Source organism: Frankia umida (assembly GCF_023242945.1).
Lineage (GTDB): Bacteria > Actinomycetota > Actinomycetes > Frankiales > Frankiaceae > Frankia > Frankia umida.
The window spans coordinates 1-57,671 of sequence record NZ_JALKFT010000022.1 but is presented as its reverse complement, the minus strand read 5'-3'; the positions used below and the strand labels follow the sequence as shown (position 1 = coordinate 57,671).

General features: G+C 70.0%; 22 protein-coding genes and 1 pseudogene (1 of these 23 running past the window's edge). 16 read left to right on the top strand and 7 right to left on the bottom strand.

The genetic code is table 11. The features are described 5' to 3' along the window. Positions 1-379, bottom strand: the beginning of a protein-coding gene (locus tag MXD59_RS19060; RefSeq protein ID WP_248826021.1) for a sigma-70 family RNA polymerase sigma factor. 497 nt of this gene lie to the left of the window's left edge; the window shows 379 of its 876 coding nt (coding positions 1-379); its start codon is at positions 377-379; the stop codon falls past the left edge of the window. Between the two features lie 656 nt (positions 380-1,035). Here MXD59_RS19060 and MXD59_RS19055 point away from each other — a divergent pair. From MXD59_RS19055 to MXD59_RS18995, 13 genes are all read left to right on the top strand, one after another. Beyond that, entirely contained in the window at positions 1,036-2,085 is a 1,050-nt protein-coding gene (locus tag MXD59_RS19055) for a MupA/Atu3671 family FMN-dependent luciferase-like monooxygenase (protein WP_248826020.1), read from the top strand. Beyond that, positions 2,082-3,836 carry a fatty acyl-AMP ligase gene (locus tag MXD59_RS19050; protein ID WP_248826019.1) on the top strand — a complete coding sequence of 585 codons (1,755 nt, stop codon included), beginning with the start codon at positions 2,082-2,084 and terminating at the stop codon, positions 3,834-3,836. Before MXD59_RS19055 ends, MXD59_RS19050 begins: the two co-directional genes overlap by 4 nt. A 1-nt stretch (position 3,837) precedes the next feature. Beyond that, complete coding sequence (locus MXD59_RS19045; RefSeq protein ID WP_248826018.1) at positions 3,838-5,574, top strand: acyl-CoA dehydrogenase family protein; 1,737 nt, start codon at positions 3,838-3,840, stop codon at positions 5,572-5,574. Further along, positions 5,571-7,406: an acyl-CoA dehydrogenase family protein gene (locus tag MXD59_RS19040; RefSeq protein ID WP_248826017.1), complete on the top strand. Its 1,836-nt coding sequence runs from the start codon at positions 5,571-5,573 to the stop codon at positions 7,404-7,406. Before MXD59_RS19045 ends, MXD59_RS19040 begins: the two co-directional genes overlap by 4 nt. Then, positions 7,381-7,662: an acyl carrier protein gene (locus tag MXD59_RS19035; RefSeq protein WP_248826016.1), complete on the top strand. Its 282-nt coding sequence runs from the start codon at positions 7,381-7,383 to the stop codon at positions 7,660-7,662. The genes MXD59_RS19040 and MXD59_RS19035 overlap by 26 nt, the downstream gene beginning before the upstream one ends. Continuing rightward, entirely contained in the window at positions 7,659-10,097 is a 2,439-nt protein-coding gene (gene sbnA / locus MXD59_RS19030) for a 2,3-diaminopropionate biosynthesis protein SbnA (protein WP_283097149.1), read from the top strand. Before MXD59_RS19035 ends, sbnA begins: the two co-directional genes overlap by 4 nt. Before the next feature lie 39 nt (positions 10,098-10,136). Further along, positions 10,137-10,358, top strand: coding sequence for an MbtH family protein (locus tag MXD59_RS19025; RefSeq protein WP_248826014.1), 222 nt, complete (start codon positions 10,137-10,139; stop codon positions 10,356-10,358). A gap of 58 nt (positions 10,359-10,416) precedes the next feature. Then, entirely contained in the window at positions 10,417-15,483 is a 5,067-nt protein-coding gene (locus MXD59_RS19020; protein ID WP_248826013.1) for a non-ribosomal peptide synthetase, read from the top strand. Then, the gene (locus MXD59_RS19015; RefSeq protein WP_248826012.1) at positions 15,480-39,329 is read left to right on the top strand and encodes a non-ribosomal peptide synthetase; all 23,850 of its coding nucleotides are present in this window, start codon (positions 15,480-15,482) and stop codon (positions 39,327-39,329) included. The genes MXD59_RS19020 and MXD59_RS19015 overlap by 4 nt, the downstream gene beginning before the upstream one ends. A gap of 77 nt (positions 39,330-39,406) precedes the next feature. Further along, the gene (locus MXD59_RS19010) at positions 39,407-40,366 is read left to right on the top strand and encodes an ornithine carbamoyltransferase (protein WP_248826011.1); all 960 of its coding nucleotides are present in this window, start codon (positions 39,407-39,409) and stop codon (positions 40,364-40,366) included. After that, positions 40,363-41,643, top strand: coding sequence for an MFS transporter (locus tag MXD59_RS19005; RefSeq protein WP_248826010.1), 1,281 nt, complete (start codon positions 40,363-40,365; stop codon positions 41,641-41,643). The genes MXD59_RS19010 and MXD59_RS19005 overlap by 4 nt, the downstream gene beginning before the upstream one ends. A gap of 33 nt (positions 41,644-41,676) precedes the next feature. Beyond that, entirely contained in the window at positions 41,677-42,615 is a 939-nt protein-coding gene (locus MXD59_RS19000) for a TauD/TfdA family dioxygenase (protein WP_248826009.1), read from the top strand. Between the two features lie 26 nt (positions 42,616-42,641). Continuing rightward, the gene (locus MXD59_RS18995) at positions 42,642-43,601 is read left to right on the top strand and encodes a TauD/TfdA family dioxygenase (protein ID WP_248826008.1); all 960 of its coding nucleotides are present in this window, start codon (positions 42,642-42,644) and stop codon (positions 43,599-43,601) included. 31 nt (positions 43,602-43,632) lie between these two features. Here the strand turns inward: MXD59_RS18995 and MXD59_RS18990 are convergent, their stop codons facing one another. Continuing rightward, a complete protein-coding gene (locus MXD59_RS18990) occupies positions 43,633-44,706 on the bottom strand; it encodes an ornithine cyclodeaminase family protein (protein WP_248826007.1) in 1,074 nt (357 codons plus the stop codon). 822 nt (positions 44,707-45,528) lie between these two features. Between MXD59_RS18990 and MXD59_RS18985 the strand changes: the two genes are divergently transcribed. Both MXD59_RS18985 and MXD59_RS18980 read left to right on the top strand, forming a co-directional pair. Beyond that, entirely contained in the window at positions 45,529-47,100 is a 1,572-nt protein-coding gene (locus MXD59_RS18985; protein ID WP_248826006.1) for a tryptophan halogenase family protein, read from the top strand. A gap of 162 nt (positions 47,101-47,262) precedes the next feature. Then, positions 47,263-48,132, top strand: a complete 870-nt coding sequence (locus tag MXD59_RS18980; protein ID WP_308301739.1) for a response regulator — start codon at positions 47,263-47,265, stop codon at positions 48,130-48,132. Here the strand turns inward: MXD59_RS18980 and MXD59_RS18975 are convergent. From MXD59_RS18975 to MXD59_RS18960, 4 genes and pseudogenes are all read right to left on the bottom strand, one after another. Further along, the gene (locus tag MXD59_RS18975) at positions 48,117-48,617 is read right to left on the bottom strand and encodes a hypothetical protein (RefSeq protein WP_248826005.1); all 501 of its coding nucleotides are present in this window, start codon (positions 48,615-48,617) and stop codon (positions 48,117-48,119) included. The two genes, MXD59_RS18980 and MXD59_RS18975, sit on opposite strands and share 16 nt — an antisense overlap. Positions 48,618-48,886: 269 nt before the next feature. Further along, positions 48,887-49,247 (bottom strand): annotated as a pseudogene (locus MXD59_RS18970) (transposase); the annotation flags it as partial. Positions 49,248-49,726: 479 nt separating this feature from the next. After that, complete coding sequence (locus MXD59_RS18965) at positions 49,727-51,790, bottom strand: ABC transporter permease (RefSeq protein ID WP_248826004.1); 2,064 nt, start codon at positions 51,788-51,790, stop codon at positions 49,727-49,729. Between the two features lie 425 nt (positions 51,791-52,215). Next, complete coding sequence (locus tag MXD59_RS18960; RefSeq protein ID WP_248826003.1) at positions 52,216-52,956, bottom strand: ABC transporter ATP-binding protein; 741 nt, start codon at positions 52,954-52,956, stop codon at positions 52,216-52,218. A 220-nt stretch (positions 52,957-53,176) separates the two neighbouring features. Between MXD59_RS18960 and MXD59_RS18955 the strand changes: the two genes are divergently transcribed. Then, entirely contained in the window at positions 53,177-54,499 is a 1,323-nt protein-coding gene (locus MXD59_RS18955) for a sensor histidine kinase (RefSeq protein ID WP_248826002.1), read from the top strand. A gap of 62 nt (positions 54,500-54,561) precedes the next feature. On the opposite strand, the gene MXD59_RS18950 is transcribed toward MXD59_RS18955, so the two are convergent. Then, positions 54,562-57,018 carry an AfsR/SARP family transcriptional regulator gene (locus tag MXD59_RS18950; protein ID WP_248826001.1) on the bottom strand — a complete coding sequence of 819 codons (2,457 nt, stop codon included), beginning with the start codon at positions 57,016-57,018 and terminating at the stop codon, positions 54,562-54,564. Positions 57,019-57,671 lie beyond the last annotated feature (653 nt).

Sequence of the window (57,671 nt, the reverse complement as noted above, 5' to 3'; positions counted from 1 at the left end):
TGAACGCGGTGTCGAAATCCATCCGACCCGCACGGGAATGGGCCGCCGCCTTCGACACCAACGCCGGCATCATCCGCGCCATGACCACCCGCGCCGCATCCACATCCCCGTCGACGGCCGCTGTCACGAGAAAGAGCAGGCGCCGGTCCGCCAGCCCGGCCTCGACCTGGCTGCCGGTACCGCAGCCGGCCAGGATCTGCTCGAGATCTGCGAGCGGCGCGATCAAAGATGACGCGGCACGCCAGCGATCGACCGCACGGTCAGCGGGGTTGGACTGCGACCAGTCCGACCAGTCCTGCATCCAGCTGTGGAGAGCTGGCGACGTCCGACGCGGCGCGGGCGATGCGGGCTTCGAGCCCGCGAAGGTCCTGTTGTCCATGCCCGGAGGCTTCGCCGCGAGTTCCCCGCCCAGTTCCCGCGAAAGTTCCCCACAACCTTCCCGAGCAGCCATATCCGGAGGGAAGCAACATCAAGTCCTGGGTTGAGTGGGTTGAGCGACCGTGTCGCTCCCTCGGACAGAAGGTCGGCGGCATGGTTCGCGCCGATGAGGCGGGTGGGCTACTCGGGCCAAGGATCCCCGCGATATCCCCCTGTCTGAGGATGCGCACGGCAAGAAGGCCAGAGGTGCTCTACCCACAGTCGACTGTCCGGACGGGCACGGAAACATCGGCCCCAACCGCCCGCGACACGCCAGCCTCAACCCCGGCATCCTCGCTTGCCCAGCCCACGTACGATCGTCGCCCAGAACCACTGCTGACGCCCCCGCCGCGCCACCGGTGACCGCACCCCCGCCCGCCCCGTGACTGCCTCGGTCGAATCCGCCGACCGTGATCGTGCTCGCCCCCGCAATCTCGGGAAGACCCCGCGCGGTGCGACGCCTGCTGTTGTTCGCCGGTCTCGTCACCCTGTCCCACTGGTCCGGTGGAAAACAGATCGATAGAGCTCCGAAAGAGCAGGCTCATAGTGTCTTCCGGGTCACCGCCAGCACATCCGACCGCCAGTCTCTCTCCCGCGCCACGAGTTCAGGAAACCGAGATGGATTTCAGCCTGTTCTACTTCGCCAACGACAGCATCCAGCTGGGTAAAGGGGGCCGGTATGAGCTGCTGCTGGAGGGCGCCCGGTTCGCCGACGGCAACGACTTCACTGCGGTCTGGACGCCCGAGCGACATTTTCATCCGTTCGGCGGCCTGTACCCGAACCCGGCCATCGCCGGCGCCGCGGTCGCCGCGGCCACCGAGCGCATCGCGATCCGCGCCGGCAGCGTGGTGGCGGCGTTGCACCACCCGCTCCGGATAGCCGAGGACTGGGCGGTGGTCGACAACCTGTCGGCCGGCCGGGTCGGTATCTCCTTCGCCAGCGGCTGGCATCCGGTGGATTTCGCGCTCAGGCCGGACGCCTACGCAGAGCGGCGGCAGATCTTCGTCGACACCGTGGACACGGTCCGCCGACTCTGGCGGGGCGAACCGCTGGCGGTGGTGGACGGCAAAGGCGTCCGTACCGAGGTACGCACCTTTCCACCGCCGATCCAGCGCGAGCTGCCGTTCTGGATCACCACCGCCGGCAACACGGCCACGTTCGAGCTCGCCGGAAGGCAGGGTGCCGGTCTGCTCACGCACCTGCTCGGTCAGGAGCCGGACGAGCTGGCGGTCAAGATCCGCGCCTACCGGGAGGCACACCAGCAGATGCACGGCGGGGACGGGCACGTGGTCCTGATGCTGCACACTTTTCTCGGCGAGCACGATCGGATCAAGGAAGTGGTCCGCGACCCGCTGTGCGCGTATCTGAAGTCCTCGTTCAGCCTGATCTCCACCACCATCGCGCGCGGTGGCGTCACCTTCGACCCGGCCACCATCCAGGAGTCCGATGTGGACTATTTGGCCGCCCGCGGCTTCGAGCGGTTCTATGAGACCGGCGGGCTGTTCGGGCCGGTGGACCGGGCGCTGGGTCTGGTCCACCGGCTCGCCGACCTGGGCGTTGACGAGATTGGCTGCCTGGTCGACTTCGGCGTGGAGACAAAGGCCGTGCTGGACAGCCTGGACGCGCTCAGCGAGTTGCGCCGGCAGGCGGCCGGGGTGAGTCGATGAACGGTCCCAACTTCGTGCGGATGCTGACCCAGCACGCCGAGCGGGCCCCGGACCGACAGGCCGTGATCTTCTGCCGCAACAGCCTGGGCGGCGACATCGAGCAATCACTAAGCTACGCCGAGCTTGACCGCGCGGCCCGCCTGATCGCGGCCGGACTGGCTGAGTGCTGTGCTCGCGGTGACCGGGTCCTGTTGCTGTATCCGCAGGGGCTCGACTTCGTCTGCGGCTTCGTCGGTTGCCTGTACGCCGGCCTGCTGCCGGTGGTCGCGCCGCCGACCGGCGACCGGGCCAAGCTGGGCCGGATCGCGCTGATCGCCGCTGACGCCGAGATCAGCGCGATACTCACCGTGCCCGCGGAGCACGCGTCGGTTGCGGACGTCCTTGCTGCTGAAGGCCACCCGCCGGTACCGATTCTCGACATCGGCGACCTGGTGCACCCGGACACTGCGGCGCCCTGGCAACCGGTCCAGGCCGAACCGGGCGACACCGCCTTCCTGCAATACACCTCGGGCTCGACCAGTACGCCGCGCGGCGTGGTGGTCTCGCACGGCAACCTGGTGCACAACATTCGCCTGCTGCTCGCCGGCCTCGGCTGGGAACCGGGCCAGGTCTGCTGTGGCTGGATCCCGATGTTTCACGACATGGGCCTGATCCTGACCTTGCTCAGCCCGCTCTACCTGGGCACCACGACGGTGTTGCTGGCCCCCAGCGACTTCCTCAGACGCCCGTACCGGTGGCTACACCTGGTCAGCAGGTACCGGGCGACCATCACCGCCGCGCCCAACTTCGCCTACGAGCTGTGCGTGCGCCGGGTCACTGATGCCCAGCTGGCGGACCTGGACCTGGACCTGTCGGCCTGGCGGATCGCGGTCTGCGGTGCGGAACCGGTGGACGCCGGCACGTTGCGCCGGTTCGCTGACCGGTTCGCGCCGGCCGGTTTCCGACTCTCCTCGTTCGCGCCCGGTTACGGGTTGGCCGAGACCACCTTGGCGCTGTCAACCACCCATGTCGACGAACCGCCCCGGATCCGGGAGGTGGACGCCGAGCAGCTTGCCGCGCACCGGTTGGTGCCAGCAACCGGCGGCCGATCCACGGCGCTGGTGGCCAGCGGCCGGATCGGCGACAACGACGTCCGGATCATCGATCCGCAGACCCGGCAGGAGCTGCCGGACGGCCTTGTCGGCGAGGTGTGGGTGCGCGGAGCAAGCGTGACCGGCGGTTACTGGCGCCGGCCGGACCTGACCGCCGAGCTGTTCCAGGCCCGTACCGCCGGCGGGGAGACCGGCTTCCTGCGCACCGGTGACCTGGGGTGTACCGAGGACAGCTGGCTATTCGTCACCGGCCGCCTCAAGGAGGTGCTGATCGTGCACGGCCGCAATCTCTACCCGCAGGACATCGAGCGCGAGCTGTGCGGCCTACACGCGGCGTTCGGGGAGCGGACGAGCAGCGCGTTCTCGGTGCCGGCCCCGACCGAGGAGATCGTGGTGGTGCAGGAGATCCGGCCGGCAGGCCTCGCCGCGCCACTGCCGGAGCTGGCCAGTCTCGTGAAGGCCAGGCTGAGCAGCAGCCTTGGCACCAGGGTGGCCAACGTCGTGTTCGTGGCGCCTGGCCGAGTGCCGCGGACGACCAGCGGCAAACTGCAGCGCGGGCTCCTGCGGGACCGGTTCATGCGCAACGAACTGAAGGTGCTGTTCGAGGACCTGTTGCCGGAATTGCGCCGACGCTACCGGGCCAACCCGGTGGCAGGCTGAGATGCGCTACCCGCCGTATCTGGTAGCCGAACAGTTGGAAGGCCAGCTCGGTGATCCCCGGGAACCGTCCTCGGCGATCCCGCTCGCCGAGTCCGTCCGGCTGGACGAGCTGGCCGAGTTCCCGGCGGCCGCCTGTTCCCGGCTGGACCAGCTCGGCGTGCCCGCCTTCTACGTGCCGGCCCGGTACGGGGGCCGATTGACCGGCCTCGATCAGTTGCTGCAGGTGTTCCGGGCGGTGTCCCGGCGTGACCTGACCGCAGCCATAGCACACCACAAGACCTTCCTCGGCTGTGTCTCGACCTGGGTGGCCGGCGAACCGGGCGCGGCCGGGCGGTTGGCCGAACGGGTGAGGGCCGGTGCGGTCGTTGCCTGGGGCCTGACCGAGCCCGGTCATGGCAGTGATCTGCTGGCCGGCGAACTCACTGCCCGCCCGGCGCCTGGCGGGTTCCGCCTGGACGGCCGCAAGTGGCTGATCAACAACGCCACCCGGGGCGAGTTGATCACGGTGCTGGCCCGCACGGACCCGGCCGGCGGCCCACGCGCCTTCAGTTCGTTGCTCGTGGACAAGCGGCGGGTGCGCGGCTGTGCACCGCTGCCGGCCGAACCGACGCTGGGCATCCGGGGCGCTGACATCAGCGGGCTCAGCTTCAGCGGCACCGTGGTCGGGCCGGATGCCCTGATCGGCCCGCTCGGCGGTGGCCTGGAAATCACCCTCCGGTCGCTGCAACTGACCCGGACGCTGTGTGCCGGGCTGACCCTGGGTGCCCTGGATCGCGGCCTGCGAATCGGCACCGGCTTCGCTCTGGCCCACCGGATGTACGGTCGCGTGCTGGCCGAACTGCCGCAGTCGGCCCGGATGCTCACCGAGACCTACGCCGACGTGCTGCTGTGCGAGGCGCTCGGCACCTTCGCCGCTCGCAGTGCGCACGGCCTGCCCGGCGAGCTCAGCATCGGCTCGGCGGTCAGCAAGTACCTGGTGCCGACCGTCGGCGAGCGCGCGCTCGGCCGGCTCGGTCAACTGCTCGGCGCTCGCGCCTTCCTGCGGAACACGTTCGCCGACGGGGTGTTCCAGAAGGTTGAGCGCGACCACCGGATCGTCGGCATCTTCGATGGCAGCACGGTGGTGAACCTGGTGAGCCTGATCACCCAGTTCCCGGTGCTGGCCCGGGCCAGCACCGCCGGGGCGCACGATCAGGCCGCGTTGCACGCGACCAGCCGACTGGCCGAGCCGCTGCCGGGCTTCGACCCGTCCGGGTTGCAGCTGTTGGCCCGCGGCGGTGACTCGGTGCTGGCGGGGCTGCCGGCGGCGGCGGCGCGAGCGGCTACCTGCGCCGCCCAGGGCGAGCTGGCCGCGGAGACCGCGACGGCCGCCGCCGAGCTGGCCAGCCTGGCCGAGCAGCTGCACGTCGAGCTCGCCGCCCAGCGCCCGGTCGCCCGGAACCTCCCGCCGGCCGCGTTCGACCTGGCCGAGCGGTACTGCTGGATCTATGCCGGGGCTGCCTGCCTGCACCTGTGGCTGGCCAACCGGGATCGGCTGGATCTGGTGCCTGACCTGTGGCGGCAGGGCCGGTGGCTGGCCGCCTGCCTGGGCCGGGTCCTGGCCCAACTGCTGCCGAGCACCGGCGAGGACGGCGAAACGGTGTTGGACGAGCTGCTGCCGACACTGCTGTGCCAGTATCGCCAGGGCCAGCTGTTCTCGCCGCTGCACTGCCAGCTTGCCGAGGCGGCGCCGGTATGACGGCGCTCGATCAGCCGGCGCTGCCGGCGGACGGCGCGCCGCGCGGTAGCTCGCCGGCCAGCGTGCGGTGCGGGCCGCCGTCCCCCCTGGACCTGACGGAGCTGGAGCGCCGCCTCGGCGATCCCACCGACGCCGCCAACCCGATCGGCCCGCCAGCGGTGCTGGTCGCGGACGAGCAGGCCGAGCTGCTGGCCGCCGGCACCGCGTTACTCGACGAATACTGCCTGAACGCCGAGTTCGTGCCGACCCCGCTGGGCGGCCGGCTGCATCAGGTGGACCGGCTTGGGCAGATCGGCCGGGCCATCTTTCGCCGCGACACCACCATGGGACTTGCCTACGGCCTGACCAACTACATCGCCGCCGCCACCGTGTGGACCGACGGCACCACCGAGCAGCAGCGCTGGCTCGCCGAGCTGCTGCTGGATAACCGGCGGGCGGCGGCAGCCTACACCGAGCTGTCGCACGGCAACGACTTCACCCGCAACGAGCTCACCGCCCGCCGCAGCGGCGACCGGTGGCTGGTGAACGGTCGCAAGGAGCTGGTGAACAACGCCGGCAGGGCGGACGCGATGCTGCTGTTCGCTCGTACCGGGGACACACCGGGCAGCCGCAGCCACTCGCACCTGCTGCTGGACCTGACCGCGTTGCCGGCCGGCAGCGTCCGCCCGCTGCCGAATTTCCCGACCGTGGGGGTGCGTGGTTGCCATCTGGCCGGCATCGAGTTCCGCGACTGCCCGGTGCCCCACGACGCGGTGGTCGGCGCCGTGGGCGGTGCGATGGAGACGGTGCTGCGGGCTTTCCAGAGCACCCGCGGCTCGCTGCCGAGCATGGCCGTCGGCGTGCTGGACAGCCAGCTGCGGCTGGCCACCGCATTCAGCTTGCGGCGCAGGCTGTTCGACCGCCAGCTGGTTGAGCTGCCCGCGACCCAGGCGGTACTCACCACGGCGTTCACGGATCTGCTGATCTGCGACGCGCTGTCCTCGGTGGTCGCCCGGTCCCTGCACCTGCTGCCGGACCAGACCAGTGTGTCCACCGCGGCTGCAAAGTACCTGGTGCCCAAGGTGCTCGCTGAGGCCGACCGTCGGCTGGCGGTGCTGCTCGGCGCGCAGTCCTACCTGCGTAGAGGACCGTTTGCGATGTTCGTTAAGAACAGCCGCGACCTGCAACTTCTTACCTTTGGTCACGCCAACGCCACCGTGTGCCAGGCAACCATGATCCCGCAGCTGGCCCGGCTGGCCGAGCGCAGCTGGTTGCGGGCGGATCCCGCGCCGGCCGAGCTGTTCGACCTGGCCACGGTCCTCCCAGCGCTGGACTACCGCAGGCTCGAGTTGACCGCCCGCGGCCAGGACAGCGTGACCGCGGAATTCTCCGCGCTCACCGCCGAAACCGCACCGGAGGAGCCACTGGGCCGGCTGGCCCGGACGCTGCGATCCGAACTCGGCCAGCTCGGCGAGCAATGCCGTGAGCTGCCCGGCCGGCACCGCACGGTGGTCGCAGGCCGAGCCGGATTCCTGCTGGCCGACCGGTACGCCATCCTGCTTGCCGCCGCCAGCTGCATCGGCATCTGGCGGCAAGCCCGGGGCGGTCCGGATGCGTTCCTGCGCGAACCGGCCTGGCTGCAGGCCGCGCTGGCCCGGCTGGGCGGGCGGCTCGGCCTTGCCACCGGCGGCGTTGACCACCAGCCGCTGTTCACCGAGCTGCTCCGCCGGCACGGCGAGCAGCGCACCTTCGACCTGGCATCGCTCCAGCTCGGCACGGGGCACCGCGAGCCGTTGACCTTGCCCATCGCAACCGGAGGAGATCGTGATGACCAAGCTGGAGCGGATACCTGAGTCGGCGGCCATCACCGCGTGGCTGACCGGGCGCGTCGCCTACTACCTGGAGCGTGAGCCGGACCAGATCGCCCCGGACGCGCCGTTGGTCGGGCTCGGCCTGGACTCGGTGTACGCGCTGACCCTGTGCGGCGACATCGAGGACGAGTACGGCCTGCCGGTGGAGACCACGCTGGCCTGGGACTACCCCACCGTCTCGGCGATCACCGAGTTCCTGCGATCCGAACTCTCCGCCGGCGAGACCGCCGGCCGATGAGGCGGCCCTCTCCGTTGGCGGTCGGCCAACAGGCAATGTGGTTGCTGAATCAGCTTCATCCCGACAGCAGCGCCTACACCATCCTGAACGCGACCCGGGTCCGCAGCGAGCTCGACCTGCCGGTGCTGGCGCGCGCGCTGGCGCACCTGCTGGTCCGGCACGACTGGCTGGCCTCGACCTTCGACGAGGTGCACGGCCAGCCCTGCCGGTTCCCCCTCGACCCGCAGATGATCCGCCTGGACGTCCGCGATGTCGGCCCGGTCACCGAGCAGGAACTGTATGCGCAGGTGCGTGCGCTGGCCCGGCGGCAATTCGCGCTGGCCACCGAGGCGCCGTTTCGGATCAGCCTGCTGCGCCGGACGCCGGCCGACACCGCGCTGGTGCTCACCTTCCACCACATCGTGGCCGACGCCACGTCGCAGGCGCTGGTGCTGCGCGACCTGCTGGACGGTTACGCCCGATTGCTGGCCGATCCCACCTCGGCACCGGAGGTACCCAGGTCCGGTTATGCCGAGTACGTCCAGGCCGAGCAGGCGTTGCTGGCATCACCCCGCGGTGCGCGGATGGCCCGCTACTGGCGGCAGCTGCGCACTGGCGCCGAAACGGCCACCCTGCCGACCGACCGGCCCCGGCCGCGGCTGTCGGCCCGGTCCGGCGCCAGCTGCCTGATCGGGCTGCCGCCGGCCGCCGGCTCCGGGGTGCGCCGGGCCGCTGAGCGGCTCGACGTGACCCCGTTCGCGTTGCTGCTCGGGGTGTTCCAGGTGTTGGTGCACTGCTATACCGGCAGGCAGGCCCAGGTGCTGGCCTGCAACGCCTCCAACCGCACCAGCCCGGCCACCCGCGAACTGGTCGGCTACCTGGTGAACCCGCTGCTGGTGCGCTTCGAGATCGGTACGACCAGCACCTTCACCGAGGTGATCCGGCTCGCCCAGCGGCAGATCCTGACCGGACTGGCCAACATCGGCTACCCGACCATGCTGGACAACGGGCACCCCGGTATGCAGGCGCCGAACCTCGCCTTCACCCTGATAGCCGTGGATCGGCTGCGCCCGCACCTGCCGTTCGCACCGTCCGGTGGTGTGCTCGGTCCCGAGGTGAGCTACCGCGGCCTGCGTCTGACCAAGATCGACCTGCCGCACATGGAGGGCCAGTTCGATCTGAACGCCGAGGTGCGCCTGGACGGCGACCAGCTCTCGGTGGTCTTTCGCTACGACGTCGAGCTGTTCGATCACGCCACGGTGGCCCGGTTCGGCACCAGCTTTGCCCGGCTGCTGGGCACCGCGCTCGCTGACCTGGACGCCCGGGTCGGCCGGGTGTCGCTGTTGGACCATGCCGAGTTGCAGCAACTGGCGACGTTCGGGTCCCGATTGCCGACCGCGGCGGCGGCGCCCACGTTGACCGGCTACCCGGCAGGTGCCGGGCCCTCCCGGGCGGCCTACACCGGAGTGCTGGCCGCGATCGGGCAGACCCCGCTGGTCCGGCTGCACCACCTGTGGCCGCAATCCGGGCACCGGGTCTTCGCCAAGCTCGAACAGGCCAATCCGGGTGGCAGCATCAAGGACCGGTCGGCAGCCTCGATGCTGCTCGGCGCCATCGAGCGAGGCGAGGTGGTGTCCGGGCGATCGGTGGTGATCGAGTCCAGTTCCGGCAACCTGGCGATCGGGCTGGCTCAGATCTGCCGCTATCACGGCATCCGGTTTATCTGCGTGGTGGACGCCAAGACCACGGCACACAACCTGGCGATACTTCACGCCTACGGCGCCGAGATCGAGGTGATTACCGAGCCGGACGCCGATACGGGAGAGTACCTGCCGGTTCGTTTGCGCCGGATTCGCGAGCTGGTGGCCAGCACCCCGGACGCATTCTGCCCGAACCAGTACGCAAATCCACTCAACCCGGCCGCGCACGCACAGACGATGGCCGAGATCATCGAGGCGCTGGACGGCGAACCGGACTACCTGTTCCTGGCGACCAGCACCACCGGCACCCTGCGTGGCTGCGCCTCCTATCTGCGCTCGCAGGGCCTGCGCACGACAGTGGTCGCGGTGGACGCGGTGGGCAGCGTGCTATTCGGTCAGCCGCCGCGGCGCAGGTTGCTACCCGGTCACGGCGCGTCGATCCGACCGCCCCTGCTGCAACCGGAGGCCGCCAGTCGGATCGTGCATGTCGATGACCGCGAGTGTGTGCTGGGCTGCCGCCGGTTGATGCACGCCGAGGCGATCCTGGCCGGCGCCTCGTCCGGCGCGGTGGTGGCTGCCGCCGATCGGCTCGTCGCCGAGCTGGCACCGGATTCGACAGTGGTGCTGCTGCTAGCCGATGGCGGCGACCGATACCTGGACACGGTCTATTCCGATGACTGGGTGCAGCGCCAGTTCGGTGACCTGGGCGGCGCCTGGCTGCTGCCACCGGCCGGCCTGGCCTTGCAGACCACATGACCTGGCTAGCGAAATCCCAACCCCGAGCGAGGAACAAAGATGACTGAGAACAACACTGACGACCGCACCTACCTGGTGGTTCGCAACCACGAGGAGCAGTATTCCATCTGGCTGGCCGACCGTGAGTTGCCGGCCGGCTGGGATGCGGTCGGCTTCTCGGGCCCAAAGCCCGACTGCCTGGCCCACATAGGTGAGGTGTGGACCGACATGCGCCCGCTCAGCCTCCGCCGCCGGATGGAACAGGATGCCGTCGGCGGCTAGTAGCGGGCTTTCTCCGCAGCGTCCAGCCATTTCTCCCGCACGAGAGCCTTTGAGGTTGATGACCACCGACCTGACGGCCATCCCCGCCGCCGACCGGCCCGGCGAGCAGCCCCACCACGCTGGCCACCAGCAGGGCCTAATCGAGTTGATCGCCCGGCAGGTGCGCATGCGGCCGGCCGCGGTGGCGGTCGAGAGCGAGCACGAGCGCTGCAGCTACGCCGAGCTGGACGCCCGGGCCAATCGGCTGGCGCACCGGCTGCAAGCCCTGGGCGCCGGGCCGGATCGCCTGGTCGCGATCTATGCCGAGCGCAGCGTGCACCTAGTGGTGTCGCTACTGGCGATCTGGCGGGCCGGGGCCGGCTACCTGCCGCTGGACCCGGCCCATCCGGCGGGGCGCACGAGGTACCAGCTGGCCGACAGTCGCGCGCCGATCGTGCTCACCGACTCGGCCTCGGCCGCGGAGCTGGCGGCGATCGCGGCCACGGCCGGGGTGGACAGCGACGTAGTGGTGATGGACCGGCTGGACCTGCCCGCCGAGCCGACCAGCTCACCGCCGCTGCCGGACTGGCCGGACCGTCTTGCCTACGCGATCTACACCTCCGGTTCGACCGGCCAACCAAAGGGCGTGCTGATCAGCCATGCGGGCATCGCCAATCGGGTGTGCTGGGCTGTCGAGGCGCTGCAGCTGACGGCCGCCGACCGGGTGCTTCAGAAGACCGGCCTGAGCTTCGACGCGGCCGGCTGGGAAATTTTCGCGCCACTGATCATAGGTGGCACCGTCGTGCTCGCGCCGCCCGGCGCCGAGCGGGATCCCGCCGCCCTGGTCCGGGCCATCGGGCAGCGCGCTGCCACCGTACTGCAGGTGGTGCCCTCGGTGCTGCGGCTGCTGGTCGCCGAGCCCGGGTGGAGTGGGCTGACCAGCTTGCGGGTGCTCTGCTCCGCCGGTGAGGCCCTGCAGGCCGAACTGGTCGACACGGCGACCGCATCGCTGCCCGCGCGGCCGGCGGTGTGGAATACCTATGGCCCGACCGAGTGCAGCATCGACGTCACCGCCGCCCTGGCCGAGCCGGGTCAGGCACGCGGGTCAGTCCCGATCGGCCGGTCGCTGCCGGGCATTCGGATCTTCCTGCTGGACGAAGAGGGCCTGCCGGTGCCGATCGGGGTGCCCGGCGAGCTGCAGGTGAGTGGCATCGGGCTGGCCCGGGGCTACCTCGGCCGGCCGGAGCTGACTGCCGAGCGGTTCCTGCCCAATCCGTACGGCCAGCCCGGCGATCGGCTCTATCGCACGGGGGACCTGGCCCGCTGGCGTGCCGACGGTAGCCTGGAGTACCGGGGCCGGATTGACCAGCAGATCAAGGTGAACGGCGTCCGGATCGAGCCGGCGGAGATCGAGGCCACACTGCTGGCCCATCCGCAGGTGACCGGGGCGCTGGTCAGCAGCACGACCACCGACAGTGGCGACACCCGGCTGGTTGGTTACGTGGTCATCGCCGGCGCCAGCGGCGACCCGGTGCCCGTACCGGCCGATCTGCCGGCCTTCCTGCGAGATCGGTTGCCCGAGGCGATGGTGCCCGGCATTCTGCTCGGGCTGGCCGCGTTTACGTTGCTCCCGAATGGAAAAATCGATCGGCAGGCGCTGCCCTGGCCGGGGGGTGCGGGCGACGGCCGGCGGCCCTACCTGGCACCGCGCACGGCCGGAGAGCAGGCCGTCACCGAGATCTGGTCGCAGCTGCTTGGCGTGGACCGGATTGGGGTCTACGACGACTTCTTCCAGCTCGGCGGCACGTCACTGCACCTGACCCGGCTGGCGTCCCGGCTGCGGGCCGCCTCGGCCGGCGGGGAGATCCCGCTGCGCGGGTTGTTCACCGCCGCCACCGTGCAGGCTCAGGCCGAGCTGCTGGGCAGCGCACCGGCCGACCGCCCGGTGCTGGCGCTGCCGGCCGGCCAGCAGCCGCCGCTGTCCTTCGGCCAGCAGCGGCTGTGGTTCCTGGACCGGCTCGATCCCGGCGGCGCGGAGTGGGTGAGCCCACTGTTTCTGAAGCTACCGGAACCGGCCGAGGGCGCCGCCGAGCCGATCGTGCAGGCGGCGCTGGATGCGCTGGAGCTGCGCCATGAGTCACTGCGCACCCGCTACCTGCCCAGCCCGACGGCTGGCAGCGACCCGGTGCCGGTGATCGCGCCCGCCGGACGGGTCGAGCTCACCGTCGCCGACACCGATCGGGACGGCCTGGCCTCGCACATCGGTGCGCAACTGGCGCGGGGATTCGACCTGGAGACCGGCCCGATCTGGCGCGCGCTGCTGGTCCGGGTCGCCGGCGAGCGGCCGCTGGTGCTGGTGTCCATGCACCACATCGCCTGCGACGGCTGGTCCTCAGCGATCCTGGAACGGGAATTCGCCCAGCTGTGCCAGGGCCTGCACGACGGGGTACCGGCGCAGTTGCCGCCGCTGGCGCTGCGCTATGCCGACTTTGCTGCCTGGCAGCGCCAGCACCTCACCGAGGCGGAGCTCGCACCTGACCTGGCCTCCGCCCGCGAGCAGCTGGCCGGCCTGCAGCCGCTGCCGTTGCCGACCGACCGGCCGCGCGGCGCCGAGCGCGACCATCGCGGCGCCGTGCACGCCTTCAGCCTGCCACCCGCGCTGACCGCCGGGGTGGAGGCACTCGGCAGGCGGCATGCGGCTACCCCGTTCATAACCCTGCTCACCGGCTTCGCCGCGCTGCTGGCGCGATACACCCAGCACTGGGACGTCCCGATCGGCACTCCGGTGGCCGGCCGGATCCGCCCAGAAACCGAGAACCTGGTCGGCTTCTTCCTGAACTCGTTGGTGCTGCGCTGCCGGCTGCATGCCGAGCAGAGCTTCACCGCGGCGCTGGAACAGGTTCGGATCATGGCCACCGAGACCTTCAGCCACCAGAACCTGCCGTTCGAGCGCCTAGTGGACGAGGTCGGCGGCGAGCGGGCGCTGTCCCGGACGCCGCTCTACCAGGTCGCCTTCGACCTGCACGATGACCAGCTCACCTCCAGCGGTGCCGACCTCGAGGACCTGGGCACCTTCGCTGCGGCCTGGCGGATCGCCAAGACCGACCTGACCCTGTTCATGCGACGCCGACCGGACGGCAGCATGCTTGCCATGTTCGAGTACGCCACCTCGCTGTTCGACCCGTCCACCGTGCAGGGGTTGGCCGAGCACTTCGTCCGGCTGTTGACCGCCGCGGTGGCTGACCCGGCCTGCCGGCTCGCCGAGTTGCCCGTGCTGGATCCGGCCGCCGAACATCGGCAGCTGGTGGAGTGGAACCGCACCGAGCCGCAACCAGCCGGCCCGGCCACCGTGCTCGCCGCGATCGAGGCGCAGGCCCGCAGCCGGCCGGCCGCCATCGCACTGCGGGCGGGCGCGGCTTCGATGACCTTTGCCGACCTGGATGCCCGGGCTGACCAGCTCGGCCGGCTGCTACTCGCGCAGGGTGCGCCGAGCCTGGTCGCGGTGCTCGCCGAACGCGGGGTCCAGCAGCTCGTGGGCTTCCTCGGCTGCTGGAAGGCCGGCGCCGGCTACGTCCCGCTGGAGGCGTCGCAGCCGCGCGAGCGGACCATGGCAATCCTGGCCGAGGCCGGCATCAGGGTGGTGCTCACGACGGCCCGGCTCGCCGATCAGCTGCGGGACTTCCCGGGGACCGTCCTGCGGCTGGACGAACCGCCATCCGCGCCGCCGGCACCACTGCCCGGGGCGAGCCCGTCCGAGGTCGCGTACGTCATTTTCACCTCCGGTTCGACCGGCGTCCCGAAGGGCGTGGTGGTCACGCACGACGGGCTGGTCAACCACCTCAGCTGGGCGGCCCGCACGTTGGCCGGTCGAGGCCAGGGCGGCTCGGCGCTGTTCTCCTCCGCGGCGTTCGACCTGGTGGTGTCCACCATCTATGCGCCACTGATGGCCGGCCAGACGGTGCACCTGGCGCCGCCAGACCTGCCGCTCGACCGCCTCGGCGGCTGGCTGGTCGAGCAGGGGCCGTACAGCTTCCTCAAGTTGACCCCGGGCCACCTGGAGATCCTGACCGCACAGCTCACCGACCAGCAGGCCCGAGAGCTGGCCGAGGTGGTGCTGGTGGCCGGTGAGGCGCTACCGGCCGCGCTGGCCGGCCGTTGGTTGGCGCTGCTCGGTCCGGGCCGGCTGGTGAACGAGTATGGGCCGACCGAATGCACCGTGGGAGCGAGCACGTTCGCCATCGACGCACCGTCCCCGACGCCGGTGGTGCCGATCGGTCGGCCGCTGCCCGGACTGCGGATGTACGTGCTAGACGGCGAGCTCAGGCCGTCCCCGGTGGGCGCGGTCGGTGAGCTGTACATCGCCGGGCCCGGGGTGGCCCGCGGTTACCTGCATCGTCCCGACCTGACCGCCGAGCGGTTTCTGCCCGACCCGTACGGGCCGCCCGGCACCCGCCGTTACCGCAGCGGCGATCTGGTCCGGCAACTGCCGGACGGCGCCGTCTGCTTCCTCGGCCGGGCCGATCTGCAGGTCAAGGTGCGCGGCTTCCGGGTCGAGCTGGACGAGATCCGGCTTGCGCTGGCGAGCCATCCGGCAATCGCCGAGGTGTGCGTGCTGTCCGACAGCGCGGTGGCGGTCCGGATTCTCGCCGGTTACGTCCCGACGCCAGGGCAGTCACCGGCCGAAAGCGAGCTGCGGGCGTACTGCCGAGATCGGCTGCCGGATTACATGGTGCCCGCCGCCTTCGTCGAGCTTGCTGCCATTCCGTTGAACCAGAACGGCAAGGTCGATCGGGTTGGCCTGCTCGCGAGGCTGACCCGCGGCGCCGGGGCGGCCGGTGCAGCTGACCGGGCGCCGCGCACCGATGCTGAGCTGCGGGTCGCGGCGCGGTGGGCCGAACTGCTCGGCCGCGAGGTGGGCGTGCACGAGAACTTCTTCACCGCCGGCGGAAACTCGATCCTGACGATCCGGTTGATGTCGCTGTTGCAGCAGGACTTCGATGTTTCCCTCGACATACGGATCATCTTTGCCGGCCCGACCGTCGCCCACCTGGCGCAGTCGATCGAGGACCGGATCCGCGACGAGATCGACCAGCTTTCCGATGAGCAGGTCGCCGATGAGCTCGCCTCGAAGGATCAGAACGCATGACGCTGAACACGCCAGCCGAGCAGCCCGCGCATACCGGTTCCGGGCAGCCACGACCAGCCGGCGCCCGGGAGGAGCTGCTGCGCCGCCGGCTCGCCGGTCATCGCCCGAGCCAGCAGGCCGGCGTCCGCCGAGCCGATCGCAGCCGGCCGCTGGCACTGTCGGCCGGCCAGCAGCAGATGTGGTTCCTCAACCAGCTGGAGCCGGACAGCCCCGAGTACCTGGTTCCGATCGCACTACGGTTGCACGGGCACCTCGACGTGCCCGCGCTGCGCGGGGCGGCTGAGCACGTGGTTGCACGGCACGAGATCCTGCGAACCCGGTATGCGATGAGCGCCGGCGTGCCGGAGCAACTGGTCGATCCGGCCGGCCCGGTCGACTTCCAGGTTGTCGACGTCAGCGACATCAGCCGGGCAGACCGGGACGATCGTGCCCGCACCCTCGTCGCGCAGCAGGCCGACCTGCCCTTCGATCTGGCCGAGCAATGGCCGATCCGGCTGCGGGTCCTGCGGCTGGGGGCCCACGACCACCTGCTGGTCGTGGTTTTCCACCACATCGCCTGCGATGCTTGGTCAACGGTGCTGTTCGCTGAGGAGCTGAGCGCGTCCTACGCCGCCGCACTGGCCGGCCGACAGGCCGAGCTGCCCGAGCCGGAGCTGCAGTACGCCGACTATGCGGCCTGGCAGCAGGGTCCGGATGAGCTGTCCGCGCAGACCAGCCACCTGGCATACTGGTGCCAGAAGCTGGCCGGCATCCGCCCGCTGGAGCTGGCCACCGACCGGCCGCGGCCGGCTCTGCGCAGCCCGGAGGGGTCTGCGATCGCGTTCGAGCTGCCGGCCGCACTGGCCGAGGGAGTTCGCCGGTTCGCCGCCGACCGGCAGCGCACTCCGTTCCAGGTGCTGCTCACCGCCGAGCACGCGCTGATGGCCCGCTACACCGGCGGCAGCGACATCACCATCGGTACCGTGATGTCCAGCCGCAGCAGGCCAGAACTGCAACGCCTGTTCGGCTACGGCATCAACAGCGTGGCGGTGCGCGCTGCCTGGGCCGGCGACCTGCGGCTCGGCGAGCTGTTCGACCTGGTTTCCGAGGCGGTCCTCGACGGCCTGGCCCACCAGAGCGTGCCGTTCGCTCGGCTGGCCGAGGTCCTTCAACCGGAGCGGGATCTCTCCCGGACGCCGCTGTTCCAGATCGCGTTCACCCTGCACGAGCCACGCGCCAGCGCATACGTCCTCCCTGGGCTCAGCGTGACCACCTTTGAGGAGGTGGCCAGCCCGATCGCCCGCTTCGATCTGACCCTGCAGGTCGAAGACCGGCCGGACGGCTCGTTCGGCGGCCGGTTGGAATATGCGACCAGTCTGCTCGACGCCGCGACAGTGCGGCGGATGGTCGGGCACTATCTGCGGTTGCTCACCGCCCTGGTCGAACAACCCGAACGGCGGCTGGCCGACGTCGAGATGCTGGCGGAGTCCGAACGAGCGGTGCAGCTCGCGGGACCGGTCGACCCGGGCCGTGACGATCCGGGTGCGGTGCACGAAGCGTTCCAGGCCCAGATGCGGCGAACCCCCGACGCGGTGGCCGTGACCTTCGACGGAACCCAGCTGAGCTATGCCGAGCTGAACCGCCGGGCCAACCGGATCGCGCATCGGCTGCGCGAGCTCGGCGTCGGGCGGGAGCAGCTCGTCGGGGTCTGCCTGGACCGCGGCTTGGACCTGCTGCCGGCGCTGCTCGGCGTGCTGAAGGCCGGTGCCGGCTACCTGCCGCTGGATCCGATCAACCCCGCCGACCGGCTCACCTACATGCTCACCGACTCGGCCGCCCAGGTGGTGATCACCAGTGCCGGCCGGGCTGAGCTGATCGGTGCGCCCGGCATTCGGCTGCTGGTCCTCGACACCGACACCGGGCTCGCCGGCCAGGCCGAGCACGACCCGGACCTGCCGGCCAGCCCGGATCAGCTCATCTACACCATCTACACCTCCGGCTCCACTGGCCGGCCGAAGGGGGTCTGCCTGACCCACCGCAATGTGCTGCGGTTGCTGCACACCGCCGATCGGCACTATGACTTCAGCGCCGCTGACGTGTGGCCGCTGTTCCACAGCTACGCCTTCGATGTCTCGGTCTGGGAGATGTGGGGCGCCCTGCTGCACGGTGGCCGGCTGCTGGTCATCGACGCCGAGCTGGCTCGCTCTCCCGAGGACCTGCTGCACCTGCTGGCGGTGGAACACGTCACCGTGCTCAACCAGACCCCGTCGGCGTTCCGGTCGCTGATCGCGGCGAGCAGCGCGGCGCCGCGGCTTGCCCTGCCGGCGCTGCGCGGCGTGGTGTTGGCGGGTGAGCGGCTGGACGCTGCCGAGCTGCGCAGCTGGGTTGACCGTTTCGGCTACCAGCAGCCACGGCTGCTGAACATGTACGGCATCACCGAGACCACCGTGCACAGCACCTTCCACCAGGTCGGACCAGCCGATCTGGAAGTCGGCGCGCCCAGCGCGGTGGGCTACCCGCTGGCCGACCTTGCGGTGTACCTGCTGGACGCCACCGGCCTGCCCGTCCCGCTCGGCGTGCCCGGCGAGATCCATGTGGCCGGCCCGGGGGTGGCGCGCGGCTACCTGAATCGGCCGGGGCTGACCGCCGAGCGGTTCCTGCCCGACCCGTTCGGGCCGGCCGGTTCGCGGATGTACCGCAGCGGCGACCTGGCCCGCCGGTCGGCCGATGGCAGGCTGCAGTTCCTGGGACGGATCGATGATCAGGTCAAGATCCGCGGCTACCGGGTCGAGCTGGGTGAGATCCAGGCCGCACTGCTGAGGCACCCGCAGCTTGCCGACGCGGTGTTGCTGCTGCGCGAGGATGTGCCGGGAGCGCCGGAACTGGTCGCCTATCTGGTGCCCGAACCGGGCCACTCGGCGCCCGAGCCGGCCGAGTTGCGCGCGCTGCTCGGCCGGGATCTGCCGCCCTACATGGTGCCGGCCGCCTTCGTCGCGCTGGCCGCCCTCCCGCTGACGGTGAACGGCAAGCTCGACAAGCGCGCGCTGCTCCCGCCGAGCGGCGCGGACCGCCGGTCGGCGGCCGCGTTCGTCTCGCCGCGCAACCCGCTCGAACAGGCACTTGCCGACGTATGGGCAGCGGAGCTCGGACTGGACCGGGTGGGTGTGCACGACGGCTTCTTCGACCTCGGCGGCGACTCGCTGCGCGCGGTGGCACTGATCGGTACGCTCCGTAACGCCGGGTATGACCTGGCCGTACGCGACATCTTCACCGCTGCGACGGTGGCTCGGCTGGCCGAGCTGGTTGCCGCTCGGCCGGCTGCCGCCGCGTCGCTGCGGTTCGTCCAGCCCTTCGCGTTGATCGGTGACGCCGATCGGGCCCTGTTGCCGGCCGGGATCAGCGATGCCTATCCGGTGTCGCAGATGCAGCTCGGCATGGCGCTGGAAATGACCAGCGCGACCGGCCGCAACAACTATCACAATGTGACCACCTTCCGGATCCGGGAGGAGCGCCGGTATAGCCACGAGGCGCTGGTTGCGGCGGCGGTGACGGTGACCGCCCGGCACGAGGCGTTGCGCACCTCCCTGGAGCTGGAGCGATACTCGCTGCCCCTGCAGTTGGTGCATGCCAGCGCGGAGCTGCCGACCGGATGGCAGGACCTGTCCGGCGCCGACCCGGAGGCCGCCGACCGGGCGATCCGTGCCTACATGGCCCGGGAGCGGGCCAACCGGTTCGACCTCACGAAGCCTTCCTTGATCCGGTTGTTCGCCCACGACACCGCCGATGGCGGCTGGTGGCTGTCGATCACCGAATGCCACCCGATCCTGGAGGGCTGGAGCCACCACTCGCTGTTGATGGAGGTGCTGGCGGAGTACCGCCAGCTGCTGGACGGCCGGCCGGCAGCCGCGATCAGCCGGCCCGAGGTCCGGTTCGCCGATTTCATCGCGGCCGAGGCCGAGTCGCTCGCCGACCCCGCCGACCGCAGCTACTGGCAGGCGGTGGTGGCCGCCTTCCCGGCCGTCGGGCTGCCCGTCGGCTGGGGCGGCAGTCCTGGATCCGCCCTGGCGAGCGTGCAGTCAGAGGTGTCGATCGCCGACCTGGAGCTGCCCCTGCGGCAGTTCGCCGGTGCGGCTGGGGTGTCGCTGAAATCGGTGCTGCTGATGGCGTACCTGACGGTGCTCGGCCAGACCAGCGGCCTAGACCGGTTCTCGGCCGGCCTGGTGTGCGACGCCCGGCCGGAGCTGCCGGGTGCCGATCGGGTGTACGGCATGTACCTGAACACCGTGCCCTTCCCAGTAGATCGGGCGGCGGGCAGCTGGCGCGAGCTGGCCCAGCGGGTGTTCGCCACTGAGGGCGAGCTGTGGGGGCACCGCCGGTTCCCGCTGTCGGAGATCCAGCGGCTCGCCAACCGGCCGCGGTTGCTCGACACCTACTTCAACTACCAGGACTTCCGCCAGGTCGACCTGGGCCTGGTGGACTACCTGGCCAGCATCGATGACAGCCCGACCGAATTCGGCCTGTCGGTTTCCACTCGAGCCGGCTTCGTGGTTTTCACCGGTTCCGCCGAGGTGTTCTCGGTCGACGGGATCGCCCGGCTGGCCACCTGGTTCCGCCGGGTGCTGGAAGCGGCGGTGCGCGACCCGGCCGGCTCGTGCCGGCACCTGCCGCACACCGAGACCGAGCGGGCGACGGCGCTGGCCGTCGGCCGGGGCATCGAGCGGGCGCTGCCCGACGGTGACCTGCTGGAACTGATCAGTGCCCGGTGCGTCGCCCGGCCGGAGGTGATCGCGGTGCAGGGCGAGCCAGGCGTGCTCGCCGGTGCCGAGCTGAGCTACGGCGAGCTTGCCGATCAAGCCGGTCGGCTGGCCAGCGTGCTGGTCACCGCCGGCGTCCGGACGGGCGATCTGGTGGCGGTGCTGCTGGCCCGCAGCACCGACCTGCCGGTGGTGCTGCTGGCCATCCAGGCCGCCGGGGCCGGCTACCTGCCGCTGGACGCCAGCTGGCCGGCCACCCGCCTGGCCGCGGTGCTAGCTGATGCGGCGCCTGCGCTGCTGCTCACCGATGCGGCCGCGGCCAGCATCGGTGAGCAGCCAACGATGCAGCTCGCAGAGGTGGCCCGCGAGGTCACCGCCGCCGCACCCCTCCCGCTGGACGTCGCCGCCCACTCCCTGTCCGTCGCCTACGTCCTCTACACCTCCGGGTCCACCGGCCAGCCCAAGGGCGTCGCGGTCACCCGGGCCGGGCTGCTGAACCTGCTGTTGTCGATGCGCGATTGTCTCGGCGGTGATCCGGCCACCGAGGTCTGGTTGGCCGCCACCTCGGTGTCCTTCGACATCTCCGGCCTGGAACTCTGGCTGCCGCTGATCGGCGGCGGTCGGCTGGTACTGGCGGGCGCCGCGCTGGTCGGTGATGGCGCAGCGCTGACCGAACTGGTCGCAGCGGCCGAAGTGACCCACGTGCAGGCCACGCCGTCGGGCTGGAAGCTGCTGCTCGCGGCCGGACTGACCGGTGCCACCCGGTCGGCGCTGACCGGGCTGGTCGGCGGGGAGGCACTGCCGCTGGACCTGGCCGAGTACCTTGCCACCGGCCTGTCCCGGGTGGTGCACACCTACGGCCCGACCGAGACCACCATCTGGTCCACCGCGGCCGACCTGACCCTTGCCGGTGGACGTATCGATCTTGGCCCGGCGGTCGCCAACACCTGCCTGACGGTGCTGACCCCGGACAGTGAGCCGGCGCCGGCTGGGGTGCGGGGGGAGCTGGCGATCAGCGGTCTCGGACTGGCCCAGGGCTACTGGGGCCGCCCGGACCTGACCGCCGAGCGGTTCGTACCGGACCCAACCGGGCCGCCTGGAGCCCGCCGGTACCTGACCGGCGACCTGGTGGTGCGCACGCTGCCCGGCGCCCTCGTCTTCCTCGGCCGGCTCGATGAGCAGGTCAAGCTGCGGGGTTACCGGATCGAGCTCGGTGACGTCCGCGCCGCCCTGCTGAGCCACCCAGACGTGCGCGATGCCGTGGTGCTCCTTCGGTCGGTGCAGGACGAGCCGGCGATCGTGGGCTACCTCCTGGCCAGCACCGAGGCGGACGCCGCGACCACCGGGGACGGCCTGAGCCCGGCCGTGCTGCGCGACTACCTGACCAGGCTGCTGCCCGCCTACATGGTGCCCAGCAGCTACCAGGTCGTGCAGTCCTGGCCACTGACCAGTGCCGGCAAGCTGGACGTCCGGGCACTGCCCGATCCGGCGCCCATGCCGGCTCGCGAGCCGATGGCGCCGCGCACCAGGGCGGAGCGGGCCATCGCGCAGGCCTGGCAGGAGGCGCTGGGAGTGCCCGAGGTCGGCATCCACGACGGCTTCTTCGACCTGGGCGGCGACTCGATCCGGGCGATCGTGCTGGTCGCGGCCATCCGCACGCAGGGTTTCACGCTGTCCGTCCGGGACATCCTCGAACACCGGACGGTCGCCGAGCTCGCCGCGCACCTGACCGGCGGCGAGAGGGAGCCGGACGCCGCGCCGATCGCGGGGCCGGAACCGACCACCGTCGCGCCCTTTGCGCTGCTGGCCGACGACGTCCGGGCCAGCCTGCCGGGCGGGCTGGATGATGCCTACCCGATCAGCCAGGTCCAGCTCGGCATGCTGATCGAGATGGACCTGGCCGGCACTGCCGCCGGCTCGAGCGCAGCGGACGGTTCAAGCGCAGCCGACGCCCGCCGGCCGATCTACCACAATGTCGATGCCTTCCGGGTCCGGGACGGCCGGCCGCTGGATGTCCCCGCCTTGCGGGCGGCGGTCGGCCAGCTGATCGGCCGGCACGACGTGCTGCGTACCGGGTTCAGCCTGACCGGCTACACCCAGCCGGTGCAGCTGGTGCACACCGTGGTGCCGGTGCCGGTCCAGGTGCAGGACCTGCGCGCGGTTCCGGCCGACCAGCAGGAGCAGGAGATCGCAGCCTGTGCGGCCGCCGAACGGGTCCGACCGTTCGACCTGGCCGCCCCACCGCTGGTCCGCTTCACCGTGCATGTGCTCGACGAGGAGCAGTGGCACCTGACCTACACGCACTCGCACGCGATCTTCGAGGGCTGGAGCTATCACTCGTCGCTGACCGAGCTGATCGAGCGGTATGAGGCGGTTCGCGATCGGCGTTCGTACGCCGAACGTGCCACGCAGGCCCGCTATGCCGACTTCGTGGCAGGTGAGCTGCAGGCGCTGGCCAGCGCCGAGGACCGCGAGTACTGGCGCCGGCTGGTCACGAGCACGCCCGCGTTGCGGCTGCCGGCCGGTTGGGGTGGCCGCCCCGGTGATCGCGCCAGCGTCCACGCGGAGACCCGCACCGCCGAGCTGCTGCCCGCGCTTCGAGCACTGGCCACCGACTGCCGGGTCTCCCTGAAGACGGTGTTGCTGGCCGGGTACCTCAAGACACTCAGCCAACTCACCAGCGAACCGACCTTCACCGCCGGGTTGGTCTGCGATGCCCGGCCGGAACTACTCGGCGCCGACCGCGTGCTGGGCATGCACCTCAATACCGTGCCGTTCCGGTTCGACCTGTCCGGGCTGCGGAGCTGGCGGGAGCTGCTGACCGCGGTGGATGAGCAGGAGACCGTACTGTGGTCGCACCGCCGGTTCCCGCTGCCCGAGATCCAGCGCCTGGCCGGCGGCGCCCGGTTGATCGAGGTGTACTTCAACTACCAGGACTTCGGCGGGGTCGACCTGAGCCAGGTCGACCGGCTGGCCAGTGTGGACGCGGCGCCGACCGAGTTCGGGCTGACCGTAACGACCCGGCCGCGTTCGGTGGTGTTCACCGGCTCGGCCGAGCTGTTCTCCGCCGCCGGAGTCAGCCGGATAGCCGAGCTGTTCGGACTGGTGCTGGCGGCGATGCTCGCGGATCCGCACTCGCCGTGCGCCCCCGCGGTGCTACCGGCCGGCGAGCGGGCGGGGCTGCTGGCGGCCGGCCGAGGCCCGAGCACCGAGCTCGCCGCCGGCAGCTTCGCCGAGCTGTTCCACCGTCGGCTCGCGCAGTGCCCGCAGGCAATCGCGGTCACCAGCGCCGGCCAGCAGCTGACCTACGCCCAGCTGGCGACCGAGGCTGGCGCCCTCGCCGACCGGATGGCCGCGGCGGGGTCTCGGCCCGGCGACCTGGTGGCGGTGCTGCTGCAGCGCACGGTCCAGCTCCCGGTGGCGCTGCTGGCAGCCCAGCTGGCGGGCATCGGCTACGTCCCGCTGGACACCACCTGGCCGGCCGACCGGGTGGCGCTGGTGCTGGCCGATGCGTCGCCGGCGCTGGTGCTCGCCGAGGCGGCAACCGCGGGTCGGCTCGCTGACTGCGGCCTGCCGGTGCTGCGGGTGGACGAACCAGTCGGCCCGGCCGGCGGCAGCGCACCGCGCCGGCTACCTGACCCGGAGTCGGTCGCCTACGCGATCTACACCTCCGGCTCGACCGGGAGGCCGAAGGGCGTTGCGATCAGCCATCGGGCGCTGGCCAACCTACTGCTGTCGATGCGCCGGGTACTGGGCGAACCGGCCGAGCCCGAACGCTGGCTGGCAGCCACCTCGGTGTCGTTCGACATCTCCGGGCTGGAGCTGTACCTGCCGCTGGCAGCCGGTGGCCGGGTGGTTCTGGCCAGCGATCAGCAGGTCGCGGATTCCGCTGCCCTGCTCAACCTGATCTCGCGCGAGTCGGTCAGTCACGTGCAGGCCACCCCGTCCGGCTGGAAGGTGCTGCTGGAGACGGGCTTCGCGGCGGAGCCCGCCGCCCGCACGGCGACCGTGCTGGTGGGCGGTGAGGAGCTGCCGATCGAGCTGGCGCACCGGCTCGGCGCCAGCTGCGGCCGAGTGCTCCACGTCTACGGCCCGACCGAGACCACCATCTGGTCGAGCACCGCGCCGGTGTCGGCCGCCGATCCGACGATCAGCCTCGGCAGCGCGCTGGACAACACCCAGCTGGTGGTGCTCACCGACGAGCTGGAGCCCACCGCGCTCGGCGTACCCGGTGAGCTCGGTATCGCAGGTGCCGGCCTGGCTCGGGGCTACCTGCACCGTCCTGACCTGACCGCGGAACGTTTTGTACCCAACCCGTACGGGGCGCCCGGAAGCCGGCTCTACCGCACCGGCGACCTGGTCTGCCGGACGCTGCCGGGGGCGCTGTCCTTCCTCGGCCGCATCGACGAGCAGGTCAAGGTCGGCGGGCATCGGATCGAGCTCGGCGAGATCCGGGCGGCGCTGCTGGCCGAACCGGCCGTGGCGGATGCCGTGGTCCTGGTGCGCAGCACCGAGGCCGGTGACCGTTGGCTGGTCGGCTACGTCCAGCCGGTGCCTGGCGCGGCCCTCGAAACCAGTGCGATCCGGGGCCGGCTGGCTGCCCAGTTGCCGTCCTACCTGGTGCCTGCGGCGATTGTGGCGGTGGCCAGCTGGCCGCGCAACAGTGCCGGCAAGCTGGATCGGGCGTCGCTGCCGGCACCCGCGGGTAGCGCGGCTCCGGTCCACCAGCAACCGCGCAGCCCCATCGAGGTCGCCGTGGCCGCGGCCTGGCAGCACGCGCTCGGCATCGCATCCATCGGTCTCCACGACGGGTTCTTTGACCTGGGCGGCGACTCGATGCGGGCCGTTTCACTGGTCGGGGCGCTCAAGGCGGCCGGATTTGACTGCACCGTGCGAACCGTCTTCGAGTTCCTGACGGTGGCCGAGCAGGCCGAGCACTTCGCCGCACAGCAGCCGGAGCTGGCCACGCCCGCCGGCGGGGACCCGGCGCCGACCGCGGCGGAGGCGCTGGCAGCGACCCTGCGCACCGCCGGGATCGACCTCGGCTCGCCCGAGCTGGCCAGCACGTCGGTCTCGGACCTGCTGGCGATGCTGACCATGCCACCGGCCGTCCAGGCACCAGTGCCGCAACCGGCCCAGAGCGCGCCCGAACAGGCCGGGGTCGCGCCGTTCAGCCTTGTCGGTGCGAGCGATCGTGCGCTGCTACCGGACGGACTGACGGACGCCTACCCGCTGTCACTGGTGCAGACCGGCATGGCGATCGAGGCGATGAACCCGGACACGGTGGAGAACTACCACCGGGTGAGCAGCTTCCGGGTGCGCGCGGGTGCGCCCTTCAGCCGGGACGCACTGCAGCAGGCCGTTTATCAGGTGCTGGCGCGGCACGAGGTGCTACGCACCTCGATCGAGCTGACCCGGTTCACGGTCGCGTTGCAACTGGTGTGGGCCGATGCGACGACCACGGTCCGCAGTCATGACCTGCGGGCCGCCGCCGATGCCGACGCCGGCCTGCGCCGGGTCCTCGATGCCGAGCGGCAGGAGCTGTTCACGCTGGACAGCTCTCCCCTGATCCGGGTGACCGCGGTGGTGCAGAACGATCAGGCATGGTGGCTGGTGCTGGCCCACAGCCATCTGATCCTGGAGGGCTGGAGCCACCATTCACTGCTGATGGAGATCGTCGAGCAGTACCACCGGCAACGGGCCGGTACGCCGGCGGCCGATCGGTCCCAGCGGGAACAGCCGGTGCCGTCGGTCCGGTTCGCCGACTTCATCGCCGCCGAGGCGGACGCGATCGCCGATCCCGCCGAGCGGCAGTACTGGCAGCGGGTGGTGACCGAGTACCCGGCGGCCGAGCTGCCCGATGCCTGGGGTGGCCTCGCTCACGCCGGGTCGGCGGCCGGCTTCCACCGCAGCGAGGTGGACCTAGCCGACCTGTCCGACCGGTTGCGCGGCTTCGCCGCCGAGCAACGGGTGTCGGTGAAATCCGTGCTGCTGACCGCCTACCTCACGGTGCTCGGGCAGGTGACCGGCCTGGACCGGTTCTCGGCCGGTCTGGTCTGCGATGCCAGGCCGGAGGTGGCCGGGGCTGAGCGAGTACTCGGCATGCACCTGAACACGGTGCCGTTCCCGGTGGACCGCTCGGCCGCGTCGTGGCGGCAGCTGGCCCGCCAGGTGTTCACGACCGAGGGCGAGCTGTGGCCGCACCGCCGGTTCCCGCTGCCGGAGATCCAGCAGCTGGCCGGCGGCCGTCCGGCGGTGCACACGGTCTTCACCTACCAGGACTTCCATCAGGTGGACGCAAACCTGATCGATCGGGCAGCCGGCAGTGGCAGCCAGGCGACCTCGCAGTTCGGGCTGGCTGTCTCGACGCGGGCCAGCACCGTCGTGTTCACCGGCGCCAGCACGCTGTTCTCCAGGACCGGCATCGCCGAGCTGGCCGCCCGGTTCCGCCAGGTGCTGGAACTCGCGCTTGCCGATCCGGACGGTTCGTGCCGTCAGCTCGCGGCTGCACCCGGAGAGCTCCAGCGCCTGCTCGCGGCCGGTCGCGGACCCGACGTACCGCTGCCCGGCGCGGGCCTGCCGGAGCTGTTTGCCCAGCAGGTAACGGCGTGTGCGGATCGGATCGCGGTCACCGCGCCGGACCGCGAGCTGAGCTACGGCCAGCTGGCCGGCGCGGCGCAGGCACTCGCCGCCCGGTTGCACCGGCGCGGCCTGCGCCCGGGCGACCGGCTGGCGGTGCTACTGCCGCGTACCAGCGAGCTGCTGGTGGGGCTCCTCGCCGCCCAGCTGGCCGGGGTGAGCTATCTACCGCTGGAGCCGTCCTGGCCGGATGCCCGGCTGGCCGGCATCCTCGCCGACGCCACGCCGAAACTTCTGCTCACCGCGCCGTCGCTGGCAGCCCGGGCGGCTGGTTTCGAGCATCCCCTGGTGGTGTCGGATCCAGCCGATTTGCTCCCCCCCGCCGCAGCCTTCGAGTCCCCGGCCCGGGATCCGCTGGCGATCGCGTACGTGCTCTACACATCCGGCTCGTCCGGCCGGCCTAAGGGGGTGGAGGTCACCACCGGGGGCCTGCTGAATCTGCTGCTCTCGATCCGGCAGCTCCTCGGCGGCGACCCGGCCGGTGAGAGCTGGCTCGCCTCGACCTCCGTGTCGTTCGACATCTCGGCCCTCGAGCTGTTCCTGCCCCTGGTAGGCGGTGGCCGCGTGGTGCTGGCCGGCGCGAATGAGGTCGGTGACGGCGCGGCCCTGCGGACCCTGATCCGGGCCGGCGGGGTCAGCCACGTGCAGGCGACGCCGTCCGGCTGGAAGGTGCTGCTCGCGGCCGGCCTGAACGGCGCTGACAACCTGGGGCTGACCGGCCTGGTCGGTGGTGAGGTGCTGCCGGTGGACCTGGCCGAGCGGCTGAGGGACCAGCTGGGCCGGGTTCTGCATGTCTACGGCCCGACCGAAACCACCATCTGGTCGGCCGCGGCGGAACTGGAACTGCGATCGGGCCGGCTCGGGCTGGGCGCTGCCGTGCACAACACCCAGCTGTCGGTTGTGGACGAGGACGGCGAACCGGTGCCGGCCTACGTCCCGGGCGAACTCTGCATCGCCGGCCTGGGCCTGGCTCAAGGCTACCTCGGACGAGCGGCGCTGACCGCCGAGCGGTTCGTGCCGAACCCGTACGGGACGCCCGGCAGCCGCCGGTACCGGACCGGTGACCTGGTCCGTCGGGACGAGGCTGGGCTGCTGCGCTTCCTCGGCCGGGCGGACGAGCAGGTGAAGGTGCGCGGCCACCGGATCGAGCTCGGCGAGGTTCGGGCTGCCCTGCTCGGCTGTGCCGGGGTGGCCGATGCGGTGGTGCTGGTGGCCGACCTGGCCGGCGAGCCGGGACTGGTGGGATACCTCCAGCCGGGGCCCGGGACGCGGCTCGACCTGACCGCGGTGCGCGCGCAGGTGGCCGGTGCGCTGCCGTCCTACATGGTTCCGCCGGTGCTGATGCCGGTCGAGGTGTGGCCACTGACCAGCGCCGGCAAGCTGGACGTGCGCGCCTTGCCGGCCCCGGTGGCGACGCCTGGCGCCGACCGGGTGTCGCCCCGGACGCCGACCGAGCGAGCGCTGGCCCTGGCCTGGCAAGAGGGACTCGAGGTGGCCGAGATCGGCGTCCACGACAGCTTCTTCGACCTCGGCGGCGACTCGATCCGGGCGATCGTTCTGGTCTCGATGATCCGCCGGGCCGGGTACCAGCTGTCGGTGCGTGACCTGGTGGAACACCGCACGGTCGCGGAACTCGCCGGCTTCCTGGAGGCCAGCGCGCCCGCCCGGGGCGTGGCAACCGCCACCGAGCCTGCCGGGCCGCCCGCGGTGGCGCCGTTCAGCCTGCTCACCGCGAGCGAGCGGACCGGCCTGCCGGCCGGGATCGAGGACGCCTACCCGATCAGCCAGGTCCAGCTGGGCATGTTGATCGAGATGGATCTGGCCGGCACGGCCAGCAGCGGCCGGGGCGCGAAGGCGCTCTACCACAATGTGGACGCGTTCCGGCTGCGCGATGCGCAACCGTTCGACGCCGATGCCCTGCACACGGCAACGGCGGCGCTGATCGCCCGGCACGAGGTGCTGCGTACCAGTTTCACCCTGACCGATCACGCCAGGCCGCTGCAGCTGGTGCACGCACAGGAGAGCCCGCGGGTCGCCGTGTCCGACCTGCGAGCGCTCTCCCAGGCCGAGTTCGACCAGCGGTTGCAGCAGATCAGCGCGGAGGAGCTGGCCGATCCGTTCGAGGTCACAGTGGCGCCGCTGCTGCGGGTGCACGCGGTGCTGCAGGACGAGCAGAGCTGGTGGCTGGTGCTCACACATGCCCATCCGATCCTGGAAGGCTGGAGCTACCACCTGGTAATGACCGAACTGCTGCAGCGGTACCAGGCGATTCGTGATCGGCAGCCATACCGGCCGGCTGGCCAGCCCGCCGGCCGGTACGCCGACTTCATCGCCGCCGAGCTGGCATCGCTGGCCGGCACGGACAGTCGGGCCTACTGGCAGGCGACGGTGGACTCGCACACCGTGTTCAACCTGCCCAAGGACTGGGCCGCGGATCCCAACGGCCCGGCCGAGCTGGTGCAGGCGCACGTTCCGGTCCATGACCTGCAACCGGCGTTGCAGGTCCTGGCCCGCCGCGCCGATGCATCGCTGAAGAGCGTGCTGCTGGCCGCGCATCTGAAGGTGATGAGCCAGCTGACCGCGGACGAGTCCTTCATGGTCGGCCTGGCCTGCGACGCCCGGCCGGATTTCGACCGGACGGACCTGGTGGCCGGCATGCACCTGAACAGCGTGCCGTTCGGCTATCCCAGCCGGCCCGGCAGCTGGCGCGCGCTGGTCGCCGCGGTGTTCGCCGCCGAGGCCGAGCAGTGGCCGCACCGGGCCTTCCCGCTGCCGGAGATCCAGCGGCTGGCCGGCGGTACCCGGCTGCTCGACGTGATCTTCAACTACATCGATTTTCACCAGGTGGACGCCGACCAGGTAGACCTGCAGGCCAGCACCGGTGCGGGGCTGACCGAGTTCCCACTGGCAGTCAGCTCCCGGTCCGGCTACCTCAGCTTGCGTACCGACACTCGCTATCTGAGCCGGGCCAATGTCGACCGGTTGGCCAGCATGTACCGGCTGGTGCTCGAAGCCATGGCCGCCGACCCGGACGGGGACGCCTCCGCCAGCTACCTGCCGGCCGCCGAGCGCGAGGTGCTGTTGGCCGGCGCGAGCCGGTTCGAGGTCACGGGAAGCGTCGGCGAGCAGTTCCAGCGGTGGGTGCAGGCGACCCCGGACGCGGTCGCGGTGACCGTCGGCGGCGACCAGCTTAGCTATGCCGAGCTCGACGCCAGCGCCAATCGGCTGGCGAATCTGCTGCACAGCATGCAGATCGGCCCCGAGGACCTGGTCGGTGTGTGCCTGTCGCGCGACAGCAGGCTGGTACCGGCCCTGCTCGGCGTGCTGAAGTCCGGCGCCGCCTACCTGCCGCTGGACCCGGCCCAGCCGAACCTGCGACTGCGCTCGATGCTATCGACCGTCCGGGTCGCCGCGGTGTTCACCGAGCGCCGGTACGCCGAGCAGGTACGAGCCGCCACCGAGGTACCCGTGCTGGTGGCCGAGGACCTGCTGGACACCCTGGCCGCCCAGCCCAGCGTGCCGCCCACATCCCTGGCCGGGCCGGGCAACCTGGCCTATGTCATCTACACCTCCGGGTCCACCGGCACACCGAACGGTGTCGCGGTCACCCATGGCAGCGTGCTGCGCCTGTTCGCGGCTACCGACGAGCGATTTCCGCTGCGCGAGAAGCACAGCTGGTCGCTGACCCACTCCTACGCCTTCGACGTCTCGGTGTGGGAGATCTGGGGGCCGCTGCTGCACGGCAACCGGGTGGTCGTGGTGCCGGCAGAGGTGGCCCGCAACGCCGACGAGCTGATCGACACGCTGGTGGAGCATCAGGTGACCGTGCTCACCACCAGCCCGTCCGCGTTCGGCGCGCTGGTCGCGGCCACCGCTGCCGGCGACCGGCGGGTCGAGGAGCTGGCGCTGCGCTCCGTGGTCTTCGGAGGTGAGAAGCAGGATGGTGCGGCGCTGCAGCCCTGGGTCGAGAAGTTTGGCCTGGACACGCCGGAACTGGTGAACGTGTACGGGCCGACGGAGGCCACCGTGCAGGTGACCCATCATCGGATCCAGCCGGCCGACCTGCAGGCTAGCACCGGCATCCCGCTCGGCCGGCCGCTGGCCGACACGGTGGTCCGGATCCTGGACCACAATGCCCAGCTGGTGCCGATCGGGGTGGCTGGTGAGCTGCACCTGGGCGGCGACGCGCTGGCTCGCGGCTATGCCAGCCGGCCAGAACTGACCGCGGATCGGTTCGTACCCGACCAGTACGGTGCGCCGGGCAGCCGGCTCTACCGGACGGGTGACCTGGCTCGGATGGCGCCCGGTGGCGGTCTAAACTTCATCGGCCGGGTCGATGACCAGGTCAAGATCCGCGGCTACCGGATCGAGCTCGGCGAGATCCAGGCGGTACTCAACCAGCACCCGGCCGTTGCCGAATCGGTCGTGATTGTTGATCAAACGGCCGCCTACGGGGTCCGTATCGTCGGCTATCTGGTACTCGCTGCAGGCGCCGCCGAGCCGAGCCGAGCCGAGCTTGCCGAGCATTGCGCCCGGTTGCTGCCGGAGTACATGCTGCCGGCGGCATACCTCACGCTGGACCGTCTGCCGCTGACCGCGAATACGAAACTCGATCGCAAGGCGCTGCCGAAACCGGACTGGTCAGTGCTGGCGGCAGATCATCCGCTGGCGGAACCGGTCGGCGAGCTGGAGACCGCGATCGCGACGATCTGGGCAGAGGTTCTCGGCCTCTCCCGGGTCAGCGTGCAGGACAGCTTTTTCGACATGGGAGGCGATTCGATCCGGGCGGTGTCACTCGCCGGAGCACTGCGCAAGGCCGGCTTCGAGGTGGCCGTGCGTGACATATTCGCGTTGCGCACCGTCCGCGAGCTGGCCGTCAAGGTGGCCACCGCCGACCTGCCGGTGGCGGACCAGCAACCGATCGCGCCGTTCGCGCTGATCGCCGCCGCGGACCGGGACCGGCTACCGGCCGGTGTGTCGGACGCGTACCCCGTGTCGCAGAGCCAGCTGGGCATGCTGCTTGAAATGCTTGCGGACCCGGACAGGAATCGTTATGTGAACAGCAACGTCTTCCGGGTCAAGGGCGGCGAGCGGTTCGCGTCGGCCGCGCTGCGGCGGGCGGTGGCCATCGTGGTCGGACGGCACGAGATCCTTCGGACCTCGTTCGCGCTGACCGGCTACTCGACGCCGCTGCAACTGGTACACACCGAGGCTGCCGTGCCGGTTGCCGAGGTCGAGCTGCCAGGCAACGGCGGGGACGAGACCGGCGCCAACCGGGCCGCGCTGGACAGCTTCCTGGCGGGCGAGCGGAGCACCGCGTTCGTGTTGACCGAGCCCGGTCTGGTGCGGATCTCGGCGCTGGTGGCCCCCGATGGCAGCTGGTGGCTGGGCATCACCCAGTGCCACGCGATCACCGAGGGCTGGAGTCACCACTCGCTGGTGATGGAGCTGTTGGAGGAGTACCGGCTCGCCGTATCGGGCGAAACCCGCATGCGCGGAGCCCCCGAAATGCGCTATGCTGATTTCATCGCTGCCGAGCTGGCTTCGCTCGGCAGTACTGTCGATCGGCAGTACTGGGCTGAGAGCACGGCCGCCTACCCGCCGCTGCGGCTGCCCGAAACCTGGTCCGATCCGGCCGGCACCGTCGAACCGATCCTGGTCCGGGTGCCTTTCGCGGATCTGGCAAAGCCGCTCGGGCGGCTGGCCCGCGGGTCGAACGCCTCCATGAAGGCCGTGCTGCACGCCGCGCACCTGGTGGTGCTGAGCCGGCTGACCGAGCAGCGTTCGTTCGGCGCCGGGCTGGCCTGCGACACCCGGCCGGAACTGCTTGGCGCGGAGCGGGTGCTCGGCATGCACCTGAACACCGTGCTGTTCGGCTTCGACCGGCCATCAGGGCAGAGCTGGCAGGACGTGGTCACCGAAGTGTTCGCCCGCGAAGTGGCGCTATGGCCCCACCGGCGCTACCCGCTGCCGATGATCCAGCGGCTGGCTCCCGGCCTGCCGGGCGGGCGCAACATGATCGACGTGGTGTTCAACTACCAGGACTACCGCAACGTGGTCGATACGGAGGTGGTCGACATCAGCGCCAGCAGCGGCGCTGGGTCCAGCGAGTTCGCCCTGATCGTGACCACCCTGAACGGCAATGTGAGCCTGTCCAGCAATACCGGCGTGCTGAGCCGGCGGGCGGCCGGCCGGTTGGCCCAGATGTACCGCTCGGTGCTGCTGGCGATGGCCGCCGACCCTGCTGGGTCCGCCGAGGCACCGCTGCCGCCGGCCGAGGTCCAGCAGCTGCGGGAATGGGCCGGATCACCGGCCTGCGCCACCGAGCATCGGACCATCCACGAGCAGTTGGCTGAGCGGGTGGCGCTGGCCCCGGCGGCGATCGCGGTGGCCGACGGCGACGTCGAGCTCAGCTACGCCGAGCTGGCCGGCCGGGCCGAGCTGCTGGCCGATCGGCTGCGGGCACATGCACTGCCGGCCGGCGCGGTGGTGGCGGTGTGCCTGCCTCGATCGGTGGTGCTACCGGCGGCACTGCTCGGCGTGCTCGCCGCGGGTGCGGCCTACCTGCCGATCGATGCCAGCTACCCGAGCGAGCGGCTGAGGTTCATGCTGACCGACTCCGGCGCGGCAGCGTTGGTTACCCATCGTGACTGCGTTGGCCTGTTCGACGGCTGGCGCGGCCCGGTACTGCTGGCCGAGGATACCGTGGATCGGCCGGTGGGCGAGTTGCGGCCGGTTGATCTGGCGGGATGGTCGGGCAGCGGCCAGACGGACGAAGACGCCGCCTACGTGATGTACACCTCTGGTTCGACGGGCACACCCAAGGCATCGGTGATCTGCCACCGAGGTGTGCTCCGCCTGGCCCAGGGTTCACCGGAGCTGCGGCTGGCCGAGTCCGACGTGATCGCCCAGGCCGCCAGTGTGTCCTTCGACGCCGCGACCTGGGAAATCTGGGGCGCGCTGCTGAGCGGCGCCCGGCTCGAGGTGCTGAGCCGGGACACCACGTTGCATCCTCAGGCGCTGCTGGCCGCGATCCGCCGCCGCCGGCTGACCGTGCTGTTCCTGACCACCTCGCTGTTCAACGTGGTGGCCAGAGCGGCGCCGGACGCGTTCGCCAGCCTGGATCGGATGGTCTTCGGTGGCGAGGCGGCCGACGCCGAGGTGCTGCGCTCCGTCCTCGCGGCCGGCGCACCCAGGCTGCTGGTCAACGGCTACGGCCCGACCGAGAACACCACTTTCAGCACGGTGCACGCGATCCGGTCGTCGGCCGACCTCGGCGCCGGGCGGGCGGTGCCGATCGGGCGTCCGGTGGCCGGAACCGAGGTCTTCGTTCTGGACACCGAGCTGCGGCTGGTGCCCGAGGGGGTGATCGGTGAGCTGTGCCTGGGTGGCGCGGGCCTGGCCCGGGGCTACCTGGGCCAGGCGGCACTGACCGCCGAGCGCTTCGTCGCGCACCCGTTGCGCGAGGGCGGCGGGCTGCTCTACCGCACGGGTGACCTGGTGCGCTGGCTGCCGGGGGGCGTCCTGGACTTTGTCGGCAGAGCAGACAGCCAGGTGAAGGTGCGCGGCAACCGGATCGAGCTGGGCGAGATCGAAGCGGTGCTGCGCAGCCACCCAGGGGTCACCGATGCCTGCGTGCTGTTGCGCGAGGACCAGCCAGGCCAGCCGCTGCTGGCCGGCTACCTGGTGCCTGCCATCGAGCCGGCGCCGGCGCCGGCCGAGCTGCGTGCCTTCCTGCTGAGCAGGCTGCCCGAGGTGATGGTGCCTGCTTCATTCAGCTGCATCGACCGGATCCCGTTGCGTGCCAGTGGCAAGCTCGATCCGGCCGCGCTGCCGGTGCCAGTCGGCAGCGCGCTGGCGACCGGTTCGAACTACCGGGCTCCGCGCACCGCCGCCGAGGCCGAGCTGGCCCGGGTCTGGGCTGGCGTGCTGGGGCTGGCTCAGGTGGGTGTGAACGACGGCTTCTTCGAGCTCGGCGGTGATTCGATCCGGGCGGTCAGCCTGGTCGGCGCACTCAAGCAGGCCGGGTTCGATGTCAGCGTCAGCGACATCTTCCGCGCCGGGACGGTGGCCAAGCTCGCCGAGCTGTGCACCGACCGGCCGGCCCCGCAGCCGACGTTCGTCCAGCCGCTGGAGTTGATCAGTGCGGCCGATGCGGCCCTGCTCCCGCCCGGCCTGGTTGACGCCTACCCGCTGTCGCAGCTGCAGGCCGGCATGCTGGTCGAGTTGCTGGCCGACTCCGGCCGCAACAACTACCAGCACACCACCTCGTTCCAGATCACCGACGGGGAGTCGTTCGACCTGGCCGCGATGGTCGAGGCAGGCCGTTTGGTGATCGCCCGGCACGAGCCGCTGCGCACCTCGATCGATCTGCAGACCTTCTCGGTGCCCATGCAGGTGGTGCACCCCGAGGCCGAGCTGACCGTGCGTTACCACGATCTGCACGGCCTGGATCGTGAGGCGGCGCATCGGCGGATGGAGCAGATCAGCCGGGAGGAGCAGGCCGAACTGATCGAGATCGGCAGGCCGTGCCTGATCCGGTTGGCAATCGCCGAGAGCGATACGGGCTGGCGGATGTTCCTGACCCTGAACCACACTATTCTGGAAGGCTGGGGTCACTACACGCTGTGGATGGAGTTGCTGACGACCTACCGCGAGCTGCGGGCCGGCCGGCCCGCGCCGGTGGTGGAGCTGCCGCAGGTCCGCTTCGCCGACGCGGTCGCCGCCGAGCTGGCTGCGCTGGCTTCGCCGGCTGAGCGAGACTACTGGCTGGCCGTGGCCACCGAGCATGCACAGTTTGCGCTGCCGGCCGGCTGGGCCACCGACGCCGCCGCCGCTACCGATGCCGTCACAGGACCTGCGGGCGGTTCGATGGCGGTGTCGGTCAGCCTGCACGACCTTACCGAGCGGCTCCGTGCGATCGCGAACACTCTTGAGGTATCGCTGAAAAGCGTCCTGCTCGCCGCCCACCTCAAGGTGTTGAGCCAGCTCACCGCCGAGGCCTCGTTCACCTCCGGGCTGGTGTGCGACACCCGGCCCGAGGTGATCGGCAGCGACCGGATCTACGGCATGTACCTGAACACGCTGCCGATTGTGCACTGGCGTGGGGCCCGGACCTGGCGGCAGCTGATCACCCAGACCTTCTCCGCCGAACTGGAGATGTGGGGTCACCGGAGGTTCCCACTGTCCGCCGTGCAGCAACTCGCCGCGGCTGGCCGGTCCGGCGGTGATCGGCGTATCATCGAGGTGTTCTTCAACTATCTCGACTTCCGCCAGATCGACACCGATCTGATGGATCTCGGCTCGACCATCCGCGAGGGTGGCACCGAGTTCCCGCTCGCGGTCACCACCATGGCCGGCGAGCTGGGGCTGCTCACCAACCGATCGGTGATGAGCCGGTCGCGGTTGACCCAGCTGGCGGGGACCTACCGAATCGTGCTTGAGGCGATGATTGCCGACCTGGACGGCGATGCCCAGGCCAGTTATCTGACCCCGGCCGATCAGGCGGCACTCGAGCACGCCTGGACCGGACCGACCCAGCAAGTGGGCGCCCGCTGGGCACATCAACGCTTCGCCGACCAGGCGACCCGGGCACCCGGCGCGGTGGCGATCCGAGCCGGGACGCAGCGCCGCACATACGGGCAGCTGGACAGGCAGGCCAACCAGCTTGCGCACCGACTGATCGCGCTCGGCGTGCAACGCGGTGATTTCGTCGGAGTACTCGCGCAGCGGGGCATCAACCAGATCGCCGCGGTCCTGGCTGTGCTGAAGGCCGGCGCGGCCTACCTGCCGCTGGATCCGGCGCACCCGGCGCAACGCCAGTTGCACCACCTGGCCGATACCGGCGCTGCCGTGCTGCTCACCGACAGCGCGCTGGCCGGTTACCCGGGTGCCGTGCTGCGCCTGGATCGCGAGCTGGCGGCTGACCTGCCGACCACTGACCCCCAACGGCCGGTCAGCGCGCAGGACCTGGCATACACGATCTACACCTCCGGCTCCACCGGGCGCCCCAAGGGTGTACTGATCACCCACGGGGGGCTGGCCAACTACCTGGCCTGGGCGGGCGAACACTACGCTGCTGCCGCCGAGCACGGCGCGCCGCTGTTCGGCTCCATCGCCTATGACCTCGCGGTGCCGAGCTTCCTGCTGCCGCTGGTCACCGGCTCGGACGTCACCGTACTGGGCGGTGACCAGCAGGCAGTCAGCCGGCTGCTGCGGGCCGGTGAGCGATTCCAGCTCGTCAAGATCACCCCAGCTCATCTGGACCTGGTGTGTGCCGAGCTCGTCGAAGCCGGCGCCGCGCCGATCGACAACGTGGCCGCCTTCGTGGTCGGTGGCGAACAGATGCTCACCGACAAGGCCCGGCACTGGCAGCAGGTCGCGCCGGGTGCCCGGATCATCAACGAGTACGGCCCGACCGAGACGGTGGTCGGCTGCGTCGTCGGCGACTTCAGCCCCGCGGTGGCCGGGTCCGGTCCCGTGCCGATCGGCCGTCCGATCACGAACACCTCGGCTTACGTACTGGATGCCCGCTTGCAGCCGGTGCCGCCTGGAGTGGCCGGCGAGCTGTGCCTGGGCGGTGCCGGGGTGGCGCGTGGCTACCTCGGCCAGCCGGAGCTGACCAGTGAGCGGTTCGTGCCGGATCCGTTCGGCGTACCGGGCGCCCGGATGTACCGGACCGGCGACCTGGCCCGGGCACTGCCCGATGGCCGGCTGGAGTTCCTTGGCCGCTCCGATGATCAGGTGAAGATCCGCGGCTACCGGGTCGAACTTGGTGAGGTCGAGGCGGCCCTGGCCAGCCTGCCCGAGGTGCAGGACGCGGCGGTCCTGGTGGTCGAACAGCGCCCCGGCGAGCGCCGGCTGGTTGGCTGTCTGGTACCAGCGCCGGGTACGCGGCTGGACGCCGCGGCGGTCAAGGCCCGGCTGGCCCGGATACTGCCCGCTCCCCTGATTCCGGGCAGTCTGCTCAGCCTGGACCAGCTGCCGCTGGCCGCGTCCGGCAAGCTTGACCGGGCCGCGCTCGCCGCGCTCGCTGCGGGCTCGCCGGCGGAGCCGGGCGGGTTCGTCAAGCCGCGCACGCCCACCGAGCGGGCGCTCGCCGAGCTGTGGGCGGCGCACCTCGGGGTCGACCGGGTGGGGGTGCACGACAGCTTCTTCGGTCTCGGCGGCGACTCGATCATGCTGCTGCCGCTGGTGGCCGCCGCCGGCCGGCGGCGTCTGCCGATCACTCTCAGCCTGCTCTACGAGTACGAGACACTCGGCGAACTGGCCGCCGCCCTCGATGCGGCCCAGCTGCCGGCGCCGGCCGCCCATGATCCCGATGAGCTGGCCGCCGCGCTGCGGTTGGTGATGGCCAATCAGCAGGCACTGGGGCTGCGGGTGATCGCCATGGAGCTCGGCGTGGACGAGCGATTGCTAGCCGAGCATCGAGTGCCCGGGGTGAGCTTCGCGCTGGTACAGGCCGGTGGCCTGGTGCAGGCCGGCGCGGCCGGCAGGCTGCGCGCCGGCGGCGATCCGGTGACCGCGGACAGCGTGTTCCCTGCTGGCTCGATCAGCAAGCACGTGTCGGTGCTCGCAGCCCTGCGGCTGGTTCGGGACGGCAGGCTGGACCTCGCCGCCGACATCGCCGACTACCTGAGGACGTGGCGGCCGCCGGCCCTGAACGGCAGACCGGCGTCGATCACCCTGGAGCAGCTGCTGCGCTTCACCTCCGGCCTCGGCCACGGCAGGACTGAGCCGGGCGATCACGCCTACGAGCCGGGAGAGCAGCTGCCCGACGCGGCGGAAGTGCTCTGCGGCCGGCGACCGGCCAAGACCCCACCGGTGGAACTGCTCGGCGAACCCGGCCGGGTATTCATCAAGAACAACGTCAGCTACACGGTGTTGCAGCAACTCCTGCAGGATGTGACCGGCCAGGACTTCGCGGAGCTGATGCACTCGCTGGTGCTGGCCCCGCTCGGTATGGTCGCTTCCAGCTATGGGCCCGAACCGCCGGCACCGGCCGAGCGGGCCGTGGGCCACGACGAGCGGGGCGAGCCGCTGCCGGCCCTGCCTCGGTACCCGGACCTGGCCGCGACCGGGCTATGGACCACCGCCTCGGACCTCGCCCAGGTCGGCATCGAGATCCGCCGGGCCAGCCGCGGACTGCCGTCGGCGGTGCTGTCCGTCGAGCTGGCGCAGCGGATGCTGACGGTGGTCGAGCCGGCCCGGTTTTATGGCCTGGGCTGCGTGGTGGACGACTCGTCCGGCGATCTCGACTACGGCCATACCGGCCAGATTCCCGGTTTCCGGGGGCTCACCATGAGCCAGCTACGGGCTGGTTCCGGGCTGGTGGTGCTGACCAACGGCGAATCGGGTCGGGCAATTCTGAAGCGCCTGTTGGCCGAGGTCCGCCGCCTTCACGGGGTGATCGAGGTGGGTCAACTTACCGAATTGTGGGAGCGTGGCCCGGTCAACCCGGATGCGACGGATTAGCTCGAACGAGCGGCCTGTTCCTAGTATCAGCTCATTGCCTGTGAGCAAAGGATGAAACCATGCCACGGCTGATCTCTGTGGACGACCTGACCGACCAGCAGCTACGCGACCTGGTGACGCGCGGAGCGGCCTTCGCGGCCGGGGCCCGGCCCGACCCGGTGCTGGCCGGGAAGGTGGTGGGGACCTATTTCAGCAAGACTTCGACCCGCACCCGGACCGCATTCGCCACGGCCGCGCTACGGCTGGGCGGCCAGTTGATCAGCTACGGGCCGCACGATCTGCAGCTCAACACTGGCGAGACGATCGCCGACACCGGCAAAGTGCTGTCCCGCATGCTCGACTTGCTGGTGATCCGGACGTCGGGACCGGAGGCAGAAATGGTGCAGCTGTCCGGCGACGGTCGGGTGCCGGTGGTGAATGCGATGAGCGAGCGGGAACATCCGACCCAGGCGCTTACCGATCTGACCACGCTGCAGCGGTGTTTCGGGCGGGTGGACGGGCTGCGCCTGCTCTACTGCGGCGAGGGGAACAACAGCGCGGTGGCGCTCGCGCTCGCGCTGACCCGGTTCCCGGGTACCGAGTTGACCCTGTGCACGCCGCCTGGTTACGGGCTGCCGGCCGAGGTTGTGGCCCAGGCCAGAACCTCGGCCGCAGCGAGCGGCGCCTCGATCGTGCAGCGGCACGACATCGCGCAGCTGCCCGAACAGCTGGACGCCGTCTACACAACCCGCTGGCAGACCACCGGGACCAGTAAGGCGGATCCGGACTGGCGGACGGCATTCCAGCCGTTCCAGGTGGATCAGCAGCTGATGGACCGCTACCCGCGGGCGGTGTTCCTACACGATCTGCCCGCGCATCGGGGTGAGGAGGTCAGCGCCGAGGTGCTCGACGGGCCACGCAGCATCGCCTTCGACCAGGCCGAGAACAAGCTGCACAGTGCGATGGCGGTGCTGGAATGGTGCAGCACCGGCCGGACTGGCGAGGCCGAGCCGGGCCGGGTCCACCCCGGCGACAGCGGCCGGCTGATCTGGTGGTGAGCACCCCGACCCATCCTGCCTCGCCGCCGGTGCGGCTGCGCGGCAACCGGAATTTCCTGCTGCTGTGGGCCGGTGCTGGTTTCACCATGCTGGCCGCTCGAATGAGCGGAATTGCGCTGCCGCTGCTGGTGATCTGGCGCACCGGCTCGGCGTGGTCGGCCGGCCTGGTGGGTTTTGCCGCATTGCTGCCGAACCTGCTGGTACAGCTGCCGGCCGGAGCACTGGTGGACCGCTGGGACCGACGCCGACTGATGATCTACTGCGATCTGGGATGCCTGCTGGCCACCGGCAGCGTTGCGGCGGCGGTGCTGGCCAACCGGGTCTGGCTGCCGCACCTGATGCTGGCGACATTCATTCAGGGCAGCCTGGCCATTCTCTACCGGCTTGGCGAGCGCGCCGGCATCCGGCACCTGGTCCCCCCGGAACAGTTGCCGGCCGCGATCACTGGCAACGAGGCGCGTACCCAGGCATCCGGCCTGCTCGGCCAGCCACTGGGCAGCGTGCTGTTCACGGTCGGCCGGTGGCTGCCGATGGTCGGGGCGGCCGTCGCACACGCGGTCTCCCTGGTCTGCCTACTGGCGATCGGCAGCAAACTCCAGGAGGAGCGCGATCCCGCGCCACGCCGATTGTTCTGGCGCGAGGTGACCGCGGGGCTGACCTGGATCTGGCAGCGTCCCTTCCTGCGTGCGGTGATGGGGCTCGTCGGCGTGTCCAACCTGCTGTTCCAGGCAGTGTCGTTGGCTCTGATAGTGATCGTGCACGATTCAGGCGGCTCGCCCCGGGTGGTCGGCCTGATCACCGCCGCTGCCGGGCTCGGCGGAGTACTCGGCGCGCTAAGCAGCGCCTGGTGGCTACGCCGACTGAGCCTACGAGCGGTGCTCATTCTGGCGCTACTGGCCTGGGCGCTGCTGATCGCCGGCCTGGCCAACACCCATCAGCCGGTGCTGCTCGGGTTGGACTTCGCGATGATTTCCGGCATTGGCGGTGTTTCCAATACCGCCGGTGGGGTGTATCAGATGCGGGTCACCCCCGATGCCCTGCAGGGCCGGGTGAACAGCGTGCTCGGCCTGATCGGCTCGGGCTGCAGTTCCGTCGGGGTGCTGCTTGGCGGATTGGCGTTGCAGTCGCTCGGCTCGCAGCCGGCCGTGCTCGGGGTGGCGGCACTGATGGGAGTGCTGGCGCTGCTCGGCCTAGCGCTGCCCGCCGAGGCGCCGGTCCATAGCACTCAGCCGGCGGTGACGGAAACCAGGGTCGCCGAGGATAGCTCCGTGCAATGATGAGTCATGGTAGGCGGTCGGAATCGGAGTGCTATGCAGAGACAAACCTGGGCGCCGGCCGAGATCACCCCGGCGGGTGCTGGAGTGGCGCCAAGCCCCGCCGGTCTCAGTCACTACCTTCGGGAGGCCGCTCAGCTCGGCTCCCTGCTCGTCGAGCACAAGGCCCTGGTATTCAGGGGATTCGCCGTCGAGGTGGGCACCCTTCCGCAGATCCTGGACGGGCTGTTGCCGAACCGACTGGCCTACGTGCATGGCAATTCTCCGCGCACCAAGGTCGGTGCTAACGTCTACACCTCGACCGAGTTCCCGTCCGAATTCACTATCTCGATGCACGGCGAGCTTTCTTACGCGCGCGCCTGGCCGGCCAGGCTGGCATTTTTCTGTGAGGTGGCGCCGGGTAGCGGTGGCGCGACCCCGGTGGTGGACGCCGAGCGCTGGCTGCACATGCTCGACCCCGAGCTGCGCGCCGCCTTTGCCGGTGGCATCCGGTACTCGCAGAACCTGCCCGAACGACACGGGCTAGGAAAGAGCTGGCCGGATACCTACGAGACCACCGATCGCAGACAGGTCGAGCACTACCTCGTCGAGGCCGGAGCGGAATGGGAATGGAAGGCCGACGGGGGGTTGCGGGTCCACCAGCTGCGACCGGCTACGGTGCGGCACCCGGTGACCGGGGCCGAGGTGTGGTTCAACCAGGCTGACCAGTGGCATCCGGCCGGCCTCGGCGACGAGGTGGCCGTCGCGCTGGCCAGTCTCATGACGCCCGATGAGCTGCCCCAGTCGGTCAGTTTCGCCGACGGCACCGCGATCCCCGGCTCCTACGTGCACCAGATTCGCGACCGCGGCCTGGCCGAGGCAGTCGACGTGCCGTGGCAGGCCGGTGACCTGCTGCTGGTAGACAACGTCCTGATCGCGCACGGCCGACGTCCGTTCACCGGAGCCCGCCGGGTCCTTGTCGCCATGTCCGGCTGACCGCCACTACCTGCAGGGAGACGATCATGGCAGCGGTTCCCACCGAGCGCGAACCGCACTTGCTCTGGCATACCCCGGCCGGGGCCGGCCGGTCGTTGCTGGAGTTCGTCGCCGAGCGCCGCGATGACCTACGCGGCCAACTGCGCAGCACCGGCGCGCTGTTGTTCCGGGACTTCGCGGTGAACGGCCCGAAAGATTTCGATGCCGCCATCCAGGCGTTCGCCGGCCAGCCGGCACTGGCCTATTCAGAACGGTCCTCGCCGCGGAGCACCATCGAGGGCAACATCTACACCTCGACCGACTACCCGGCCGACGAGGAGATCTTTCTGCACAACGAGAACTCCTACCAGGCGCGCTGGCCGATGACTCTCGGCTTCTACTGCCTGCAGCCACCTTCCACCCGGGGAGCAACGCCGCTGGCCGATACCCGCGCCATCATCCGCCGGATCGACCCGCAGGTACGGGAGCAGTTCGAGAGCCGCCGGTGGATGGTGGTGCGCAACCTGTACGCCGACTTCGGCATCGCCTGGCAGAAGATCTTTGGTACGGGCGATCGGAATCAGGTCGCCGACTACTGCGCCAGCAATGGCATCAGCGTCGACTGGCTGCCCGGGGACGGCCTGCGCACCCGGGCAGTCCGCGACGCGGTGCGGATCCATCCGGTGACCGGCGACCGGGTCTGGTTCAACCACGCGACATTTTTCCACCTGAGCACCGTCGGTGCCGAGGTGCGGGATGGCCTGCTGGCGCTGTTCGGACCGGATGACCTACCCACGCAAACCTATTTCGGTGACGGTGGCGCTATTCCGCTCGAGGTGATGGATCATCTGCGCGAGTGCTACCGGGCCGAGACCTACTCCTTCGACTGGCGCAGGGGCGACGTCCTGTTGATCGACAACATGCTCACCGCGCACGCTCGTGAGCCGTTCACCGGGCCGCGCACGATCGCGGTGGCGATGGCTGAACCATTCGTCCCAGCCGGCTGACCTCCGGCCCGGTCACCCGGTTAGGCGCGGCTCAGACGGGCAGGTCGCGGCCGAGTCCGAGCCGCCCTGCCGCCTCGCGTACCCGATCAGCCAGCGCGACATCCAGAATCGACATCCCGAACGGATTGCTGACGATGATGTCGCCCTCCGCGGCGCGGCCGGGGTGCGCACCGATCAGCACCTCGCCGATGCTGGCATCGACCGCGCGGGCCGGTGGCCGGGGCGCGACGTCCGGGTTCGGATCGCCACCGGGCGCCAGCAGGCTGCCGTCCCGCCACATCCGCCCGAGCAGCCGGCGCGAGTCATCGCGCACGAGGTGCCAGTCGTCGACCAGCAGCAGGTCGCATTCAGTGATCACAGCGGGCGTCAGATCGTCCAGGGAAATATGGGCGACCAGCGCACCGGGACGCAGCCAGGCCAACGGGAGGTAGCCTTCGGTGACGGTAGTAGCCGGGATGACGAGGTCGCTGTTGCGGACGCACTCCTCGGCGCTGGCGGCCACTCGGATCTTCAGCCCATGCCGCAGCGCTGTAGCGGCACACTGTTCTGCAAGGCGCAACGCGATCGCCCGGTCGCGGTCATAGAGCCAGAATTCAGCAAGGCCGGTCAACCGGCCAGCCAGCAGCACGAGGTGGGCCTTGGCCAGCGTGCCGCAGCCGATCAGGCCGCAGCTGGTCGCGTGGCCGGCCACCGCCAGCGCGGTCACTACGGTGACCGCCGCGGTACGCACCGCGCTGATGTAGGCGGCCTCCATGATCATCTGTGGCCGCGCGGTTTCCGGATCGAAGACCATGGTGAAACCCTGCGAACGCGGGATGCCCCGGGCAGGATTCCCCAAACTGCTGTTGATCACTTTTAGCCCGAGCGCCGTTCGGTCCGGGTAATGCAGGCCGCCGGGCATCGCCAGGCAGCGAGCGGTGTGGCCAGTGGAATCCTGCCAGCCGAGGTAGGCCTCGGGCGGCAGGATGGCGTTGCCGGCAGCGTGCTGACGTAGCGCCTCGGCAGTGACCTCGACGGCATCAAGGTCCCTGCACGCGCGTACTACCTCCTGCCGACTCAGGTAGCGAACCTGGGCGTCAGCGTGTTCATCTTCAAAGAAGTCCACCGGAGGACCCTATCCGCAGCCGCCATTGAATCTCTTTCAATAGGCGAAGATCGTACCCGTTCCACGACTGGAGCGACTCGCATCGATCTTTCACCGGCCGGGTGAGTGAGATCCCGTCAGGACCACCCGCTGTGTTCGGTGGTGAGTTCCGCCGTCGGGTCCCGGCCGGGCGGCCCGCTGCCGCGCGGGTCTGGCTACCAGCCCGTGGCTGGGGGTGGTGCGGGATTGCCCGGAGGGTGCGGGAGTCGGCGGGCTGATCCGGGGTCGGGCGACGCGCGCCGTGTCGTGCGAGCACAGGCGGCGCCGAGGACGCGCGGGGCCTGGCAGGACCGTGTCGGCGTGACGCGGTAGGCGAGGGCCGGGGTGAGCAGACCGTTCCCGCAGTGCCGGTACTGATTGTCGTGATAGCCGAAGAATACCTTGAGGTCGCGACTCCAGTCCGCCCCCGAGCTTCCCAACCCCGAATAGGAAGAAAATCGCTGCTACACGGCCGTCGCAACCTTTGCGGCCGTCGCATACGTCAGCTGCGGCCCCTACTGCCCAGGCGTCCGAGAAGCGGGGCTCACCGCGGCAGCTGCTGCCACCCCGCGGGCGGATCTGTCCACGCCACGGCGCAGAGCACACCAGCCGCGGGGCGCCGAGCGCCTGGTTCCGCCCGCACTCCGGGGCATCCCTCTGCCCGGCCAGCCCAGAAAACCGGCGGAATCGCGACGAGTAGCGATACGAAATCGAAACGATAGAGCCGGCGCAGGCCGTCCCCCTATAGTCAATCCGCCAGATTTGGTGCGACCACGTGCCGGGCGAGTATTCTCAGGGGCAATCATGGTCAAGGAAGTGGTAGTGGTCGGCGGCGGTACTGCGGGGTGGATGAGTGCGACCTATCTCAAGGCAGCTTTCGGCGACCGGCTATCGGTCACCCTAGTCGAGTCCGACCGGCTTCCCACCATCGGAGTCGGCGAGGCGACTTTTAGCACCGTCCGGCACTTCTTCGACTACCTCGGCCTCCAGGAGCAGGAATGGATGCCGCACTGCTCGGCCTCCTACAAGCTGGCGATCCGGTTCGAGAACTGGCGCGGCGACGGTGGCCACTTCTACCACCCATTCGAACGGCTGCGCGCCGTCCACGGATTCAGCCTCGCCGACTGGAACCTCGCGCTGGGCGATCCGGACCGCGCCTTCGACCAGAACTGCTTCCTGATGGCCAAACTGTGCGAGGCCGATCGGTCACCGCGCCAGATCGGCGGCAACCTGTTCGCCGCCGGCCTTGATGGTTCGCTCGGCCGCTCGACCCTGGAGGAGCAGCGCGCTCAGTTTCCCTACGCCTATCACTTCGACGCGGCACTGCTGGCACTTTACCTGGCCGAGTTCGGCAGAGCTCGCGGGGTGCGGCACGTCGTCGATGACGTGGTCTCCGTGGAGCAGGACGAGCGCGGCTGGATCAGCGCGGTCCGGACCAAGAGCAATGGCAGGCTGGTTGGTGACCTGTATCTGGACTGCACAGGCTTCAGAGCGCTCCTGATCAACGAGGTGCTCGACGAGCCGTTCGAGTCCTTCCTGGACGTGTTGCCCAACAATCGAGCGGTGGCCCTGCGGGTGCCCTGGGAGGAGTCACCCCGGAGCATGTCGCCATACACCACCGCCACCGCCCTGGAATGCGGCTGGATGTGGACCATCCCGCTTTATGACCGGGTCGGCACCGGCTATGTCTATTCAGACCAGTTCTGCACCCCGGAGCGGGCCGAGCAACGGCTGCGCGAGCAGGCAGCGCCGGGGGCGGACGGGCTGCAGGCAAACCACATCGCCATGCGCATCGGCCGGCAACGCAACTCGTGGGTGCACAACTGCGTGGCAGTGGGATTGTCAAGCGCGTTCGTCGAGCCGTTGGAGTCCACCGGCATCTTCTTCATCCAGCACGCGGTGGAGCAGCTGGTCAAGAACTTCCCGGACGGCAGTTGGGACCCAGCGTTGATGCGCACGTACAACGAGAGGGTCGCCCACGTCATTGACGGCGTGAAGGAGTTCCTGGTGCTGCACTATCGGGCTGCCGACCGGGCGGACACACCGTACTGGCGAGCCACCAAGGAGCGTTCCGTACCGGACGGGCTGGCCGACCGGCTCGAGATCGCCAGCAGCCGGCTACTGGACGAGACCACCATTTACCCGCACTACCACGGCTTCGAGGCATACTCCTGGAACACTATGCTGCTAGGCTTGGGCCATCAGCCGAGAACGGCGCGGCCGGCGCTGGCGCTGATTGATCCGACGCGGGCCCGGTCCGAGTTCGTCCGGCTGCAGGCCGAGGCCGACCAGTTGCTTGCCTCACTGCCCAGCGTGCAGGAATACCTCGGTTGGCTCAATCAGCGAAAGCCGGCTCCGGCCGGCAGCGCGGTCTGACCCAAGGCCATTGTGAGACGAACGGTTCACTGCACTGCTGGTCGACGGTGCTATCGCCGTACCGCTCACTAGATCCTTGATCCACGGCCTGTAACGGGACCCAAGTCCCGCTAAGCAGGCGTCCGAGAAACGGGGCTCTCCTCACCGCCCACCGGCATGGGCATGATCGGGCTGACCCTGCCCGAGATCTGCCGGCTGATCGCCACCCTGCTCCAGCGACCACGTCTCGCCGACCGCGCTTGGGCCTGGGCGGACTGGCACCGACGCCGCCTGCACCAGGCCCGACGCAGCCACTACAAACGACGCGAACTCAGCCAACTACCGTTGCAGTACTGGACGGCTGGGAGTATTAGGCTGTGCGGCATGCCCATTGGGTCGGCGCCGCGGGCGCTGCGGATCTTGATCGCCGAGGACAGCGTACTGGTGCGCGAGGGCCTGCTCCGAGTGCTGGACAGGTTCGGCCATCAGGTCGTTGCGACGCTGCCGGATGCCGAGGGCTTCATCGAGGCGATCGCCGAGCATCAGCCAGACCTCCTGATCACGGATGTCCGACTGCCGCCCAGCTTTGGCGAAGAGGGCCTGCGTGCGGCGGCAGCGGTGCGCCGGCAGTATCCGGCAATGCCGATACTGATAGTCAGCCAGTACATCAAGCGGATCTATGCAAGCGAACTGATGGCTTTTGGGGACGGTGTCGGCATCGGCTATCTGCTCAAGGAGCGGATCGGCGACCTGGCGGCCTTTGCCGAGGCGCTGCAGACAGTCGTCGATGGCGGAACGGTCTTCGACCCCGAGGTGGTGCGGGAGATACTGCGGCATGACCGAGATCCGATCCGGCGGCTGTCCGCCCGCGAGCGCGAGGTGCTGGCCCTGATCGCGGAGGGACGGTCGAATGCGGCTACCGCACGAGCGCTGTCAGTAAGCGAGGCGGCGGTGGGCAAACATGTCGGGGCGATCCTGGCCAAGCTGAATCTGCCGCCGGACGAAGGTAGCCATCGACGAGTGCTGGCTGTGCGCGCCTACCTCAATGGCTGAGGTGGCACCGCTCGATTGGTCCAGGCCAGCGTCTGTGAGCTCACCCAGGCCAGCAGGAGCGCCAGGGGCAGTTCGGCGAGCAATGCCAGCGCGATGGACAGCAGGTAGTCCAAGCGCGGACCGGCCGACTCGCAGTCGAACCAGGCGTCGACGGCGAGCAGCGTGGCGGTAGCCGCAGCGACCGGGCTGACCGCAGCGTGGCGCAGGTGGAGCAGCCGGACCACCAGCAGCATGCCGACCACTTCGGCCACGTCCAGACCCACCCAGGAACTACCCAGGCCGCGCTGACCCACCCGTCCATGCAACTGCCACATCAACACCCCGATCCAGAGGGTAAGCACGATCGCGCAGATCACGAGGAACTTCGCCAGCCATCCCAATGTCGACTGCAGCGACACCCGCCGCCACACCCGCAGGACGGGGAACCGATACAGAACTCCTACCAGAACGAGTCCGCACACCGCATTAATCAAAACGATCGTCATGATACCATCTCATATCTTTCACGGCGAGGGAATCCTGGTCGCAACTTCTTCGCTGTCGCGCGTGAGGAAAGCGCAGCACACACACGCGGCACGTCCTGCGCGATGTATCTGTCGGCCGCAGGGAGCACCTTCGCGGTGAAGGCTACCGCCAGGTATCCATCGGTCCGCGTGGACCGTGACTGCAAGGCCCCAGCAAGCACCAGCTGCGCCGGAGCGCCGGGGCAGATGTTGGCGCGCGGCGCCCGGCGAAGCCCTCCGAGCGGTATTGGCCACCGGCATGGCTTACGTCCAGGGAGCTATCTTTCGCCGCGGCGACCAGCTCGGCTCCGTCGGTCACTGATGACGCTGCGCGAAGAAGGCGGCAGCCTTTGAGAGGAACTCACGCTCTATCCGGAGTTCCCGGTTCTCCTTCTCCAGCTGGCGTAGCCGCGCCCGCTCAGACATGGACAGCGGCTCCTCCTCGCTGTCGTTCGGATGGGCGCGCCGCCAGGTCGCGACCCAGCCGCCGAGGGTACCCCCGTTGATACCCAGTTCCTTCGCGACCGCGGAGATCGGTCGACCCGAATCAATGACGAGTCGCACTGCCTCGTCCTTGTACTCAGGCGTGAACCGCCGGCGCTGCTCGGCCATCAACATCCTCCCAATTGTCCCACCGGGATCAGTGCCCGAAGAGCGGTTACCACCTCAGTTGCACCGGGGCGGGCCAGCCGCGGTGTCCGAGGGCGATCGGCAGCTCGAAGGCACGTGCCGCGGCCCTGCTGGGCCGCACAGGCCGAACGGTTGGCTCACGCGGGGTCGAAGTTCGGCGAGCAACCGGTCCACCAGCAGCTCACACCGCGGAAGGCGCGACTCGGTAACGAGGTACGGCGCGCCGACCAGCTCGATGGCCGCCGATAACGCCCTGCCCATGCCCGCATGCCGGCCCGGGGCGGGCACATCAGCGGCACCGGCTGGCCGTCGACATCCGGTTGCGTCGCCGGGCCTGGCCCGCTGCTGACGCGCCTGCACCCACCCAAAGATGGTGTGGTCATGAGCTGTACCTGCCCGCTTCGAGGTGACGGTTCCGGATCGGACGGCTCCCGGGAATGGTCCGAGGACACTTGCACCGCCTACTCGCGGTTGCCGACGAGCTGGATTGGCCGAGCACGCATCACGAGCAGGCACGGAATCGCCGTCGACAGGATCGCGATCACGATAATCACACCTGCCAGGCTGGCGAGCGTGCCCCATTCGATCACGATTGAAGATGAATCGGTCACGTCGCGGATGGCATCCCTGAGTCCGGCGAGTGAGAGCGTGGTCGCGATTGCCGCGAGCAGCACACCGACCAGGACGGCAAGTAGCGTTTCAGCCGTGCTGATCAGGACGATTCGCCATCGTCCCGCACCCGCCAGTCGCAGTGCCGCGAACTCCCGGCCACGGGCCGCGGTCGCCATCACAATCGTGTTGACGGTTGCCAACCCGCTGTAGAGCAGCACGATGAGAAGTACCGTGGTCGCATTCTGGCGGCTGTGCTCGATCTGATGCCGGTCAGTCGTTCTCGCCCATTCTGTCGTCGCCAGGACCGTCACGTCCGGCCGGTGGACCGCTGCAGCGATCATCGCCGCGCTCAGTCCGGCCGGGCCACCCACGTCGATCCGTTCGGCCAGCAGTTGGCCTGCATGGGATGGGGTCACGAACGCGGAGTTGTTGCCGAATCCGGTACGCAGCACGGCGGCTACCGTCAATTGCGCGCGGGTGCCGTCGCCGAATACCACGGTTACCCTGTCGCCGACCTTCCGGCCCCATTCCTGGTCGATCAGTATCGTGCCGTCGTTGAGTCCCGTGACCGAGCCCGCTACCACCTGGAGGTCGAAGAGGGTCCTCAGTGCTGCCGGCTGTACCGCCTGTGCCTCGTACTGAACCAGGCTGGTGCTGCCGCGCTGCGGACCGTACAGCTGTACCTGGTACACCGGCTCGCTGGTCACGCCCGGCAGCTCCGCCACCTGATCCGCCACCGACCGGTCCAGGCCTGGCCCGGTCTTGCTCACCACGGTGAACTGCGAGGACAGCGATCGATTCAGCTCATGTGACTTCGCCGCGTTCAACGTCGCCAGTGATCCGAGCAGGGCCGCGGCCAGCCCCAGGGTGATGAGCACCGGCACCGCTGTGGCGGCGGCTCGGCGGACGGAGGCGAGGGTGGTCTGCCGGATCAGTAGGCCTGTCGCGCCCGGGCCGAGAACCAGCGGAAGCGTGGCGACCTCGGTCACAGGGCGGATCGCCAGCGGTGCGAGCAGCGCGACGGCCACGATCAGCACCACCCCGAAGCCCTGGTTCAGCCCGATCGCGACCAGCGGGTCGGCCAACGGCACCAGCCACAGCAACGCGATGCCGAGCAGCAGGGTGAACAGGCCCAGCATCCAGCGGGCCGGCCCCATTCCGCTCCGGCTTACCTGCGACTGCCGCAGCGCCTCGATGGGGCGGATCCGGCCGGCCCGCAGGCAGCCCAGTGCGGCGCCGGCCAGTGCGACGCAGACCCCGGTGAGCAGCACGCCGGCCAGGGTCACCAGCACCAACGGTGTCAGTCGCACCTGGAACCATTCCGGTGCTACCTGCCGGGCGACCAACCAGCGCGCCAGCAAGGGGCTGCCTACCAGTCCGATCAGTGCGCCGAGGGTGGCGGCGACCAGGCCGACCAGCGCAGCCTCGGCCAGCACGATCGTCCTGATCTGCCGGGGGGTACCGCCAGCCAGCCGCAACAGGGCCAGTTCGCGCTGGCGCTGGTGGACAGAGAACGCAAAGGTGGCGCTGACCAGAAAAATCGTGACGATGGCGGCCAACCCGGCGGTCACCCCCAGCAGGCCGGTCACCGACCGCAGTGCCATCCGCTCGTCGGCCCGGCCGGGGTCGGCATCGTGGCGGGCGTTGCCGGTCAGGACCAGCTCACGTGGGCGATCCGGTTGGTCGCGGTTCACCCGGGCGGTCGATTGGCGCAGCCGGTCGGCCGAGCCGTACACCACCGCGGCATTGATCGGCGGGCTCAGTTCGGCTGCCCGGTCGTCGGCGAAGAAGATCGCCTGCTCGAACGAGGTCGCCGCGGTCACTCCGCTGACCCTGTAGCTGGCCGGGCCGGCCACCGTCAACACGCTGACCTGCCGGCCCACCATGTCACGCGGAGCACCGGCCAGCACCACCTGGTCGGTGCCGCTCGGTGGGCTGCCGGCGAGCAGCCGGTACGGCGTGAAGGCCGCCGCCGACCACCCGTGTCCCAGCGGCGGCCGGCTCTTCGCGGTCCGGCTGCCGGCCAGCTGGGCGTAGAAGGAGCGGTCCTGGACCACTCGGCCGGCCCCGCGGGCCGCCGCCAGCGCCGCGGCCGGCAGCGCCGGGCGACCGTCCAGGCTGAGCCGATCAGTGTAGCCGTCGCCGCGGATCGGGACGGACGTGTCGGGGGTGAGCACCGCGGGTGCGGTGGCGAACCGCAACGGGCGGTGCCCGCCGGGACCAGCGGCGCCGGTGAGCGCGACGCCCACCGACGACAGCAGTGTGACCCCGACCAGAAGTGCCGCGAAAGTGCCTGCGAAGCTGACCCAGCGGACCCGCAGGGTGGCCAGTGCGATGCTCAGCACGAGAGCCCTTCCAGCCGAGTCATCTGGGCGGTGACCTTCTCGATGGTCGGGTCGACCAGTTCGCCGGCCAACCGGCTGTCAGCCAGGAACACCACCCGGTCCGCGTAGGACGCGGCCAGCGGATCGTGGGTGACCATGATGGTGGTCAGCCCGGCACCGTCGACCAGGCTGCGCAGCGCGGTGAGCATCTCGCCCGAGGTGGTGCGGTCCAGCGCACCGGTCGGCTCGTCGGCGAACAGCACCTGCGGACGGGTGACCAGGGCGCGGGCGATGGCGACCCGCTGCTGCTGGCCACCGGACAGCTGGCTGGGCAGGTGTCCGGTCCGATCTGCGAGGCCGACCTGCTGCAGTGCCACGCGCACCTCGGCCCATTTCGGCCGGCGGCCGGCCAACCGCAATGGCAGCGCGACGTTCTGCTCGGCGGTGAGTGCCGCGATCAGGTTGAAGGACTGGAACACGAAACCGAGCCGTTCCCGCCGCAGCCGGGTGAGCGCGGTCTCGTTGAGGCTGGTCAGGTCGGTGCCCGCCAACAGCACCTGACCGCCGGTCGGCCTGTCCAGACCGGCCGCGCAGTGCAGCAGGGTGGACTTGCCCGAGCCAGAAGGACCCATGACCGCGGTGAAGGAACCGCTCGGGAAGCTGAGGGTGATCGAGTCCAGCGCGGTCACGGCGGCCGCGCCGGTTCCATAGACCTTGCTCACGCGGATGAGCTCGATGGGCTGCGCCGACGACATCCATCCAGTACATCCATTCCGACACGCTCTGGCACTACGCCCCGGCGGACAATCGAGAGTATGGCTAGCCCTACCACCCGGCTGGATGCCTGTCCCCCAGGGGTGCCCGGCAATGGTTCGCTCCCGGCTGCCGGCCATCCGGCCCGGTCGGTCTGCCCCTACGCTGACACTGATGACTGAGCCGGCATGTGACGGTAAGTGGCCGATCGGTGCTCGACAGATGCCGACCGGTGCACGCGCCACTGTCTGGCAGGCGTTGCGCCGGCGCGACTACCTGGCCGGTTGGTGGCCGCTGCGGGCCGCGGCCTACCTGGCCAGCGGGGTTCTCCTCGCTGTCACCGCGCTGGTGCTGCTGAGCGTCCTGGCGGTGATCGGCTCCGCGCTGGCCGTGCTCCTGGTCGGGCTGCCGATGCTGGTCGGGCTGCTGCTGTCCGGCATCCCGATCGGGGCGGTGGAGCGGTCGCGGTTACGCCTCGTCGACAGCCGGCCGGTCGGGAATCCGCACCTGTCGCTGGAACGACCGGGAGCCCTGGCCTTCGCCCGGGCGCGGTTCGGCGAGCTGGCCAGCTGGCGGGAGCTTTGCTACGTCGGGCTGCTCTGCCTGTTGCTGTGGCCGACCGGGCTGGCGGCACTTGCCGGCGGCATTGGCCTTCCGGTGGCGCTGTTCTACACCTCGGCCAGCCTCCTGACCGGGTTGAACCCGGTGGTCCGGCCGCTGCCCGGTTGGTCGGTGCAGGGCACCTGGCCGGCACTGGGGTCGCTGGTGCTGGCGGCGGTGCTGCTGCCCGCCGGCTGCTACCTGGTCGGCGTAGTGGCGGCGGTGCATGCCCGGCTGGCCCGGTTGCTGCTGGGCGCCCGCGAGCCGGAGACCAGCGCCCGGTTGGCCCAGCTCACCTCGTCCCGCAGCCGGTTCGTGGCGGCCTTCGAGGCGGAGCGCCGGAGGCTGGAGCGGGACCTGCATGACGGCGCACAGCAGCGACTGGTCGCGCTGAACATGACCCTCGGACTGGCTCGGTCGGTCGCTCCGGGTGATGTCGAGCCGTTGTTGCTGCAGGCTCAGCAGGAGTTGGCTGCCGCAATGCGCGACCTGCGCGACCTGATCCAGGGAATACACCCGCGGCTATTGACCGACCGAGGTCTGGCGGTCGCGCTGGCAGATCTCGCCGACCGGTCGTCGGTGCCCGTGACGCTGTCGGTGGATCTGCCCGGACGGTTGCCCGACCCGGTGGAGGCTGCGGCCTACTTTGTGGTCTGCGAGGCTCTGGTGAACGTCGCCCGGCACAGCGGTGCGGACGAGGCGTGGGTGAGTGGCATGGTGACCGGTTCGGAGCTCCGCATCGAAGTGCGCGACGACGGGTGCGGTGGAGCGGTGGAGGCGGACGGCTCCGGCCTGGCCGGTCTGCGTGACCGGCTGGCGGTGCTGGACGGGAGCCTGCGCGTGCTCAGCCCGGTCGGCGGCCCGACCCAGGTGCGCATGAGCCTGCCGCTGGTGCCCGGCGGCGACATGTCACCGGAACCGGCGCAGCGATCAGAGGCTGAGTAGGGGCCGGCCAGCGGGACTGCTCCGGACCGATGGAGCAGCCCGGTGACCGGATCGCGTCGTCCTCAGCTCGACGAGGGCCGAACGGTCCTGCCTGCTCCGGGCCGGCGCTGGCCGAGTGACTGGTCCAGGCCGGCGAGCCGGATCAGTTCGATCAGTGCGTCGGCGAACAGGCGGCGGGCCTCGGCTGGTTCGCACTGGGTCTGCTCGGGGGCCAACCGGGCAAGGACCTGGCTGCGGCCATGCCGGTCATCGGCCAGCATGAACTCCGCGAGCGCCAGCCGCAGCCGCCCGTTCCCCTCGTCGTAGCCGAGCAGCGCAGCGGCACAGGCCATCGCCTCGACGCCCCGCCCATCACCGGCCAGCGCGGCACCCTCGTGCGCCAGGCTGCAGCACTGCCGAGCGGTCTCGGTGGCGACACGCGAGGCAGCGATGATGATCGCCAACTGCCAGGCCAGACCGGTCTGCTGGCGGCGGACGGCCTGGCGGACCACGGCCAGAATGGTCTGCTGCTCGAGTTCAAACCACGCCTGTGGATCGGCCACCAACTCGCGGGCCTGCCGCTCGGGCAGCAGCCAGCGCGGAGCCGGCGCCGACGGCCATGCGAAGTCGGCGCCGTAGCGGATTCGGTGCGCGTTTTCGGCCAGCGCCAGCAGCGCACCGTGGGCTCGGTCCACCGCATTCCGCAGCTCAGCCGCACTGTCGACGCAGGTCGCAAGCTCGCGCGCATACAACCCGGCCAGCTCGCGAAACGCGTAGCGGGCCCTGCCCTTGCCATCCACCGACACCACTCGCAGCAGTTGCACATCCACCAGCCGCTCCATGATCTGATCGGTCCGGATCAGGCTGGCATCAATGAGGGCGGCACCCAGCCAGACCGTGAACGCGGGAGTGGCAAGCATCCCCAGGAGCCGGAACAGCCTCGCCTCCTCCGGCTGCAGGTGGCGGTAGCTCGAGGCAAAGCTGGACCGGATGCTGACCTCACCCTCCGTCAGTTCATCCAACCGCCGGTGCGGATCCTCCAACCGGCGCACCAGATCAGCGGCCGTCCAGTGTGGTTTTGCAATCAGCCGACTGGCGGCGATCCGGATTGCCAGCGGCGATCGCCCGCACAGTTCGGCGAGCCGCTGGGTCTGCGGATCACTTGTCCGGATCCGGCTGCGGCCGACCAACGTGCCCAGCAGCTCCACCGCCGCGGGCTGAGCCAGCTCGGCCAGGCTTACGTAGGTCACTGCAGGGTCGCCGTAGAGCTCGGCGATCGGCTGCCGGCTGGTGATCAACACCTTGTAGGAACCGGAAACAGGTAGCAACGGCTCGATCTGGCTGTAGGAACTGGCGTTGTCCAGCAGCACGACCAGTCGACGCCCGTCCAGCACATTGCGGTAGAGCGAGGTTCGGTCCGACAGCGCCCGCGGGATCTGACCGGGTGGCACGTGCAGTGCTTGCAGGAATTGATCCAGTACCACGCTCGGATGCTGGATCTGCTCGCCGTCATCGAGATCGGCGTACATCTGGCCGTCCGGAAAATCCTTGGCGTGCTGCTGCGCCCAGTGCGCCGCCAGCGCCGTCTTGCCTGCGCCGGGTGTGCCGGTGATCAGTCCGACCCGCCGCCGGGAGCCGGACGGCTCGCTCAGCAACCTGTCCAGGCTGCTGAGCTCGGCGCCGCGATCGATCAGCTCGGCCGGCACGACCGGCAGCTGGGACGGGCGGTCGGAATACACCGGCGGGCTGGTCAGGCTCACGGTGGTCGGAGTCAGCAGGCTCGGATCATCGCGCAGGATGGCGGCCTGCAGATTCTGCAGCTCCACCCCGGGCTCCAGCCCGATCTCGGCGATGAGCAACCTGCGCCCCTCGGCAAAGGTGTCCAGCGCCTCGGCCCGGCGACCAGACCGGTACTGGGCAAGCATCAGGTTGGCCCGCCCGCGCTCGCGCAGCGGGTGTTGCCGGACCAGGCCGGTCAGGTTGCGGATCAAGGTGCGGTGCATGCCCCGGTTCAGCTTGAGCGTCAGGTGCTCCTCGAGCACGGTCAGCCGCTGCTCGTCCAGGTTGGCCGCTTCGTTCCGGACCAGATCACTGTCTATACCGGCCAGCGCGTCACCGCGCCAGAGAGCCAGGGCCTGGTCGAAGAGGCGGTCGGCCGGTTCTAGCTGGTCGATGTGAACCAGGGCCCGGGCCTGATTGACCAGCTCTGTGTACTGAACCAGGTCTATGGTGGCGTGCGCGGAGGACAACTTGTACCCGGGATGAACGGTCTGAATGATCTCGTCTGCGCAGCCGGCCGAGCGCAGGGCCTTGCGCAGTGCGCTCACGCAGATGGCGATCTGTCCGCGTCCGGTGTGTGGCGACCGGCCGTTCCACAGCCCCTCGATCAGCGCATCAACGCTGACCACGCAGTCTGCCGACAGCAGCAGGATCGCAAGGAGTGTGCGATGCCGGGGTCCACCGATCTTGATGCTCTCCTCGCCGGCGTGGGCCTCCAAAGGCCCGAGCAAACCGAAATGCAGCGGATCAGTGGGAGACATATAGCAACCATAGTTTGCTTTAGACGAAGAAGCTACCGGCGTCACTGCTTTTTAAGGCAACCTGAAAGGATCAACCAACGGCTTCGCGCCCTACCGTGGACCCGGGCAGGTGAGTGGGGTGACAACGGCGTTCGCCGCGATCTTCATAGTTGCGTCACCGAGACACTCAGGCCATCCCGAAGGTGTCCTCGTCACCGACGAAACAGGGGATCCGAAAGAGGGAATGGCTACGATCGGTGTTCAACGGCAGTACACGGTACCGCGGGGATGATTGAGAACTCGCAGGACACGATATAGCTGACCTACGCCTCCCCGGCCAGGCATGCCTTCATTGATAACGCTCCGTACATACCGAAGTCGTGGATAGACGGCCGGCGCGATGCGAGGCCCGGGGCTTCGGCATGTTTGGGGTTCGACCAGATTCGTCTTGTTTGTCGGATATTCTTGACGGTGAAGCTTCCCGGCGCATCTGTCTGTTCCCGTCGACGCTGTTGGGCGTGGTGCATGTCGTCGGCGGGCGGGCTGCTGCTGACGGAGACGGTCCGGTGTCCGGACCGGTAGCCGCATCGTCCGAGGCGGAGCCTGTCAATCCCGGTGAGACATCAGGCTGCTTGGTTCGTGGGTAGCGCCTCCTCGGTCTCGATGATCGCTGG

What these genes read in the sequence shown, in the direction of transcription:
- MXD59_RS18995 (WP_248826008.1), top strand. Translation starts at nt 42,642, where the DNA reads ATGGCAGCGGTTCCCACCGAGCGCGAACCGCACTTGCTCTGGCATACC.
- MXD59_RS18960 (WP_248826003.1), bottom strand. Translation starts at nt 52,956, where the DNA reads ATGTCGTCGGCGCAGCCCATCGAGCTCATCCGCGTGAGCAAGGTCTAT.
- sbnA (WP_283097149.1), top strand. Translation starts at nt 7,659, where the DNA reads ATGAGGCGGCCCTCTCCGTTGGCGGTCGGCCAACAGGCAATGTGGTTG.
- MXD59_RS18955 (WP_248826002.1), top strand. Translation starts at nt 53,177, where the DNA reads ATGCCGACCGGTGCACGCGCCACTGTCTGGCAGGCGTTGCGCCGGCGC.
- MXD59_RS19050 (WP_248826019.1), top strand. Translation starts at nt 2,082, where the DNA reads ATGAACGGTCCCAACTTCGTGCGGATGCTGACCCAGCACGCCGAGCGG.
- MXD59_RS19035 (WP_248826016.1), top strand. Translation starts at nt 7,381, where the DNA reads ATGACCAAGCTGGAGCGGATACCTGAGTCGGCGGCCATCACCGCGTGG.
- MXD59_RS19055 (WP_248826020.1), top strand. Translation starts at nt 1,036, where the DNA reads ATGGATTTCAGCCTGTTCTACTTCGCCAACGACAGCATCCAGCTGGGT.
- MXD59_RS19015 (WP_248826012.1), top strand. Translation starts at nt 15,480, where the DNA reads ATGACGCTGAACACGCCAGCCGAGCAGCCCGCGCATACCGGTTCCGGG.
- MXD59_RS19000 (WP_248826009.1), top strand. Translation starts at nt 41,677, where the DNA reads ATGCAGAGACAAACCTGGGCGCCGGCCGAGATCACCCCGGCGGGTGCT.
- MXD59_RS18975 (WP_248826005.1), bottom strand. Translation starts at nt 48,617, where the DNA reads ATGACGATCGTTTTGATTAATGCGGTGTGCGGACTCGTTCTGGTAGGA.
- MXD59_RS18985 (WP_248826006.1), top strand. Translation starts at nt 45,529, where the DNA reads ATGGTCAAGGAAGTGGTAGTGGTCGGCGGCGGTACTGCGGGGTGGATG.
- MXD59_RS19025 (WP_248826014.1), top strand. Translation starts at nt 10,137, where the DNA reads ATGACTGAGAACAACACTGACGACCGCACCTACCTGGTGGTTCGCAAC.
- MXD59_RS19045 (WP_248826018.1), top strand. Translation starts at nt 3,838, where the DNA reads ATGCGCTACCCGCCGTATCTGGTAGCCGAACAGTTGGAAGGCCAGCTC.
- MXD59_RS18980 (WP_308301739.1), top strand. Translation starts at nt 47,263, where the DNA reads ATGATCGGGCTGACCCTGCCCGAGATCTGCCGGCTGATCGCCACCCTG.
- MXD59_RS19040 (WP_248826017.1), top strand. Translation starts at nt 5,571, where the DNA reads ATGACGGCGCTCGATCAGCCGGCGCTGCCGGCGGACGGCGCGCCGCGC.
- MXD59_RS18950 (WP_248826001.1), bottom strand. Translation starts at nt 57,018, where the DNA reads ATGTCTCCCACTGATCCGCTGCATTTCGGTTTGCTCGGGCCTTTGGAG.
- MXD59_RS19020 (WP_248826013.1), top strand. Translation starts at nt 10,417, where the DNA reads ATGACCACCGACCTGACGGCCATCCCCGCCGCCGACCGGCCCGGCGAG.